The organism is Gimesia alba (genome assembly GCF_007744675.1).
GTDB classification, from domain to species: domain Bacteria; phylum Planctomycetota; class Planctomycetia; order Planctomycetales; family Planctomycetaceae; genus Gimesia; species Gimesia alba.
Genome location: NZ_CP036269.1, coordinates 3,204,022 through 3,261,692, shown reverse-complemented (window position 1 = coordinate 3,261,692; position 57,671 = coordinate 3,204,022). Strand labels below are relative to the sequence as shown.

Here is a 57,671-nt window from a genome sequence, read left to right as displayed (position 1 = left end):
TGTTAACGACTCCAAACCAAATTCATGAACCTTATGCAGTAATAAATCAAGCTGTTTTTCAGCGTCCCGATTCTTTTCTCGCTCCCGAAGCTGTTTTTGGAGCTTCCGCTTTTCCCGCCATTGCTGAAAAAATCCCGCCTGCTTCTCAACCAGTTGGCTGCTAGAACGTTCCAGGCTGGTATAGCCTTGTGAGAAATCATAGCCGAATATGGAATCATCGAATGAATCTTCCCGATGAGCTGACGTAAACTCGATTAAATTCAGCATCAGTAACAGCGCGCTGAAAAAGACGACCCACACACTAGACGTACACAGTCCAATCACCATTCCCAGACCACCGACCCAGAAACTGACATTGAACAGAATCATATGCACGACTGTTTCATCAAAACGCCGTGAGAGAATAATCTGCAAAACCTTCCCACCATCCAAGGGAAGTACGGGAATCAAATTGACCAGCAAAAGCAGCCAATTTAGGTTGAAGATCATCAATAAAATGTCCTGCCCCAGATTAGTACTGAGCTCAACAACAGGTAACTTGATCGGATTCAAAGACGCTGAAAGATGATCCGACCAGATCACAGCAGGAATTGTAATCGCACAGAGCAGCAGATTGACGGCAGGACCTCCCAGAACCGTCATCATCCGAGCCGAAACCGAACGCCCTGGACTACAGGGCACAAGGCCTCCTAAAGGCCATAACACAATCTGATCGGCTTCTCCGCCTCCCATGCGACAGGCAACAACATGCCCCATTTCATGCAGAAAAACGCTCAAAAAGAGGACACCAAATATTAGACTCCCTAACCCCAATGAATAATGGGACCAGAAGACGAGCAGTAACACAGGCAGAAAGATGCTCACACGAACCTGGGTCAGGAACCAGGTTCCAATTGGGAATGACCAGTGCAATGGGTTCGAACGACTCATTTTACGAAGACCTGAAGAATTTAGTCACGGAAAAACCTGAGAGACAGCCTGACTCCTGTTTGATCCAGAACGCCTCCCCTGTTGCGGGCCCTGCTCATACCAATATGTTATACACTGGAGAAACCATTGGCAATTCCACTCTTTTGCACTTAAGAAATCATACTCCATTCAGCCCTCTAAAACATCCCCAAAAGTTTTTTCTCACCAATCCCGTCGGCAATTTTTGTCAAAATCTCCCATTCCGGATCTCCTGCCTGATGAACGCAATTCGTTGAAATTGCTAAGACCCCCACGACTTCGTCACCTTCTACGACCGGGACAGCATAAGATTGCTGCGCCCCAAACTTTTGGAGCCATTCCGAAGAACCTTGCAGACCAGATTCCTCACCTCGTAATGTACCAATCGCCGGAGTTCGTTCTACAACCGCTTTCACAATCCCTAAACCGGTATTTTCCAGTGACACCTCTTGGGTAACGGAAGCAAATTGTTTACGTACCTGTTCATCCATTTCAGTAACGGCACGGAAACCAACCTGGATCAGTTTACCCGTTTCACACCGCCAAAGACCGATGGCCCTGCCTCCTAAAACATCCATAATCCGGTCTAAAACAGAAGAAATGGAGTTTTTCGATTGAAAAAGTTCTTCGAACTGAGCCACGATTTCTTTCATTTGTTGCGCGTCTACCACTTATCTACTCCAATCCATCGATCTTCAATTAGATTTTAATTCTACATGTTTACAAATCGCTCAATCCACGTTATCTACCTAAATCAAAGGTACCTGCAAGCAAGCAGTTCAAAACCTTTGACCTAATATGCCTGATGCTATATATAGATAATCCTTGAAGGGAACGTTATCTACCGTATACAATGGGTTTAGCTCACTATTTTCGATACAGTGAGCCACAGACTCATTTCTGCGCGTGATCATACAATTACGGTACTCACATTCCAATCGATCGTATTTATGATTCGTTACACATTCAAAATCTCTGAAAACTACAATATATTGGACGACTGATTATGGATCTTCCAACTTGCCCATCTTGCGGAGCGTCAGTACTTGATGAGGACGCAACAGAATGCCCCTTCTGCGGTGCGTCAATGTCTAAATCTTCTTCTGGTAAGCCTGCCAGCGGAAAGAATCCGCCTTCTAAGGAAGCTCCGGGACAGAAACCACAACTCACTAAACGACCAAAACGGGAAACCGTTTCGGATGATGACCCGTTTGAACTGGAACGTCAGCAACAAGCCGGAAAAGCAATTCCTTTATTACGCAAACCTGTGAAAGGGAAAATGTTTCGGGTTGTGTGCCCCATGTGTGACACTCCTGGATTCGCTTCTCCTAAAGTAGTCGGAAAAGAAGTCAAATGCCGTAACCCGGAATGCCTGGCGCCGGTCTTTCTCGTCCCCGACCCGGAAGCCAAGGATCGGAAACCGGCAGAGCCGGCTAAACCACAGGAAAAGAAAAAATCAAAACTGCCCCTGATCGCTGTACTCGTCGTCGTCATCGCAGCCTTGGGAGGTGGCTATTACAAATTAACCCAGGTCCCGGATGGCTCAGACCTGGCAAAACCATTTGATCTGCCAACAATTTCAAATGCATCTCGCAAATCGTTTCTGCCCGACAAGGATAAACCAAAAGTCAACCCACTGGAAAATAATCCCCAGACAGACCAGCAGACAACCAGCAAAAATAATGTCGCTCCCGTATCAACCGCTGCAATCCAGAACAAAGCGCTTGAAACGATTATTGAACTTTCCCGCTCCCGGGAAAACCGCAGCAAACCATTCAGCCGCCGCCTGGCTGCCGAGGCCTATGCGATCTCGGGAGATATTAAAGCCTCCCAAGCACAGATCGACTACATTGACTCGGTCAAGCCAGCACTCCCGTTTTATAAATTATTCCCGTTAATCAAAATTGGTTGGATTCAGTTAAATCAGAAATCGGGAACAGAATTGCAAGAAACGCTGGCACAGACGATTCAACTCGCGAAACAGATTCCTGAATATGGTGGGCGAGACTCTCTCGATCTGGTCGCACGTCTGGCGGCTTTCTGGGTCGCAGCCGGTCAAGAAGACCAGGCAGTCGATTTGATCAAAAAATATCAAGCTGAAAACAGCCTGGCACAACTCTCAGCCTCACTGCAGATTGCGCATGAAACCAATCAATATGATTTTGAGTCAATGATTGATCTGCATCACCGCTGGGATTCCCCCCAGTGGGTTGCGACAACACTGATTCTGATCGCCCATGGTTATCCTCAAGAAGCCCTGAACTGGGCTGCTTCAGCTTCGGATCCAATGGAACGAACAGAAGCAGTCACTCAATGGTCACTTGCAGAGATAGAACAGTCGGTCAAAAAGAAACAGAAACCGGAAATCACGAAAATTCAACCGGCAGAAAAGAAACTCTCTCCCATCGGCAATGCGTTGATGTATGCTCGGTGTGCCAGAAAACTGATTTCCCTGAAGCAAACAGAAACGGCCCGAATTTTCCTGACAAAAGCAATCTCGTTTTTGTCAGACACATCAGTTCCCTCTCCCATCACTCTGGGAAATATCAAAGCAGTCAGTGAAATGACACTGCCCCAGGCTGCACCGCTGGAATTTCTCGCTCAGACATATCTTCAAATCGCGTGCGCCGAATCGGAACTGGGCCAAACAGCAGAAGCACTCAAATTCCTCAACAATTCTGTGCAGGCAATTCGTGCAATCGCCCCCAGCGTAGCTGCGGTCCAAGCCAAAAATAATGACGCATCCAACTTTAACTTCCGAGAACAGATTAAAGAAGCCCTGAATCTAGACTCAAGTGATCGCCTTCGCAGGGGAATCAACAACTACAAAAAACAGTTACGTAACCTGAAATCAGCTGCTGAAAACAGAGAAACACTTTTAGTGAAGCTGCTCTCACAAGCCGCACGTTCCCAATTAGCAACTCAGGCATGGAAGATCGCCGCAGAAAGCCAAAAGGCGACCAACGACAATCTGAAAGATGCGCTACTGGAATCCAGTCTGCCTGCCGTCATTCTGGAATCAATCAATCTGAAGAATCCCGATTTGAAGACTCAAATTGAAACCGCGTTGAATCAATCGGTCCCAAGTTTATCGAAACAGGACGCCCTGATTCAGCAGACGACTTCACTTGTCATGAATGGGAAACCGGAACAGGCCGCACATGAAATCAACCAGTCCGATTTGAAAAAGGCATGGAAAGGGCAGCTTTCTCTTCAGTTATTGTCCACTTTGTTGAATCAGTCAAAGCTAGAGCAGGCTATTCAATTCACAACCGCCATCAAAGACCCTGTCTTACGAGAGGACATGTTAAATACCATTGGTGCCGTTTCTGCTATTCAGGGGAAAATCGCTCCCGTGGACAAACTACTGCTAGAGAGCAACAACTATACTCCCACTGAAAGAATCTCTGGCTACCTGGGACTAGTCAGTGGAATCCAGGCCACAAAGAAAGACGAGATTCCCAGCACGCCCCCCTCAAAGGAACAATCGAAAAACCTGTAAGGTTCGATTCAGGTCGCTTGTTCTGTATGTCAGACCTGAGTTCTCATTTTTTTCTGATTGCTGTGGAACATCCTTAATTATTTTCAGGATGGCCCGCCGAATTTTTAATCTGTATTCGCTTGAAAATCATGACCTCACACTTAAAATGGACGTTTGTCACCTCCCCCTAAATCCACCTGTTCTACTTGATGTGAGTTTTAACGATTTCGGACTTTAGTTATTTCTTCAACCAGAGTTCCCTATTCATCACTTTCATTATAAACTAACATCCGCGAGAGGTACGTTTTGAGCCAGGGCAGCCAATCCCCAAAATTCAATTTCAGACTCTGGCAATTATTGTTGATACCATCGATCCCTAGAAATACATCATGGAGGAAATGTATGAGCCGCATTGCTCATGTTGCCTTAATCCTGTTACTCGGAATTTCCATCCCCAAAGCAGTCTCTGCTGAAGATAATTCTTCCCCAAATATCTCGCTTGTCCAGATCAATGCTGAAGGCATGATTGCAGACCTGAAATATCTGGTTCTCGATCTAGCTGATGACAAAAAAGGCTGGAGTAATCTTGATGAATTACTTCCCACTTTTTTGGAAGGGATCGATAAACAGCGCCCCATGCGAATCGATATCCTGCTGGGAGAAAATCAACAGGAACGATATCGGTTAATTCTCCCCATTGAGGACCTCGGAACTTTCCGTGAAGCTTTGGAAGTGTTCGAAATCTCTGTCAAGAAACAACGAAAAGGTCCTTATATCCTGGGTAACCTTTTCGAAGGGTTTATGAAATACCTCCCGAACTCCAAATATGTCGTCATCTCTGAAAAACTCTCTGAGGTAGACGAAATCAACGATCCGCTCAAACGGGTCCAGGAACTGTTGAATCAAAAATACGACTTCAGTGCATTGATTACCAATGAAAAAGAAGGGGTCGATGAGCGTAAAAAGTCCATGAATAATACCCGCAAACAGTTGCTGGCAGCTGTCAAAAAAAAGCGGGATGAAACGGAAAACGCATACGAACTGAGAAAACTGGCTTTCACCCATCAGATGGATGAAATCGAGCGACTTTTTGCCGAGTCGCAAAAGATGGTCATCGGCTGGACCACTGATGCTGCAAAAAATGAAGGGCGACTCGATTTTACCCTCAAAGCGATCGCCGGTACTTCTCTGGATGACAGCATTAAGCAATTTGCCACAAAACCAAGTTATTTTGCCAAAGTTCCAGTCAAGCAGGATGGCATTCTCAACGGCAGAATTAATCATCCCCTTGATGAAATGCGAAAGACAAATATCACTGCATTTTATAAATTACTCCTGCCAACACTCAAAGAACGAATTGCGAATAATAAAAATCTGACAGAAGAACAAAAGACCGCTGGTAGTAAAGTCGCTGAGCTCGTCATTGAAATGCTGGATGCCGGCAAAGAAACTTCCCTGATAGACGGCTTCATTGATACAAATCCGGATGGTGACAAATATGTCATGCTCGGAGGAATTCGATCAACGGACGGAGCCAAGCTCAAAGAAGTTGTCGAACTTCTTCCCAAGCTGATTATTGGACAAACCGTCGAGCTTGATGTCGTCAATGAAGAGTCTCTCAAAATTCATAAAATCAACATCGTAGAAAAACAACAAGCCGGTTTTTATGAACTGTTTGGAGCAGGGGAGGCACTTTATGTAGGCAGCACACCAGAAGCACTCTGGATGGCCGCTGGCTCTGACGCTATCGAACGTATTAAAACGGCAGCAAAAGCAGTCACAGAAGCCCCTCCTGAAACTATTAGCCCAAATGTAATTGAGTTGAACGTGAAGGCACTTCCCTGGCTAAAACTGTTTAACAAAATTCGGGATAAAAAAGGGAATCAGGAACTTCGTGAGATGGCTTTGAAATCCCTAACAAGTACCGACGACACGTTCACGTTTGTCATGAAACGCGATGAGGATACCATCGACGGAAAGGCAAAATTGGATAAAGGAATTTTGAGATTCATTGGCAATATCATTGCCAAGTTCTCCAAAGAAACACTTTAAGAGAATTGTCTCACAGCACAAAACAAAACCGCACAGAATTTAGCCTGTGCGGTTTTTTAAACTCTTCTGCCAGGAATCAATAATACAACACTGAAAGAAATGGGAATTGTGCTCTCGGTGACAAGGCCATACTCAATCCCAATCATCCATCATTTCTTCCAAGGCTTCTTCTTCAGTTTGATCGAGAGACAACCCTGCCAACTGATCTTCTACCGAGCTGGGAGCGACATTCGTTTTTTGATTATCAGAACTTTGCTGCTCTCTATTTTGTACTGTTGCTGCAACAACAGGTGCAGACTCAGGCTGCTGCTGTCTTTTTGAAGAATTGGGAGTATTTGCAACCCGCGAAAAGCCAGGTTGGGTAAACTTTCGTACCTTCTCTAAAAACTCTGTCTTGGAAAAGCTGGTCTTAATGATGTAATCATTGGCCCCTCCCTGGATGGCAGCCACAACCGTTTCTTTGCTGGCATCGGAGGTTAACATGATAATTTTCGTCTGACTGAGTACCGGATGAGAACGAAATGCTTTCAGCGTTTGTAACCCATCCCAGACCGCCATCTGCACATCAACGATGGCAATATCCGGAGGATATTCCAGTGCCTTGTAAAACCCTTCAGATCCATCACTGGCAACAGAAACAATGTACTCTCTACGTAAAAACGAAACCATCAGATTACGAAAGAGTGGGTCATCGTCTATCACCAGGACGCGGGCATTTGATTTTTCTGATGCTTGTAGCATGAGAGGAACCTACTACCTTAAAATATCACAACTTAAGATTGACTCGATGGAATGATAGAATCGAAGACTTCATTTAAAACAAGTAACATCTCCTGAGAACGGTTATCAATTTCAATTTTCTCAGTCACTTTGAATTCTTGATCAGTTAACTCTGTATCCGACTCGACTAATAGTTCTGCATTGCTCATGGCAAAATCTCTCGCCTATTCTGACTAACCCAAGTTGTAAAGGACCAGATCACCACTTCACTTCTGTGATGTCCGTTGTTAAAAAATAGGTCAGCTTTATCCAGATGGCTGAGGTTTCTAATAATTTTTGTATAGAAACAGATTGCTTCACTTCAGTATTCCACCCAGACAGTAAAACCCGAACAGTAGGGGAAATCCCTCCAAGAATGACATCCACTGAAATCGACGAAACTACTTGCTATCAAACCTGATAATCCCATCCCAATCGGCTGGAGCAACGCGATTTGAGCGAGTAATTTGCAATGCAAGAAAGTCTTGTGCCCGATCAGAGGGAGGAATGTCATGCAGCAACCGAAACGCCTCTTCCCATTCCCCTTCTACGAAACAGTCAACGGCTGTTTCGTAGCATGTAATTTGTTCATCGGTAAGGGTTTCTGCCTGCGTCTCGGGTGGAACCAATTCACTGACAACAACGGGTCTTTCCATTCCGTAGGGGAGAATTCGAGCCAGCTTTCGGGCTCGACCTTCCCTTCGATCCAGCTTACTCCTGACGATTTGCGCAGTCGCTTCATCCATTAAAACCGGAACTCGCAGATGTTTCGTCAGGCCTTCCAGACGACTGGCAAGATTGACCACCGGCCCAAAGACAGACACTTTTACCTGCTCACTGGTCCCAATCTTCCCAGCAACCGCTCGTCCATGGGCAATGCCGATTCCCATCCGAAAATCAGAGAGCGGGTGATCAGGCTGCAGCTTGATCTGCTCGAAAGCAGCACGTATCGCTAAAGCAGCACGACACGCATCCAACGGCGCCAAATCCGAAGAAAAGGGCCATCCCCAGAAGCCTAACGCAGCATCACCCTGAAAATCACCTGTCACGCCTCCAAATTCAAGAATATGCGATGTCATAACTCCTAATGCCTGACTGACTCGATCCAGTAAACCAATTAAGTCTTCCGACGAATCTTCAGCGTGCTGGCTGAACCCCCTTAAATCGCAAAACAAAACGGTCACATCACATTCCCGAGGTTCCAAAATTTCCGTATTCAGATTGTCTCCAATAGCTGAGAGAATCGGAGGGGCGAAAAATTGCCTCAAGCCTGCCTGCTGACGTTCCAGTTGATTGAGACGCCTGACTGATTTAACAATGGATGCAACCAGTTCCGTGAACTTCACATCCGCCTGGAGATCAATTCCACTGGTCCCCTGTGGAATTGATGCCTGATAAGGATGGTTCAGTTCGCCTGCTACATACAGCCCCCACTTAACTGAATCACCATCTTCGATCGGCGTACAGAATGCCCAATCAAATTCCGCAACCGCTGTATAGTCTTCTTCTTCCTGCGTTTCTTCTTTGGAAGCCCAGACGTGCAATACACTTCGTCTGCTTTTATTGACCGCTTCCAGAACCAGCCGTCCACTGGGATGGAAACCACCCTGAGTTTGACGCCTGCGTTCCCAGAAGGGTACCTCAACCCTATCTTCTGCATTCAAACGAACCACCGCGACAGCGTCCGCATGCTTCACGCCAGACAACAGCATCGTAACCAGGCGATGGTAGAGATCAGCATCATTTCGGGCATCCATAATCAGATCCGGCAAGTGTGCCAAAACATCGATACGCTGGTCAGCGTCACGATACCTGACTTTTAACAACTCATTGGGTTTGAACGTCACCTCCTCTAAAGGAGATTCGTGTGGCGATGCAAAACTGGAAACCGAATCCGTCAGACGAAATGTTGTTGAACCAATCACAAACGCACTACCTGGATTCAGCAGGAACTCATCCTGTTCCTCACCTGAAAGGAAAATTGCGTTCTCAGCAGCAGGATACCGTTTCACCAAAACCTGTTTCTGCTGTACCGTCAGCACCGCATGCTTGCGGGAGATTCGATCATCCCAGGGGACAGAAATCGGAGCTTCCAGAGACCGCCCCAATTCGAGTTCCTGCCCCATCTCCAGGCTGATTTTGCTGGAATTCTTCGGGTTCGCTCCATAGATCATTAATTCCAACAAGGAAATTCTCCCTCCTATTCCAAGAGAATGGTTTTAAATACCATTTGAATGATTGGGCCAACTGGCTGAGGTCGAGCCTTGTTCGGAACGTTTTTCCGATTGATGACGAGACCAGTCCCATCCGCGCCGTTCTGTTAAAACTCGCATGACAAAATACCAGACCGTAAAAATCAACAGACAACTCGTCACTAACACAATCAAGCCATATTCAATGAGCCAGCTGCGCATTTCCGCAACAGGACGCAACGCCATACTTCGCCGTTCCTGAACGACGGCAGTCCAACCTGTCGTACCGATCGGCGAAAAGGCTGCCAGCCAGACATTATCCTGATCATCTTCTGAAAGCACTGCTTCTACTGGATCATGAAAATCATCGACCACTGTCGGCAAAGCTCCAAATTGATTTTTCTGCTGGGCTAACCTGGATAATTGCAACTGATTGATATGCTTCTTCTTGAGTACCAGTCGATCGACCTCTTCACGGCTCATTTTCCGTAAAGTATCTGCTGTCATTTCTGGATGCGCCAATACTTTTCCATCACGGTTATCGATCAGAGCAATCTTGCGATCTCCGATTCGTTCGGAATTTCCTCGAATGCTTTCATCAAAGCCCGTCAGTAATTGGTCCAGATGCGTTGTTCGGGCCAAGACTCCCAGCACCTTCTCCTCTTTTAAATCCCAGACAGGAACCGCAATCGCCACCATCCACTGATTGGTAGCATCACTCTTGAATACCTGGCAAATATAAGGTTCCGTAATCGGCTTGATACCTTTAGGAGCCTTACCCTTGGGATACTCCAAACCGTGTCCATGAAAGTAGTCTCGATGAGAAAAATCCTGCCCAATCGTAGGTCTCACCGGATCGCGCCAGATTTGTGTTCCATTTGCATCGGTTAGAAACCAACTTGTGTCTTGCTCTCGTTTTAACTCGGCTCGTTTCTTATCAACAATTTCTTTCTCTTGATTCAAATAATCAGACAACTCCTGCAGCCTGGATTCCTCTGGTAGATCTTTATCCTGAAACTTCTGCAGGTTTTGTCGTAATAATGTTCTGGTGGAAAGGTCAACCAGTTGTTCCTTACGATCCTGAAGATCCCGCTCCATATATTGCGACAATAAATTCGCAGAGATGAAATCACTGCTGAGAGCCCGCGCTGTCAGGTTTTCCCGAAACTTATGCACCATTTGATTGACGGCTGCTCCCGCCACCGGGATCAACCCCAGAACCAACAGAAGTGGTGCAATGATGCCCAAAGCAATTAAAGGTCGGCGTGCCCGATGCCGCTCTCTTTGAAGCAAACTGCTCAGAACAGCTTGAGCATTAGGAAACCGTTTTTTCGGGTCCGTTTCGAGACAACGATCAACAATTTCAATCAATCGACGATCCACACCAGAGACCTTACGGTGTTCAGCAGGTCGGGGAGACGTTCGAATCAAATCCCGATAAGCCGTCAATTTTTCTTCCAGCGAATTCAGATTTCGTATCGCCTGTTCATTTTCAGACGTACGATAGGGAGCTTTTCCACACAACATGTGATAGAGCAGGGCCCCCAGCGCATATACGTCCCACCGCGAGTCAGGAACTGCCTGCAGATCTGCCTGCTCGGGGGCCATATAATATAAGGTTCCCAGGGATGGGCTTTGTTCGTCTGACAATCGGGATTGTCCAAAATCACAAAGTCGCGGTTCAAAATTAGCATCGAGTAGAATATTTGCCGGCTTCAAATCACAATGCAATATTCCTCGACCATGCGCGTGAACCAGTGCCAGTAAGACTGTTTTGGCAATCCGCACTGCTTCGGAGACAGGCAGAGGTCCAGCATCCAAAAACGAGGAAAGTGAACCGTTCTCCAGATATTCCATCATGTAATAGGGAGGGTCACTATTCCAACCAACCCCCTGTAAACTGATGATGTGCCGCGAGGTATATAACTCCGCCAGTTTCTCGACTTCTCGATTCAAGAGAGACCAGTCCAAACCACGGCGGTAGGTATAAAACTTAATCGCCACGTACTTCCCGGTATTTTCTTCCTGAGCAAGCCATACAGAGCCATAAGAGCCTTCTCCCAAAGACCGCATCATGACATATCCCGGGATTTTTGCGGGGAGCGAGAACCGATCTTTGCTCAAATGAGCCGCGTGCTCCTGCTCTTCAGGCGACTGTTTCAGAGTTTTTTCCTGAGATTCTATGCAATCACGCTCAGATTCCTGCTGCTCTAATGCAGGGTCTTCCGCAGGGATGTGAGTATTCTCTGGAGATTCGGATTCATTCATAGGAAAAACAGCTTTACTAACCCCTGCTTCCGAAAGGGTATTCCAAGTACAGATTCGATCTGGGAACACACCTTAACATTTTCTCTATTCTACGCAACGAACGTGCTCCTCTCAATGATTAATCTGAGAACGTAACTTATTGATTTTCAAGGTTTTTCTACCTTAGAAGGCTGCAAAATTCAGGTGCCGTGTTAGTTGTGAATTCACATGAATTTGACTACAATTTGAAGATGTTTTAAGGACTTGATTTCTGTAGCAAATTACGAAGCTTTTAACCTTGGTTTTAAGGCAAAACTGCTCACCAAGTTTAGAGCTTTTTTCAAGGAAACTGGCATCCATTTCAGCGTAATCAAATCGTTTCCAGTGTATCAGATTTAGCCCCAGTGTTTTCTCTAGAGAGACCGCTTGTACTGATTACACACATTTGGAGCTATCTCCAAACAGACAACAATTAAGACCAAACTATCTGTAGTTAAATTCCTTAAGGAGAACAAGGATTGGCTAGCGACAACGGCGAAGAGCCGAACATTGATGCAAATATTAAATACCTGGACATCCAGGACGAAATGCGTGACAGCTATCTCACTTATGCGATGAGTGTGATTATCAGCCGCGCGCTGCCTGATGCACGCGACGGTTTAAAACCATCACAACGCCGAATTCTTGTTGCCATGAACGATTTGAACCTGGGAGCGAGTTCATCCCGGGTAAAATGCGCAAAGATTTCCGGCGACACCAGTGGTAACTACCACCCTCATGGTGATGGCTCCATTTACCCGACACTGGTCCGTCTAGGACAGGATTGGGTCATGCGAAACGTCCTGATTGACAAACAGGGCAATTTCGGGTCTCTGGCAGGGCTACCACCGGCGGCCATGCGTTATACCGAAGCTCGACTTTCTCCAGTCGCTGCCGAAATGCTGGACGATATCAATCGAAATACCGTGGACTTTGTTCCTACATACGACCAACGAAATGATGAACCCGTTGTTCTCCCTTCCAAATTTCCCAATCTGCTGGTCAACGGCTCCAGTGGGATCGCGGTCGGTATGGCAACCAGCATTCCCCCTCAGAATATGGGAGAAGTCTGCGAAGCCGTCACACTGTTGATCGACAATCCGGAAGCCACCATTGATGACATTCTACAGGTCATGCCTGGTCCGGACTTTCCCACCGGTGGTATCATCTGCGGTCGCTATGGTATCAGGAAAGGTTACGCCACAGGGCGATCAACCATTACACTCCGTGCCCGCACGCATTTCGAAACGGAAAAGCAGTCAGATGTGATCGTCGTCACGGAAATTCCCTATATGGAAACACGTGACCGGATCCGGGAAAAGCTGGAAACACTGGTTCGCGATGATCGCGTCAAGGGAATCTCACGCATTGTCGATCTGACAGACCGCAATGTCCCTCCCTGGAAAGTTCATCTGCAAATCATCCTGAAACGAGATGCAGACAAAGAAGTCGTGCTCGCTCAGTTATTCAAGTTTTCGCCGCTACAGAGCACCTTCAGCATCATTCTGCTGGCACTGGTTGGAAACCGCCCGGAAACGCTGTCTGTCAAAGAATTAATTCAGCAGTTTATCCTGCATCGCATTGATGTCATTCGCCGACGAACCGAGTTTCTACTCGCAGAAGCACGCAAGCGAAAACATACCGTCGAAGGTTTGATGATTGCGCAGATTGACATCGACGAAGTCATCAAAACGATTCGCAATTCTCCCAGTCGTGCTGAAGCCAAAATCAGCCTGCAGGGCATGCAGGTAGATGGAAAATTAATCGAACGCGCACTCGGCGAAGATGGATTTAAGGAATATCAGAACGAACAGGGGGTTCATGAATATTACTCTCTGTCAGCCAATCAGGCCGAAGCCATTGTCTCGATGCAATTAGGTTCTCTGGCAAACCTGGAACGCGAAAAATTGAGCGATGAGCATAAAGAACTGCTCAAAGCCATTTCGGAATATCTGTATTTACTGTCTGATGAAGATCATATTCGGGCTGTCATTCGTGATGATATGCTGCACCTCCAAGGCAAGTATGCTGACAAACGGCGCACCGATATTTCTGATGACGAACTGACCGATGTCAACCGGGATGATCTGATTACAGAAGAACCCATGGTTGTGACACTCTCGCAACGGGGTTATATCAAACGTACGCAGCTGAATACCTACCAGGCGCAAAATCGAGGCGGAAAAGGGATCAAAGGCGCTAAAACCGACGAAGAAGACCCGATCGAGCACCTGTTCGTTGCCAGCACACACTCCTATCTGCTGTTTATCACAAACCGAGGACGCGTCTATTGGTCAAAAGTCTACGACCTGCCTCTTCAGGGACGTACAGCCAAAGGACGTGCGCTGGTTAATCTGCTCTCTCTTCAGGAAGATGAAACCGTTTCCAATTGCGTCGCTGTACGGGAGTTTGATGAAGAACGCTTCCTCGTCATGGCAACACAAAATGGAATCATCAAAAAGTCGCCTCTATCGGCCTACAGTCGCGTACAGCGCGGCGGCATCATCGCGATCAAACTTGACGACGACGATGAGCTGGTCGAGGCGCTAATTGTCTCCCCGGGCGAAGACTTATTGCTGGCGACTTCTGAGGGAATGGCGATTCGCTTCGCTCAGTCTGACGCACGTAGTATGGGACGCAACACACGCGGCGTAAAAGGGATCAAACTTTCCAAAACAGGACATGTAATTGGAATGGTGATTGCCGATCCTGATAACTGTTTATTAACTGTTTGTGAAAACGGTTACGGTAAAAGGACTCCCTTTGGATTCATCCCCACGACTGATGAAACGGATGAAGAATTACCCGAAACAGACGAAGAGGTTTCTGCCAGCGAGAGTGACGTAGAAGAAGAACCGGATGCAGAACAGGAAACACGTAGCGGAATGCACTACCGCCGTCAAAAACGGGGAGGTAAAGGAATCCGAGACATCCGCACCTCCGCTAGAAATGGCCAGGTCGTCGATATTCTGTCAGTTGCTGAAGATGATGAAGTCCTCATGGTAACCAAAAATGGGATCATTCAGCGCGTGCGAGGACGAGAAATCAGCCAGGTGGGTCGCAACACACAGGGAGTGCGAGTCATCAAACTGGATCAAAACGACAAGCTCGTCTCGCTGGCACGAATTCCTGCCGAAATTGTTGATGAATCTGAGGGTGATGAGCCTCTGAATCTTTCAAACACAGTTGAAGAGTCTACACCTGAAGGAACAACAACAATCGAAGATCAGACAACAGAAGACAATAATCCAACATCTGACCAAGAATAGAGATTTCAATGAAGAAAATATTATTGACTGGTGGTTGCGGGTTTATCGGATCAAACTTCATCCGTTATCAACTTTCAGAGTACCCGGAAGTATCAATTACAAATCTTGACAAGCTGACTTACGCCGGCAACTTGGAGAACCTGAAGGAGTTTGAATCACACTCCGGCTACACTTTTGTCAAAGGCGATATTACGGATCAGGATCTTGTCAACTCACTATTAAAATCAAATCGCTTTGATGCAGTAATCAACTTTGCTGCGGAATCACATGTGGACCGCAGCATTCTTGATTCTGGTCCCTTCATCCAAACCAATATTGTGGGAACTCAGGTCCTGCTGGATGCCGCTCGCAATCATAAAATCGAGCGATTCCTTCAAGTTTCTACCGATGAAGTTTATGGTAGCCTGGGTGCAGAGGGCCTCTTCACAGAACAAACTCCACTTGCCCCTAACAGTCCTTATTCAGCGTCGAAAGCAGCTGCAGACCTGCTTGTACGAAGTTATGTTAAAACATTTGATTTACCGGCAATCATCACGCGCTGCTCCAATAATTACGGCCCCTACCAATTTCCGGAAAAACTGATCCCTCTTTTCATTTCCAATGCGTTAGAAGATCAGCCAGTACCAATTTATGGTGAGGGTAAAAATGTCCGTGACTGGATCCATGTCCTTGATCATTGCCGGGGAATTGATGCTGCATTGAGAAAAGGAGAAGCGGGACAGGTCTATAATTTTGGCGGTAATGCGGAGATGCAAAATATTGAAATCACACGATTATTGCTCAAATTACTAGGAAAACCAGAAACGTTAATCCAATATGTCACGGATCGCCCTGGCCACGATTTGCGTTATGCCATTGACTGTCGAAAAGCAGAAGCAGAATTAGGTTGGAAGCCAGAAATGGAATTCCACGCCGGCTTGGAAAACACCATCAAATGGTATCAGGAAAACCGGGATTGGGTAAACCGAATTCGTTCTGGAAAATACCTTCAGTACTACGACCAACAATACGGAAACCGTTTAAACAACTAGCTGTTTTCAAAATACGCGTTCGAATTCGAAAAACGCATACTCGCGAAATCCATTATGAGTAGATTACAGCTGAAGAAGAAATCCTTGAGAGCATTATGAAAATCGCAGTTATTGGTACCGGGTATGTCGGTCTTGTCACAGGCACTTGTTTTGCTGAAAGCGGAAACGATGTGACCTGCGTCGATATCGATGAAACAAAAGTACAAAAACTCAAGGCGGGAGAAATCCCGATTTATGAACCCGGCTTGGAAGAAATGGTCAAGCGGAACGTCAAAGCCAGGCGGCTGTTTTTCACCACCGGCTATAAAGAAGCAATTCCGGACGCGAAATGCATCTTTATCGCCGTCGGTACGCCACAAACAGAGGATGGCTCTGCCAATCTAAGCAGTATCTGGAAAGTAGCCGAATCTCTGGCTCCCCTCTTATCAAAAGAGGCCATCGTTATTATTAAAAGCACAGTTCCGGTCGGCACGAACCGAAAACTGGCCGAGCAACTAAAGGCACTCACAGGTAGAGAAGTTGATGTCGCGTCAAACCCGGAATTCTTAAAAGAAGGTGCCGCGATTGATGATTTTTCTAAACCGGATCGCGTTGTTGTCGGAGCTTCACGACCGGAGGTTTCCGAGGTCTTGCACGAGCTTTACAAACCATTTTTGCGCACAGAACACCCTTTTCTATCCATGGAACTGGAAAGTGCCGAGATGACCAAATATGTCGCCAATTGCATGCTGGCGACAAAAATCAGTTTCATTAACGAAATGGCTAACCTCTGTGAGCGCGTGGGGGCCGATATTAATCAGGTACGCCGAGGCATCGGTCACGACCAGAGAATTGGCTTTTCATTTCTGTTCCCCGGAGTCGGCTACGGTGGATCCTGCTTTCCCAAAGACGTCTCAGCTTTAATCTCAGTTGCTAGAAACCAATCGATGGAACCCACCATCCTAAATGCTGTCGACCAGGTGAATACCGCACAAAAAAGAGTGTTGTTTGAAAAAATCAACCGTTACTTTAAAAGCGAACTGAAGGGAAAGACATTCGCCATCTGGGGACTGGCATTTAAACCCAAAACAGATGACATCAGGGAAGCTCCCTCTCTTGTCCTGATCGATCAGCTATTAGAAGCAGGAGCCACGCTGAAGGTCCATGATCCCGTGGCCATGGAGAATGTCAAAGCGAAATATGGGAATCAACTTTCTTACTTTGATCACCACTATGATACGCTTGATGATGCGGATGCATTAGTCATTGTCACTGAATGGAATGAATTCCGGCACGCAGACTTTGACTACATTCTCCACAAGCTGGCAACCCCTGTAATCTTTGATGGGCGTAATTTATATGATCCGGAAAGTATGAAACAGAAAGGAATCGAATACTTTGGAATCGGTCTCAGTTCTGTCAAAGAACAAACCTGATTCCACACCGCATCTGATTACTGATATACAAAACCCGAAATTCCTATAATCCTGCGAGGCACCATTTCGTCTAACCACGAACATCACCTTGACCGGTTACCTCTTGAAAGAATACAGCATGGACCACGAACTAAAAGATAAATGTACGGGAATCATGGATCGCATCCTCAAACTACGAGACTCTCTTTGACTATGCTGCCAAGAAAGAACGAGCTGCGGAAATCAATGAATTGATGGGCGCCGCCGGCTTCTGGGACAACCAGGAAAAGGCACAGGAACTGGTTACGGAAATGCGTCAACTGCAGTTGATTGTGAAGCCCTTAACTGAACTGATTTCCGGTGCAGAAGACCTCGAAGTTCTGCTGGAATTCATTGAAGAAGAGGGAAGCGAAGAAAGTATTCCAGAGCTTACCGCGACTGCAAATCGACTGGAAACATCCCTCGATCAACTGGAACTTCAGGCAATGATGTCGGCTCCTGAAGACGGCTCTGCCGCCTATCTCAGCATTCAGGCAGGAGAAGGGGGAACGGACTCGTCTGACTGGGCAGAGATGTTGCTGCGCATGTACCTGCGCTGGTGCGAACGCCGCGGGTTCAATGTCGAAATTCTGGATCGATCTGATGCAGAAGAAGCCGGCATCCGCAGTGCCACGATTCGCATAGAGGGCGATTACGCTTACGGCTATCTCAAAGGAGAAACCGGAAATCATCGTTTAATCCGCATCAGTCCCTTCGATTCCGCCGGACGTCGCCATACATCCTTTGCAGCCGTCGATGTCTCTCCGGACATGGGAGAGATCGCCGAAATTGAAATTAACTGGGAGCAGGACGTCCGCGAAGATACCTATCGGGCCAGCGGAGCAGGGGGGCAGCATATTAACAAAACGGATTCTGCGATCCGCCTGACTCACCTGGCATCGAACGTTGTTGTGCAATGCCAGAATAATCGCAGCCAGCACAAAAATCGGGCCGAAGCTCGCAAAATGCTCAAGGCAAAACTGTTTCAGATTGAACAGGAAAAACGGGACGCTGAACTGGCAGCAAAACGAGGCGGAAAATCCAAAATTGGATTTGGAGGCCAAACGGTTCGCAACTATGTGTTACACCCGGAACAGTATGTTAAGGACGCCCGCACCGGGTACAAAGCTGGTAATCCCGGTCCCATTCTAGACGGGGATCTGGACGGGTTCCTGGAGTCATTTCTCCGCTGGGGAATGACAGAAAATTAGTCTACATCAGCTTAAAAACGTGTTTTAAACTTTGAGACTGGAGAGAACATCATGCCGCGTAAAACAGTTAACTACATCGTTTTAAGTGCTTTGTTCCTGACGAGTTGCCAGAAAGTCGAACACCCTTCGCCTCCAGCAAAATCAAATGCAGAACCCCAGGCAAAAGAAGTGGTAACGGCGAAAACCAATCCGAAAACCACTGCCGAGCCTGCAGGCGAGATCATCCCTGAGACTGGCCTGACGGACGAAGAAATTGCAGCTGGCTGGATCGCTTTATTTGATGGACACAGCCTCTTCGGTTGGAAAGCCAATAATGACGTCAACTGGCACGTTGAGCAAGGTGTGATCAAAGCGGATTCTGGGAAACCCGGGCTGCTACTGACGACATCTCCTTTCGCTGACTATGAACTGAAATTTGATTTTCGTTTAACACCGGAAACAAATAGCGGGCTCTTTCTCAGAACGTTTTTTGATCCCAAGGACCCCGGCAAAGATTGTTACGAACTCAATCTTTGTGATCAGAAGACAGAATATCCAACCGGGAGCTTAGTCGGTCGCAGTAAGATCCAGGATCCCGTTCCCGCAAGTCAGGAATGGCAATCATTCGTCGTACGTCTGGAAGGCCCAAAAATTCAAGCTTCACTCAATGGGAAAGAAGTTCTGAATTTTACAGATACATCCAAGAACCTCCGTAAAGTTGGTTTTATTGGTCTCCAAAAAAATGAAGGCCCAATTGAATTTCGTAAGATCTATTTGAAGCCCTTGCGGATGTCGACTATTTTTAATGGTGTTGACCTCGCCGGCTGGCGTGTCGTCCCCGGTTCGAAAAGTAAATTTGAAGTCGTCGACAGTACGATTCATGTCACTGCCGAAAAGCAGGGCTACCTGGAGACAGAAGAAACCTGGGACAATTTTCTGTTTCAGGCAACAGCAAAATCCAATGGCACAGCGCTGAACAGTGGCTACTTCTTTCGTGCGATCAAGGGCTCTGAAAAGGGCATGGCCAATGGTTATGAAGTACAGATCCACAACGGAATCAAAGACAAAGACCGTACCAAACCAGAAAACGCAGGTACCGGTGCCATCTTTAGAAGAACCGAAGCCAGGCGAGTCGTCTCAAATGACAACGAATGGTTTACCACAACCCTTTCCGCTTACGGCTCTCATATCGCTGTCTGGATTGACGGCTATCAGGTGACAGACTGGAACGATACCCGAAAGCCAGATGAGAATCCCCGTAAAGGACTGCGACTGAAAGCAGGACATATCAGCCTGCAAGGCCACGATCCAACCACGGACCTCAATTTCAAAGATCTGAAAGTCAGCACTCTGCCTGTGGAATCGCCTTGACCTGCAAACTGCGATTGAGTGCCTGGAATAATTCCTGTTCGGGTGCCACTTTACAGATCACGGCTTCGATGCCCAGCAGTTTCGCAGCGGTGATGGTTTCCGGATGTGCCAGGCCCATCACTCCAACGATCGGAGCCACTAAGGTCCGTGTCTCCAACTGGTTCACTATCATTTCCCATGGGTCCAGATCGATCATCAATAGATCGATGGCCTCGTCGTTCATCGTGTTTGCAATTCGTCCTTCCCAGGAAACAATCCTCTCTTCCAGCATTTTCCGATAGGTACGGTCACCAGATTCGACTTGGATCAGAGGAGCTCCCCCTTCTGTATCGAATCGGAGTGAGCCGTCAGTGGCTTCAAGTTGAAAGATCTCATCTCTGCCTGCGGTCAGAGGAAACGCTGCTCGGCCTCCCCTGATAATCTCCCATTCCAATTTAAGCCGTGTCGAAACACAACGCGCGGGAACACGGATACCGAGAGGCCAGATCGTTCTAGTGCGACCATCGGCTTCACACCACACACCATAGCAGCAAACAAAGCGGGAAATAGGAAAACGGCTGACTAGATCAGACAATGTACGTGGTCCAAACTCATCCGGCCAGTTCTGACAAATCAGGATCAAATCGGGAAACGCCTCCTCGTCTGGAATTGCCTCCAGACTGGCACACGAAACAATCTGTGCGCCCCGGCAGATTTCACGAACTGATTCAAGTACAGATCGCATTTCACAGGTTTGATCGTTGCCAACAATCAGTACACACTTCTGCGGGGGGGTATTCATCAGCCAATGATTTCTCGTCAAATGAGCATAGAAGCATATTCTTTCAACATGCTTTATACCCTAAACTACCATTTTTAGAAAAGACCGCTCTCTGATTCGGTCCAAGATCGCTCAAGCCAGATCTCTCTTGCGAAAACTGTCATTTTTTGCCATAAATCACCCTGTTCTGCGTGGAACGGTTGCCGCCAGAAAAATCTGATAGCACAAGTAGTTACACCTTCGGCAATTTTAAAGTAGAAAAGGATTTCTTTACTTTGCTCGACCCTCCTTCCCCAGAGCTGTTAAAACGCTTAACAAAGTTCAAGCTCTGTACAGCAGCAGATCTGAGGCGTTGCCGGCGGCGCGTGAAGAAATTAGCTCGAGGGATTCCTGCGTTCGACTCGGTCTGGATTGATGCACTTGTCCAGGCACAGAAAATCACTCCTTTCCAGGCGCGCACTCTGGATTCGGGAACCCCAGAACGCTTAGTCGTTGGGCCCTATTTATTAGTTTCGGAATTAGGTCAGAGCCATAAATCCAGCACCTATGTTGCTAAAGCCCCTGAGAGCACGGAACTCTGTGCCTTAAAAATCACCAAGCCCCAATCTGAGAATCTAAATCAAATTCAGCAAAACTTCCAGAATCTGTTAAAACGCCTACAAGGATTGCAGCACCCGTCTCTAATCCTCCCACGAACCATCAAACAACTCCCCCAGCAATTCGTCATCATTAGTCGATATGGTCCCTCGACAACAGTCGCTGAGCTGCTGATCCGTAGAGGCCGATTTCCGGTGCAGGTCGTACTCGCCATTGGTGCTCAGTTACTCGATGCATTAGCGACGCTGGAAAAACGGAATGTGATCCACGGCGACATCCGTCCTTGGAATGTGCGACTTGCCACAGACGGAACTGCAGCACTGGTCGATACCGGTCTCGAACCGATCCTCTCGCCAGAGCTCACAATTCATTCTTCACTGCCACCGCGCTGTTATGATGGCATCGCACCGGAACTGATCGGCACAGGACAACACCCAAATTCACAAAGCGACCTTTATGCCCTGGGCTGCCTGCTCTGGGAACTGCTGGCAGGCAGACCTCCGTTTACAACCGGGGACCCGCTTGCCAAATTGGCTTGCCATCAGACCAAAACAGTCCCTGATATTCGCAGCTGGGCACCGGAAACTCCCACCGCGATAGCAGAGGCTCTGGTGAAGTTTATTGCCCCTGATCCACAGCAGCGTCCCGCCAACATGCAGGAGGCAAAAAAACTATGGCCCGCTCAACCGCAGTCTGCACGCAAACCCTTACTCAAATTTCACGCCTCATTTCAGAATCAGACACCCCGCGCACACGTTGATTTAACGTCTGGGAAAACGGGGCGACTCCCACTGATCGCAGCGCTGATTTTCGTACTTTCAGGTTTATCGCTGACGCTCCTTGATGAGGGAGCCCGTAGCCAGTTATTAAAAATCACCTCTCAGGTCTCATTCGATCCGCAGACTGTGACTGAGAATAAATCGACGCCCTCAGATGCGCATACCGCCAGTCCTTCTGCCACCGAGCAGATCAGCAGACAATTACTCCCTCCTCCAGATGAAAATGGGATCATTCAATTAGATTCGTTAACTCCTTATGAATCGACAAAAATCACAACCGTAGGCCCACTGACGATTAGAGGAGTCTCTGATGCCCCTGCAATCATTCATATCGAAGATGAAGCCTTCAGCGTTGTGGCAGAACAATTGCATCTGGAAAATGTAATTCTCGTCAGCCAAACCAGCAATCCCCAATCCCCAACGATTCCTGCACAAGAGAGACAACCTGCATCACTTTTAAACGTGACCGCACAAAGCCTGACTCTCAAATCCTGTTTCTTCGCACAACTGAATGATGAAAGCGATTCCGGAACACAAATCAACCGTAGTGCCATTTACTGGAAACCCATTGATGCACAACAACGTACCGGATGCCATTTAGAAATTCACAACACAGTATTCGCAGTAGCCGAGCATGCCATTTACCTCACTCATACTCCTCAAAACCTTGCTTTGAATAACTGTCTGAACATCACTTCACACTCCACGCTGTTCTTCGAACAGCCACCCGAAGTTGACCAGCAAATCAGCATCAGCCTGAAGCATCTCACTCTGCGAAAGTCGGGGCCTCTTCTTTTGTTTCACTGGCTTGATGAGAAAACCATTCCAGGGGCTATCCAAATCGAAAGCCAGGATTGTGTTTTCGACTTAGCGCAATCGCCCCTGATTCAGGTTCTGGGTTCGAAACCACCTGAAAACTGGCTTTCTTCTGTCGATCTGGCTGGAGAAGGTTCGGTCGCTTCCTCAGACATCCGGATCGCAGGCTGGCAGTCAACAGTAAAACAGCCTTTAGAGGAACTGAATACCACCAGTATGCTGATTGAAGGACTGTCGACCGGAAAGTTCAGATATGCAGCTCCGTTGAGCCTCGCTCCGGCTGACTCAGTGATTACAGAAGCGCAGGTTCCTCGAAAATCAGCACTTCCTCCCGGCATTCAAGCCGAAAGGTTCCCTGATTTCTTGTCTCGCCTACAATCACTTGAAAACTAAGAATCAGTCGGAAATATCTCTGAGTGCGCTCCTTGAAGGGAGCAGGGGGGATTGGTAATATCTCTTCCAGTCCTGTTGAAAACTTCTCAGCCGGGATTGACCCAATTAGAATCTCCCGACCTGAAAACGCACACGTTCAAATCTGATGTGACTATGAATATCGACCATGAGTATCGAACAGACATTTCCAGCGGCTGGACGCGTAAACATATTTTAGGACTGCAGGACCTTTCCAAAGACGAACTTAATATCATTCTCAATCAGGCTGCTGAGTTCAAACGCTTAGCTGCAATTGGTGAGACAAAACTAACTCCGCTCGCCGGTACAGTGGTTGCGAATTTATTCTTCGAACCCTCAACCAGAACCCGCATCAGCTTCGGACTGGCTGCAAAGCGATTGAGCGCAGATACCGTCGACTTTACGGCATCTGGCAGTAGCCTCTCGAAAGGGGAAAGTTTTGTCGACACTGCCAAAACAATCGAAGCCATGGGTGTTTCTTACGTCGTTGTCAGACACAAAACTCCCGGCGCCCCACAGCTCCTGGCCCAACATCTCGATGCCAACATTCTGAACGCCGGCGACGGCACTCATGAACACCCTACGCAGGCTCTGCTCGACATTTTCACCATCCGGGAACACTTTGGTAAAATTGAAGGCCTGACAGTCACACTGGTCGGCGATATTCTTCACAGTCGGGTTGCCCGCTCCAATATTTGGGGACTCAAAAAATTGGGAGCGCACGTCATTGTCTGTGGACCGACGACCCTCATGCCCACCGAGCTTTCCCAATTGGATGTTGAAGTTTCTAACAATCTCGACGACGTCCTTGATCGTACGGACTGCCTGAATCTGTTGCGAATTCAGTTTGAACGACAGCGAGGACACTTTTTTCCCTCGATCCGCGAATACGCGCACCTGTTTGGAATGAATAAACAGCGAATCAGCAAAGCTAAAGACGATGTGTTGATCCTGGCACCAGGCCCCATCAACCGTGGTGTTGAAATCACCCCCGACGTGGCTGATGGTCCGCATTCTGTTATTCTGGGACAGGTCAGTAACGGTTTAATCATTCGCATGGCCTGTCTCTACCTACTCCATCTACAGCGTACTGCCTCCTTGGGAATTCCAGGATGAAATCGATTCTAATCAAAAATGGCCGCATCATTGATCCCTCACAAAATCTAGATGTGCAGGGCAATTTGCTGATTGAAGATGCTAAAATTAAAGGCCTGTGTGAAGCGACTACGACGGCAGACGAAGTCATTGATGCCACAGGGCTGATCGTCAGCCCGGGGTTGATTGATCTCCATGTTTCCCTCTGCGAACCCGGATTCGAAGAGGATGAAACGATTGAAAGTGGTACTGCAGCCGCTCTGGCAGGTGGTGTCACATCACTGGGCTGCCTGCCAAACACTTCCCCCGTAGTGGATGATCGTTCTTCAGCAGAATTCATTCTGCTACAGGCCGAACGTGCCGCCAATTGCCACGTGTTCCCTCTGGGGGCAGCAACCAAAAACAACGAAGGGAAAGAACTCGCAGAAATCGGACAACTGGTTGCCGGCCAGGCCGTGGGCTTCACAGATGCAGATCATCCCATTGAAAACGCCGAGATCATGCGGTGTGCGCTGGAATACACGCGGATGTTCGACCGCCCGATATTGAATCGCCCCCAAGTGCCCGATCTGACCGACAAAGGCCAGATGCACGAAGGGTTTCATTCTACGGTCCTGGGATTAAAGGGAATCCCGGCAGCAGCAGAAGAAATCATGGTCAATCGTGATATCGCACTGGCAGAGCTGACTCAGGGACGCATCCACCTGATGTGCATCTCAACCCAAAACAGTGTCGCCCAGATCCGCCGCGCCAAACAGGCAGGCATCCAAGTGACGGCCGATGTCACCCCCCATCATCTGACTCTGACCGACCAGATGCTGGAAACCTACGACCCCAACTACAAAGTTCTCCCCCCTCTGCGTTCTCAGGAACATATCGATGCCCTGATCGAGGGACTCAAAGATGGTACGATTGACGTGATCTGTTCGGATCATACTCCCCACGCCTCTGAGAAAAAAACCGATGAAATCCTGGGAGCCGACTTCGGAATTATCGGGCTGGAAACCCTGCTTCCGGTCTGCATTCAGAGCCTGATTATTCCAGGACATTTATCATGGTCAGAACTCATCAGCAAGCTGACATGTGGTCCGGCAAAGATCCTGGGCCTCTCAAAAGGGACATTGGCCGATGGTGCCGACGCGGATGTCACCCTGATCAATCCGGAAATCAAATATCAGCTGGAGCCGGCTCACCTGAAATCATCTAGCCAAAACACCCCTTTTCTCGGACAAGAACTGCAAGGCAGGGCGGAAATCGTCATTGTCTCCGGCGAAGTTCGCTATCGTGCGGAAAATTAAAAACTTCGACACACAAATTGATCGAAGTTGACGTTCCCCTTAGTATCATCGACAATAGAAGCAGACTTTGGGGTAGCCTGATTGCTTCCAATGGTTCCAAAATCTCTTCAATTAAGCCGGGTTCGGGGTCAATCTATTCTGATTAATCGCTATACTTTTGCTGATTCGTACACAATTCTCTTTCATTGCTTCAATCAAGATCTTGCTTTTCTTTCGTAGGATAAACGAGGATAATGAGAGAGAATCCGAAAATCAGATAATAAAGCCACCAAACCTTTATTCATGACAGAACTTGAGTTTCACTATGCGAAACAAATTATTGATTTGTAATGATTTCCCGCAAAATACCGGTATGATCGGCTGCTTGTTGCTGACAGCGACTTTGCTGTTGCATGGCTGCGGGGCAGAGACATATGAGCAACGACTGAAAGAAACAGCTAAGTATTTCACGTATCAAGATGCCCGAAACCAGGCACTATCCTCCATCTGGTCTTCTCCCGCAGTGAGCCTGAGGGTCCCCATCGAGTTCGAACAGATCAACGCCCCGCTAGTTGCGCCCGTTGCCACTTCGGAAGATTCTGAAGCTGAAGTTCCCGAAGCAACTCCAACGGTTGATCCCAGACAACCTGACTATGCTGATCTTGTTTTACCTGGGCTGGAAGGTGCCTGGCGTATGGAGGTCCCCGTCGATCTCGACAATGAAATCGTCGACCGTCCAGCCTATCTCTATGTTCTCAGCAACTACAGTCTGCTGAAGGAAAAAAACATGGACGACGCTCTTGATTTCTTCAATGCTGTCAACAATCAAATCGCGAGTGCATTTAACCAATTTATCAATAACGAAGATTTTAAAATAGAACGCTATCCAGAAGGAAAAGGATACATTGAGCCGAAATCATTTAATGTTGGGGAATTCAAACCTGAAATGCCAATTGACGGAGTCCCGTATCAATTCCAGATTTTCCAGGTTGAAAGTGGTAATAATCAGTTGGTGATTCTGCTCGTAGCCCCTGAAAACATTACAGGCAGATCTCAAATCAATGAGCATATGAAGTATAGTCTGGAGACTGTCGAATTCGTGTCACCTCAATCCGGTAGTGGCCGATCCGATTCAGCAGCGAGAAGTAGTAAGTTTTAAGTAGAAACTGATTAATTGATTCAGTGCCAACTGAATTCTCCGTCCCTTTCTGATTTAAAGATGAGTCTTTCCAATAGATCTATCTAATCTATGTCATTAATTCACCCTGGTTTATTAGTTGGAATTTTTCTTGCAATAATCCCGGTGATTTTACATTTTCTGCTACGGTCAAAACCCAAAAAACTGATCTTCCCTGCGCTGGCATTGTTGCAGCGGCGAAAAATTCAAAACTCCCGGCGGCTGAAGTTACGACATTTGTGGCTATTATTATTACGAATTCTCGTCATCACAGTCATCGTCATCGCATTGGCCAGACCCGCACTCCCCCCCGCCAATTACAATTTTTCGACATACGAACTGGTAATGCTGCTAACGATCACCTCGATCGCGATTCTGACTTACGCGTTCTTAATGCGACGCTTTCAACAACAAAGACTCTCACAACAAACCTTAAATACCAAACGCACATTTTTAAGAGGCGGAGTGGGAGCCACCGCTTTTCTTCTCTTAGTTTTGCTGGTGCTCTGGCCTTACCAGCGGCGTATCTTCGCTGAAATATCAGAACCACTGCCTGCCGTCGCAGAGAACATTCCGGTAACGGCAGTCTTTTTGTTTGACACCAGCCTCAGCATGGATTATCGACAGGAAAATCGTTCCCGACTTGATCAGGCAAAAGAAATCGCCAGCCAGCACTTGAGTAATCTGCCGTCCCAAAGTCGCGTCTCGGTCCTGAATAGTAGCAGTGAGGATATCTCCCCCTATCAATCAGATCTGTCTGCGGTTCAGTCCCGAATCAAATCTCTGAAAACCTCTGCATACTCACTCTTCCTGGATGACCGCGTACGCACCGCCATCAACCGCCAGGAGGATGACTTCAAACGCAGTCAGGCTGAACAACAGACATCAGCATCAGCACCTGCAGGTTCAGATCAGTATATCAGAGAAATTTATCTCTACACCGATCTTGCCCGTTCCGCCTGGAGAAGCCAGCCTTCACAGTTAATCAAACAGCAATTAGAAAAATTAAAGTGGCTGGGTATTTATGTCATCGATGTGGGAGTCACGAATCCACAAAATATTGGCATTTCACAAATCAAACTCTCACGCGAATCCGTCACGTTGGGAAATTCCGTTTCCTTAAAAACCGAAATCGTTTCATCTGGTATCACAGCCGAAAATACACTCCTGGAGCTCTTCACCCAAAATGAAAAGGGCCAGCTGATCAAACGGGACCAAAGACCACTGTCTACAGTTAACTCCGAAACAGATACCTCAGAGTCGAACAGTACCACTGCATCGAACAGTGGATCGCAACTGGAAATGAATCTTCCCAATATCAGTCAACGCATTACGCAAGGGGAATTGCGGATTACGTCATCAGACCCCTATCTTCCGGATGATGTGCGGTACTTTACTATTGTGGCAGAACCTCCGCCAAGAATTTTGATCGTCAGTCCTGATCTCAATTCGGCACAATTATGGAGTGATGCACTGGCCCCGGAAAAACTCGTGTCGCTCAAGAAAAACCGATATCAATGTCAAGTCGCTTCACTGAATGAAATTGAGACGCTCCCGTTAGAACAATATGCAGCCATTTATCTGATCAATCCCCCGGCGTTGCCGGAAACCGATTGGCGACTCTTTCGCGAATACACTGAGAATGGAGGTGGCGTCTGTTTCATCTTAGGAAGTGACGGCGACGCTCCCGAATCAATGATCGTCTCCTTTAACTCAAAACCAGCCCAGAAACTGCTTCCTCTGGAATTGCTGGGATCACTCAAATTCATTCCACCTGAGTTTTTAGACCTGGAGAATAATAAGCACTCTCTGTTTTCTTATTTTCAAAACCTGGGAGGAACAGCAGAACTCTCTTCAATGGAAGTCAGCCGATACTGGCGTGTGCAACCTGCGAATCGAGGTCAAGTGATTGCAACCTATACGGATTCCAGGCTTTCTCCTGCGATTGTGGAACAACCAGTGGGGCAGGGAAAAGTCGTTGTCATTACAACGGGAGTTGATTCCCAAGGCTGGAGTCAGCTTTTATTCGCACGCTGGTCGTACCTGGCATTCGCCGATCAATTGACCCGCTATCTGATTCACACCAAGTCAAACCGAACAAATTATCTGGCTGGAGAAGTGGCCAGTTACCAATGGCCCGCATCCGTTTCTCCCCCGCAATCCTTTTTATTAAGAACACCGGATTTAAAACAGTTGCCGATTGATGTCAAATCTGGCGCACATCAGGTTTCCATTCCCGAAACCAAAATTGTCGGCCATTATCAACTGAGTGATAATTTCAGTAATCAGACTCGCTTATCAACAGGGTTCAGCGTAAACGCATCACCCGGCGAAAGTAATTTCCAGCCTCTTACTATCGAAGAACTGGATCAGATTTTCGGTAAAAATCGCTATAGCCTGACGCGTGATATGGAGGGACTCAAACGAACCATTCGCACGGGGCGACTGGGAGTCGAAGTCTTTCCACTGCTGACAACCGTGCTTTTGATCTTTTTCTGTCTGGAACATTTTACAGCAAACTTTTTTTATGAAGTTGATCAATCAGCTGAAGCGTCTTCCTGATACCAACGGCAGTCTTCTCGTCTGATAGTTATTTTTTTCGAATCAGTTATGAAACCAATTTTTGAACCAATCTGGTCTTGGCCAATGATGATTCTGATCATCATCGCGCTGATTTCGTTGGTTCTTGTCACATACCCCCCTCGGGTAAAACATTTATCCCCCCAGTTGCGGCGCGCATTGATTGCACTGCGACTGTTCACTGTATTTTTACTCGTCTTCATGCTGCTGCGTCCCGCCATCGAATTGACTGATAAAACAACCAGACAGTCCTGGTTGTACATTCTGGCAGATTCCAGCCGCAGCATGCAGACCGAAGATGGCCCGGGCAGTGTCACGCGACGAAATGAACTGGTCAAAACGCTGAATTCAGTCAAACCGCTGATTGAAAATATGGATAAAAATATAGGAATCAAACGCTTTGATTTCTCTAAAGAACTGATCCCCGTCGAAGAATTCACTCAAGAGGCGACAGGAGAACAGACTGCGATAGGCTACTCTCTGGAAACCATTTCCTCACAGCTACAACAGGAACAGCTTGTTGGCCTGTTATTACTTTCTGATGGGGCAGAACGAACGCTGCCTCCATATGATATCAACGTTAGATCACAGGCCAGCTACTTTGGCGATTCAGGCATCCCGATTTACACAATTGGCTTCGGTTCTTCGACCCTACAGGACACGACGTTAGATCTGGTTCTGGAAAGCCTGGTCATTGATCCGCTGGTATTTGAGAAAAAGACGACCCCAATCAGCGTAAAAGTACGCAGTCTCGGTGCTGAAAACCGCGACCTGACCGTGCGGCTACTGGTGGAAGATCGCACGGGTAAGAAAAATGGGGAAGCAGGCCAGATGATTCCCGCGCCGGCTTTGAGTAATTCGCGGGTCATAACACAGATTCATCCGACCCAGAACAATCAGCTCGATACAGTAGAACTGTTCTGGACACCAGAAATACCGGGCGAATATAAAATTGCTGTCGAAGTGGTGCCGCTGGAAGGTGAAATCAAACAGACCAATAACCGCCTGGAAACAATTGTCACCGTGCAAAAAGGGGGCTTACAGGTCGCCTATTTTGATTCACTGCGTCCGGAACAAAAATTCATCCGCTCAATGAATGACCCCAAGATCCAGCTGGACTATTTCCCAATCGGAAGTGGTTTTTCCGGCAATCCCAAAACAATCAATTTGAATTTGAATGACCTCACGAAATACGATGTCTTTATTATTGGAGATGTTCCCGCCGAACTCCTCGGGCCAACTGCAATTCGCAAAATTGCTGCCCGGGTCGATCAGGGAGCCGGCCTGTTAATGACGGGGGGATACCACAGTTTCGGACCGGGAGGCTACGCAGATACACCGCTGGATAACTTCATCCCGGTTCAAATGCGCGCCAGTGAAAAACAGGCGGGCAATAATATCGCCAAAGATCTGCACTATTTTCAGGACCTGAAAATGGTCCCGACGTCATTAGGTTTACAAAGATACGTGATGCAGCTGGACAGTTCTGCCGCCGCTAATCAGCGTATGTGGAATTCTCTGGCTCCCCTGAAAGGGGCAAACCGTTTAAGAAAAAAACACGACTTGGTGGAAGTCCTGGCTCAATCCTCGGGCAATGAAGCGGTGCCACTCCTGTTTGCCTCTGACGTCGGAGGCGCACGAGTGATGGCATTTGCCGGAGACACGACTTTTCAATGGTTCCTCTCCGGCAATCGCAGAGAACATGAACGATTCTGGCGACAGATGATTCTCTGGTTGGCTCATAAAGAAAATGATACAGAACAGAGCGTCTGGGCACGCGTCTCTCCCAGAAACGTCCCCCCTGGAGCACACGTTCCGATACAATTCGGTGCACGTGATGCAGAAGGCAAACCTGTTTCCGATGTCAAATTCACCGTCCAGGTGAAAGGTCCTTCCGGAAAATCCAGTCAGATGGAATCAATGAGCACGGGCGAATCATCATCAACGACATTTTCACAAACTAAAGAACCAGGCGATTACTGGGTCACTGTACATGCCGAAAAAAATGGTGTCTCTCTTGGATTTGACGCCACGACCAGGTTCATCGTCGATCCCCGCGACCTGGAATTAGACAACCCCGCAGCCGACTATTCATTGCTGGAAACAATTGCTTCTCTTTCCGGGGGCAGTGCGCTTCCGCCCGAAGAACTGGAAAGTTTTCTGACACGCATGAATAAAGAGAAATCATGGAACAACGGCCTGATAAGGTACAGACGGATATCACTCTGGGATAACTGGTATTTCCTGGGACTGTTCGTACTGATGCTTAGCGGGGAATGGTTTTTACGAAAAAAGAAGGGGCTGGTTTAACAGCTATTGAGGATTTGTTTACAAATCTCCCGAAAAAAACGGCAAAAACGAATCTCGCGAAAAATTCCGGAACATTAATACCACAGCTGGCGTCGATCATTCTATAATGGTAACGGGAGAACACGCAGGGGTTTCTTTTTCAAAGACAGGCATTTCATGTCAACGGCATCTGAATCGTCATCATCAACAGAAAATCGATCTGGACATTACGCCAAGTTCGATGAATACGTGGATTATCAGGTTTCGAAAACGGGCTCCCATATCAAAGCCAACGACCTGCTGACCACCGCCGTGGGGATCTCGACCATTTTTCTTGGCTACCTGCTGATTTTTGTCGTCAGCGACCACTGGCTCATTAAAGGTGGGTTTGGACATTCGGCCCGTTTACTGATGTTGGCAGGTGTCGTAATTGCCTGTTTGGGCTGGGCAGTCTGGAAACTCGTCTTGCCCTATTTCAAAAAAGTAACACGCCTATATTCAGCACACGCATTGGAACAGACTTCCGAAGAGATGGAAGGCTCACTACTGAATCTGATCGATTTGAAAAAATCAGAACGCCCCGTAAATCCAGAGATCATCAACTCACTGGAAAAGAAAGCCGCTTTAACACTTTCCAAGACCGACACCGATCAGGCCGTCGATCGTCGTCCCTTAATGCGACTTTCGTATGGACTATTGGCCGTTGTGGCTCTTTTATGCTTCTACGCCTTGTTCTCCCCCAAAGAAATATGGCCTTCGCTTTCTGCAGCGATGTCGTTTTCCCCACAGAGAGAATTTGCCACACAAACTCAAATCAATTCCGTCACACCGGGAGATACAGAAGTTCTCTCAGGTAGTCAACTGGAAGTGATCGTTGATCTACGCGGCGAAGTCCCTGAGAAAGTCGTCCTTTATTACACGTCCAGCGACCAAGGCAGAGTCAATGAGCCTGTCACGCTACGCTCGATGGATGACACATTAAAACGTTATCAAGGTGTGATTGTGGGCGTGAATGGCCGAGGCATCCGACAGGATTTAACCTACCATGTCGAAGCAGGTGACGCTGTTTCTGAAGAGTACCAGGTCAATGTGATCCAACCGCCGTCCGCCACAATCCATTCGGTTCGGTATGAATACCCCCAGTACATGAATCTCGTACCGGTTGAACAGCCCGGCGGGGCCATTGATGCCTGGGAAGGGACAAAGGTCACCGTTGACGCGACCACGAATATGCCGATCACTTCATTCGAAGTACTATTCTCGGATGAAGAAGATTCTGAGTCCCTGCTGGAGGAATTCCGGGTCGAGAAAACCATCGAAAAGAACACGATTACCGCATCCTGGAAATTAAAGCTGCGTGCCGATGGCAGCTTCCCCCACTTCTATCAGATCAAATGCCGGAACGAAGCAGGGCAGACAACGCTTTCACCGACAGTCTATCCACTGGTGATTCGCCCCGATTTACCTCCGGAAATCACCTTACTTTCGCCAAAACAGGATTTGAAACTTCCCGCCAATGGCACAGTTCCCATTTCTGTCGCAGCGGAAGATCCGGATTTTAAAATTCGCTATCTCAACTTGAGAGTCGACAAAGAACAAATCCGGATTCTGGATAAAACCATTTTTGAAGGCGCTCAGCAGAGTGTGGGATTGAACCATGATTTTGCCTTGGAGCGTTTGCGTCTCACTCCAGGAGACACCATTTACTTCTGGGTAGAAGCCCGCGACAACAAACATCCTTCAGGAAACCGGAAAAACACACCGAAAATCAAAATTGATATTTTAGAACCCGTCTCACGAGAAGAAGCCCAAAAACAGCTTCAGGAACAAAAGCAAAAATCGGCGCAAGAAAAACAGAAATCAGATCCACAGCAGAAAAAACAGCCAAAGCAGGGAGACAGTAAAGAGTCACAGCCCGGGAATAAACCCGCTTCGCAGCCAATGCCCAACCAATCAGAGAAAGGCAAGTCCGGTGAAGAGGGCTCCAAGGAAGGGAACCAGAGCAAAGAAGGAACGGGTCAGAACAAACCTGACAAACAAGGCCAACAGCAATCAGATCCGAATAATCCACAAAAACCCAAGGATTCAGGCGCTAAGCCGAATCAACAAAATTCGGAAGAGAAACAAGGCTTGGATAGTGACGGCAAAGACGATCAGGAAGCAATCAAAAAGATCTTGGAACAATTGAAAAAAGAAGGACAACAACCAGAGCCAGACTCAAATCAGAAACAACCTGGTTCCGAGAAATCAGAACCCGGTGATTCGTCTGCAGATCAAAATATGCAGGATCAGAAATCGTCAAGCTCTTCACAAAAACCAAAACAATCTCCTTCAAAATCATCCGAGAATTCCCAAGGGACTCCTGATGGTTCAGAAAACAAGAATTCCGCAGCCCAGCCTTCATCCAAGTCAAACAAGCCGGATCAAAATCCAAAAGGAGAACAGAAGCCCAATCAAAGTGGCCCGGTGCCCCAAGGAAAAAAAGAACAGTCTGAACCTACCAATGATGCAATGAAGACAAAATCAGACGAGAAGACCGGAGGCAAAGGAACGCCCCAACACGATCCCAATGCGAAGCCCGAGAAAAGCAGTCAGAATGTAGAGCGGGATCCTAAAGACAAACCCGCAATGCGGCCTGGCAAAAAAAATGAGTCTCAAACGAATAACTCGCAACAAAAACCCAATCCGGATGGCAGTCAGAATCCCTCATCAGAAAAACCGGGCGATCCTACGAAAAATAAACCTCAGGACGGCATGAGAAAACCGGCGAATTCAAATCAGAATCCGTCACCTTCAGGTCAGCAAAAACCATCGAATCAGAATCCATCCAAACAAAAACAAGACCAGCCCGATGGTTCGAATGAACCTCCAAAAGGCAAAAATAATCCCACTGATCAAAAATCAAAACGGCCTCAAGATGGGGAAAGTGGTAACAGTTCGCAGAACGACCAGGGACAGTCTGGCAGTAAACAGTCAGGTAAAGGTGATTCCACTGGACAAAAAGGGAATCAGGAACCGGGCTCCAAGAAAGAGGCATCCGACTCCAAGCCGTCTATGGATCAAAACCAGTCCGGCAAAAAGAGTGGACAGGAATCGTCGGGAAAAAGCAAATCCGGAGCAGGCAAAAAAGGCTCCCAATCCAGTGAGAAGGGCGGCTCTTCACAAGGGCAGGGCTCCGGCAAATCCAAAAGTGATCCAAAGTCGGGAGCTGGCTCCAGCACAGGATCGAAATCAAATGATCCTCAAGGAAGCAGTGCCACGAACGGAGGGGCAAGCAGTGCCGAAGGAGATTCGAATGCGAGTTCAGGACAGAGCCCCAGTCTCCCCGATGCCGAAGATGCCAATCTGGAATATGGTAAGGAAGCCGCCAATCTGGTTCTAAAACGAATCAAAGATGAACTCAAACGCAAAGACGTGGATCAGGATCTGCTAAACGAACTGGGCTGGACCAAAGAAGAAATGCAGAAGTTTTCTGAACGTTTGCAAAAGCAACTCCAGACACCAGACAACAAACAAATGACACCGGAATCACTGGCTCGGAAACGTCAGTTTGAAGAGATGTTAAAATCACTCCAACCCGCTTCCCGTGCAGCCCAACGCGAGCGAACAAGCACACGCAAACAAACCAATGAAAGCCTTGGACCCCGTCGACTACCGGTTCCCGAAGAATACCGGGAAGCCTACGAGGCATTTACTCGAGGCCTATCAGAGAAAAAAGTACCCGCTGACAAATAAACCTGCTTATGATAAGAGCAGTTCCAGATCGTCGCTCGACAGATTCTTGAGTACGCTCTGATTTTCTTCCAGAATCGCGTCTGCCAATTCCCGTTTCTGCTGCTGCAGCTCAGTAATCTTTTCTTCAACCGTATTGCGGCAAATCAGTTTGTAGGCAAAGACACGTTTTGTTTGCCCAACTCGATGCGCCCGGTCGATGGCCTGAGTTTCCACAGCCGGGTTCCACCAGGGATCGAGAATAAATACATAGTCGGCGGCTGTCAGGTTCAACCCTAAACCTCCGGCTTTCAAACTGATCAGGAAGACACCACAGTCTTTATCTGTCTGAAATCGATCGACGCGCTCCTTGCGGTCACGAGTCTGACCATCCAGGTATTCGTAGACCACATTTTTCTGATCCAGATGCTCCTGCACAATGGACAACATGCTGGTAAATTGCGAGAAGACAAGTGCTTTATGACCTTCTTCAATTAATTCTTCCAGATGCGGGATCAAAACATCCATTTTCGCGGAGGCATCCAGAGCCTGACCACGTTCCAGGAGAGCAGGGTGGCAGGCTGCCTGCCGCAGACGCAGCAGGGCTTCCAGTACATGGATTTTGGTCTTACCCAGCCCCTTCGACTCCACCATGCCCAGAATCGAGTCACGGTAGTGCTGTCTAAGTTCGTCGTAAAGCCGAGATTGATCTTTACCCATATCGCAGTACAAGGTCTGTTCTACCTTTTCAGGCAACTCGTTCGCGACCTGCTCTTTGGTCCGTCTTAAGATAAAAGGCCGCAATGCATTTCCCAACAGAACACGTGCATTCTTATCTTCAATATCATTCGTATACGCTTTAAATACAGAACTGCGTCCCAGCATCCCTGGATTGAGAAATTCAAAGATCGACCAGAGATCACCCAAATGGTTTTCAACGGGGGTACCACTTAATGCCAGTCTATGTTTTGCCTGGAGCAGGCGTGATGCTTTCGCGACCTGTGATCCTGAATTTTTAATCATCTGAGCTTCGTCGAGAACAGCATAGTCAAACTGGATATCCTTTATCTGCGTAATATCCCGACGCATGGTTCCATAAGTCGTTAATACCAGATCATAGTCCGTTAATTGTTCAACCAGCTTACTTCGGTCCCCCCCCGCGTATTCAATCACTTTCAGTTCCGGGGTAAACTTCGCTGCTTCTTGAATCCAGTTAAACATCAGCGATTTCGGGACGACTGCTAAAGAAGGGAGATGTTCCTCACGTGCATGTTTGCGTCTTAGCAATAAGGCAAGTAGCTGAACCGTTTTACCCAGCCCCATATCATCAGCCAGACAGCCTCCAAAGTGGAAATCCTGTAAAAACTGAAGCCACCCTAAACCTTCGAGTTGATATTTACGTAATCCCCCCTCAAATCCAGCAGGTTCCTTATCGATAGAAATCCCCGAGAAGGAACGAATTTTCTCACGAATCTCGTCAAATTTCTCGTCCGTTTCGACGAATTCCTGAGCATTGAGCAGTGCATCCAGCAGAGCTACCTGATTGGGTGCAAAGCGAAGATGATCTTCGTCGGTGACTCCAATGCCGGCGAGAATCCCATACTGTTCGATCCATTCTTCCGGAAGAATCCCCAGAGAACCATCGTCGAGTCTGATGGAAGAATCACCGCGTGCCAATGCGGAAAGAAGTTCTGGAAATTGAACTGTCTGGCCTTCAAAATCGATGTCTGCATGCAGTTCAAACCAGTCAATACCTGACTGAACTTTGAAGAGCATATTTGTTGGCTGATGAACCTGTTTTCCGTCTGCCCGAACAGCCCAGCCTTCTTTGATCAAATCTCGAACCGCATTGCCCAGATCGCGCGCGGAGATTTCAACGTCGCGCCCTTGAATCCGACGATCTAATAACCGGCGAAATCCACTGTCCTGCAGCAGAGTCCAGGCCTTCGATTCTTTTTCTCGATCTCGGAGGATACAACGTTTTTCCTCTCGATCAACGATGGCCCATTGCGTACTTGAACCAGAAACTAGGTGCTCCAGATAGTTAAAATGGACTTCCCCGTACAGGCGGTCCTGTTGCCAGCGTTTTTTCTGAGGGGAATGAATTAACAATTCAGGCTGAGGCTCACAGGTAACTTCCTCAAGATGCAATTCATCCGGTAATTCCAGTCTGGGCAAAACCGGCATATCCAGTAGGCGATCAACCAGTTCCTGTTGTTCTCCATCGTCCACTTCAATCGTCTGGTTCTGCTGGATCATTTTAATCCAGGGAAACGCATCATAATCTTCCAATGGTGTAATCTTATCGTGAGTTAAGACCAGACCACCCGCAACGATCAATCGAGCCGAGGAAATTTCCAGAACTTCATCGCCGCGTTTTAAATGACCGCTCAACTTCCAGTTGGATTCATTCCTGTCCTGCTGGACTCCCATACAAAATTCCCAGGAATTCTCACCATCCCAGATGAGCGAATCAACATCATCAGGCTGACGGTCCATGTAACGAACATGCCCCGTTCCACACATCAGAGGCAAGATTAATTCGCACAACTCAAAGGGAATCCGATATCGAAAAGCTGCCACTTGCGTCTCGGTCTGCTGTGCCCTCCAGTTTGTTCGTTCGGGAGTCCCTCCCGAGAGGTAAGCAAGAATCCGGCGATCATCTTCATGTTCGACTTCTTGCAGTTGACCTGCCTTCAGTTTGAGAGGCTTTAGTTTACCCCACTGACCATTCGCCCGACGTTGTCGTTGAGAAGTCTGAACGACAAGTTGCCCTGACTCCTGACTCTCTTCGATATCAATCTCATAGAAGATTTCACGTTCCTGCTGCGTCGTCTTCGAGAGGACCGGCGCCATTACAAACTCATTCTTGAGTTCGACTAACCGCGATTCCCATTCACGCAAGCGGGGCTTTGAAGAAACAGCAGTCGACTGGCTGCTACCAGATTTTGTCTTTCTTGATCGCGGACTTCCGATTTCAAAGTCTGCCGGCATCGAGAAGTCTAAATCATCCGCTTCGTCATCAAATGAGAGCGGTGCATTTTCGATGATAAACGGAGGAATGTAGCCCGGTTTAACAGCTCCAGTCAGATAACCTGCTTCATCAACGGCCAGAATCGAAGCCCAAAGATGCTTACAGACATTGAATTTTTGAAACTGATCGCAGGTACAATATGTCTTTAAGTTGCCGTCATCCCGTGATAATTGTGTCTGATATTCGACACCATCACGGACAACGGCAAAGATATGATCGGCTGTAATTCGAGTCAGTTCAACACGTTCCGCTTCAATATAAGCGGCACCGCGAAAACGGATATCTGCACGAAATTGATTTTCAAGCAACTCTGCCAACGTCATGGACGGCCTCCTGCCTGATCCCAAAACGCAATTCGCATTCTTGAGACTCTCTCATTTATCTGCATAAGTCAGTCCTGAATCGATCTTGGACCAACGATATTATCGGTCGGAACATAATATTTCTGATCTTTTGACTTTCACAAAAAAAGTCGAAAAGGCCTGCCAGGGATAACTGAGAGATCTCCCTCAACTCCCCACCAAAGCGCATCTTACGAGGTTACTAGATCTACGCTGCTTTTGACCAGTCAATCTGGTCGGTTTTCTCATGAATTTTCGACTTCCATGAAAAAAGAATGTGAACATTCCATTATCTCAAAGAGTCTCTGAAGTTCATCCCCTTGAGACTAGGCGAATCTTAAAAAGTGTGATATACGACTTTCACAGAAGGCTAAGTCGTTTCACTTTTTGCAAAACATATTTATATAATTAGTTTTCATTGTTAGCTCGTCCAAATTTTGAAGCAGAATCGGCAGGCGCGAGCTCATCTGAAAGCATGATTGTCAATGGAAAATCTTCATCAAACCCTCAGCGAACAGGAAGTGATTCAGTGGTTTGAATCAAATCTCCCTGTCGAAGACTATCGGAATAAAAGCATCCTCCTGATCGTTCCGGATGCAACTCGGACTGCTCCGTTACCACTTCTTTTTTCGACATTCCATCGTCTACTCAGCCCTGTCGCAAAACGGATTGATGTCCTGGTTGCTCTGGGTACACACCCTCCGATGCCCGAAGCGGACATTTGCCGCTTACTTGGAATTTCCGAGAACGCCAGACAAGCCGAATACAACGAAGTCGGGCTTTATAACCACGAGTGGGACAACCCTGACAGACTCACAGAAGTTGGTACTCTCACAAAACAGGAGACCTCAGAAATTTCCTCGGGGCTTCTGGAAATGGAAGTCCCGGTCACGATCAATTCGCGGATCAAGGATTACGATTTGCTGCAGATTATGGGGCCTGTTTTTCCACATGAAGTGGTCGGTTTTTCGGGTGGCAGTAAATATTTCTTCCCTGGAATCTCTGGTCCGGATCTGTTGAATTTTTTCCACTGGCTGGGCGCGTTGATAACCAACGTCGGAATTATCGGAGTTAAATCGACCCCTGTTCGTGAAGTTGTCAATCGATCAGCCGCGATGATTCCAAATGAGAAACGCTGCATCACCTTTGTCGTCGCTCCCGACAGTTCGCTGTATGGTCTGTTTTATGGCACACCAGAAACGGCCTGGGAATCTGCCGCTGATTTATCCGGTCAGATTCATATCAAACGCAAGCCTCGCCCGTTCAAGCAGGTTCTGTCTTGTGCCCCTCTCATGTACGATGAATTATGGGTCGCCGGAAAGTGTATGTACAAGCTGGAACCGGTTGTCGCAGATGGGGGTGAGTTAATTATCTACGCACCTCATATGAAAGAAATTTCTATCACGCACGGCAAACTGATTGAAGAAGTCGGTTATCATGTTCGTGATTACTTTACAAAACAGTGGGACCGGTTCAAAGATTATCCTTGGGGAATTCTGGCACACTCTACCCATGTCAGAGGGACCGGCACCTTTGAAAACGGCGTTGAACATCCTCGAGTTCAAGTGACATTGGCCTCACAAATTCCACCGGAACTCTGTCAGAAAATAAATCTTGGCTATCGGGATCCCGACAGTATTGATATTGAATCGTTTGCAAATCGGGAAGATGAAGGAATTCTTCTCGTTAGAAAAGCAGGAGAGCACCTTTACCGTCTGGAAAACGAGTAATCTGCTCTCAACATGGCTTGACGCAATCATAATTTTCGAATTGGTTATCAGACTTAAAATTAAAATTTGAAGACAAAACTATGCCTATCCATTCAGAACAATTTGAATTAAAAGCACGTTTAGAAATGGCTTTATTGGCTTCTGAAAAGGCCAGTGAACTGATTCTGCAACATTACCAGTCTCCTGATCTCCAGGTTGATCGCAAAAGTGACGACTCTCCTGTGACGATTGCGGACCGGGGTGCTGAAGAAATCTTACGAGCAGAAATCACACTCGCGTTTCCCGATGACAGCATCATGGGAGAGGAATTACCAGCCGTTGAAGGCACCAATGAATTCAAATGGATTCTCGATCCGATTGATGGAACGAAACCATACACGCAAGGAGTCCCCTTGTTTGGAACTCTATTGGGCCTGGAAGAGAATGGTAAACTGGTCATGGGGGTCTGTCGGTTCCCGGCACTGGATGAAGTGGTCTATGCCATCAAAGGTGACGGTGCGTGGTGGAAAATCAGAAACCAGGAACCACGACGCGCCAAAGTCTCTGAGAAATCAAATCTGTCGGAATCTGTCTTTTGCACAACAACGATGACCCGCTGGGAAACGATTGGTAAACAAAAGGCCTACGAGAATCTCTGTCGGAATTCCTATCTGGCACGAGGCTGGGGAGACTGTTACGGCCACATGCTGGTAGCGACCGGACGCGCCGAAGTCATGATTGATCCCGTTCTGAGCCCCTGGGATGCAGCGGCGTTGGTCCCGATTCTGGAGGAAGCAGGGGGACACTGGATCGACTTTGACGGGAACCCTTCGATTTACACAGGCAACGGAATGGCCGTTAATGCAGCCTTAAAAGACGAGGTCCTGCAGATCATTTCCCAATAAGCCCGGGATTTTGTCTGCAATCGGGTGGCTCTGAAGTCCCATTGATCCAATTCCCCATTGTTTGCTACGATCTCAGGTGGAAGGATTTCGCCTCACCTATTCCGGGATTGTACCGCAACTTCAGGGAAGAATACGTATGGCCGGTTACAAGGAACATATCAGCGTCAGTGGTTTACTGGGAATCGGATACGGTACGGTTTCCACTTTCTTCTTTGGTTTTACTCCCACTCAGGGCATTCTTTCGGGTGTCTTGTGCTGGATCGGTGGTATGCTGCCCGATCTGGACTCAGAAACAGGGCGTCCGATCAAAGAACTCTTCAGCCTGACAGCAGCTGTTGCTTCATTTGTCACTATGCGGAGCATGATCCGCGTCGGTACCGACCCTGATACCGCCATCCTGGTCGCTGTGGTGACCTATGCAGCGGTTCGATATGGCGGTTCCTTTATTCTGGGAAAGTTTGCTGTTCACCGCGGTATGTTTCACAGCCTGCCTGCGTTAATGATAGCTGGAGAGTCCGTCTTTTTGACCTATACCAGTGATTCCTACGCCGTCAAATTTCTGATGGCGGGCGGCATCTCTTTAGGCTTCCTGTCTCACTTGGTGCTCGATGAAGTCTATAGCGTGGAACGTAAGGGAGTCATACTCCGTTTGAAAAAATCCTCTGGCAGCGCGCTGAAATGGTTCGGGAAAGGCCTCTTCGGAAACGCCGTCGCTTATGCGATATTACTGACAATGACTTATATCACTTTGGTAGAATCCGGCGTGCTGGTTCCACCGCAGCAAGCTGCCCCCACGAAAGAAAACCCGCCTCCCATTAAGCAGGCATCGCCCTTCAGAACAACCGAACGCTTTTGAATTTCCGGTTAATCAACGGCAACTAATAGAAACCTGAGCACCAGTCAATTATAATCGAATCCCATTTCGTGGTTCGAGTTTGAATTGCGTCTTTCGTGGATCGTCATTGTAGAGGGTTACAGGATATGAAAATTGCCGGCGTACAAATGGATGTTTCTCTGATGTCAAAAGAAGAGAACCTCGCGCGCATCATTGAAAAAATGAATGAGACGTCTGTCGCGAGAGCAAACCTGACAGTGTTCCCGGAATGTGCGATCACCGGTTACTGTTTTGCTGATCTTGAAGAGGCGATCCCTTTCGCAGAGTCGATTCCAGGTCCTTCCACTGAGAGACTGCAACAGGCATGTCGCGAACTGAACCACTCAGTCGTTGTGGGGATGCTGGAGCGTGGAGAACAAGGAGTTTATAATGCCGCCGTTCTGATTACACCGGACGGAGTCCTGGGGAGCTATCGCAAAATACACTTGCCCTATCTGGGAGTAGACCGGTTTGCGACTCCTGGAGATCGAGAATTTGCTGTCTACGAACATCCCCAAGCCAAGATCGGCCTCAATATCTGCTACGATAGTGCCTTCCCGGAATCGTCCCGCATCATGGCACTCCAAGGTGCTGATTTCATCGCGCTCCCTACAAACTGGCCTTCCGGCGCAGAATGTATGGCAGAGCATGGAGTCAATATGCGCGCAATGGAAAATGGAATTTATTATTGTGCCATCAATCGAGTTGGCTATGAGCGCGGGTTTCATTTTATCGGCAAAAGCCGCATTTGTTCGCCTTCCGGTGAGACGTTAGCAAGTGCCTCCGGAACAGACGAAGAAATTCTTTACGCGACAATCGATCCTGCCATCGCACGTAACAAAAGGGTAGACCGAGTCCCCGATCAACACGTGATTGACCGCCTGGCTGATCGACGCCCTGAAATGTATGCGAAAATTGTTGAGCCGCATGGATTGCAGCCTCCTCATCGAAACTAAAATGCTCGACACGATCACTCGAGTAGCCCCGGAATCGTGATTCTCTTAAAAACCGAGAGCGTAATCATAGTTTTTTGGTACAGTCTATGCTGTTTCCTGCTGCTGCAAGCTGGATCCGATCTCTTTTGGGTACATGGCTCAATTTTGGAAAACACCGGCTGTCAAAATGATGTTTAAAATACAATGCATATTGAGCCAACTTGTATCAATTGGTTAACACCTGCTGTAAATTCCAGTAAATAATCGCATTCGCTCTCTTTTAGAAAAGATGCAAATGAGTTCCAGACTGTTTCAACATATGATCGCAGCTTTGGTACTCGCCGCCTTCTCTGGCATCTGCTTTCAGACTCTGGTACTCAATCCAACAGATGTGCTGGTTGGCCCCCAGGATCAGGGTCACAATGATACCACCAATCAATTTATCGCCTTTAAAAGTTATCAAAAATTCTGCCTTGAGCAGCATGATCAATTCCCCTTCTGGAATCCGTATTCGCTCTTTGGCATGCCTTGGCTGGGATCTCCGCAATCATCGTTGTTCTATCCACCAAACTGGGTCTTCTTTTTCAGTAATGCGTTGACGACGATCAGCTGGATGCTGATTTTCCATCATTGGTGGGCTGGCTGGGGGGCTTACTTACTCGGCCGAAAATACAAACTCAGCTTCTTCAGTTCTCTCTTGTCAGGTATTGTTTTTCTGGCAGCACCCTATTTTGTCGCCAAAACGGGAGAAGGGCATTACACGTCGATTACACAAATCGCCTGGTTCCCCTGGATCTTATATGGCTATGAATTCTTAATCGAAGGTCGCAAAAAAGCAGTCCCGATTTTGGCAATTCTTATTTCTCTGGCATTTTTCAGTGGACATGTTCAGGAACTCTTTTACCTGCTGCTATTTCTCACAGCCTCGATTGGAATCGAGTCATTGATCGCCCTGATTCAGAAAAGGAAGCCGCAACAATCCGAACAAGACCTGTCTGAGAATAATGAACTTGTAGCTACGAATGATCCTGTTTCAGCAGCGACCATGAGCCGAGGTTGGTTCTTTGCAGGTTTACTGACCCTCGGATTGGTTGCCATCGACTTGATTCCCGTTTCAATCTACACTCAACAGGCGGTTAGATCTGGGGGCATAGACCTGAAAGTGCTGCAAAGCGGCAGTCTTGCTGCTCCCAGTCTGTTGCAGTTGCTGGATCCGTTTGTCTGGGGAGGGCCTGATCAATACCGGGGACCGGGCGGCTATTACTGGGAAGCGGTTTGCTATTTTGGATGTTTGCCGGTGTTACTCGCATGCCTGGGCTGCTTGACTTCTTTCAAAAACCGAACGGTTATTCGACTGACTTTGATTGGTTTGGGGGCTTTCTTACTCGCATTCGGCCCACATCTCCCTTTTTATACGCTTTGTTACAAAATCATCCCCGGATTTTCCATGTTTCGAATCCCCGCGCGAATGATGTGGATTTGCTCCTTGGTGATTGCCATGCTAGCTGGTTTTGGCAGTGAAGCAATCGCCTCTCTATTTTTAAATTCAGCCAGAAAAAGATATCGCAACTTTGCCATCGTCTGCTTTACCGCAGTCTTACTTTTCCTGGCGAGCCTGTTGATCTATTCAGGAGGATTCGTTTCCCTGAACCTTAATCCGGGACAAATCATGAAACTGCAACTGATCTCAATCATGATTGCTGTAATGGGGGTTTCTGCAGCCGTATTCTCAGCCTGCCTTTCCCGTAAGACCGCAATTGGAGGCGTGATTCTGCTTTGCATCCTTTGTTCCTGGGAGCTTTCCCTGCATAGCGCGCATATCTTAAGAACCATTCCTCAGACCTCATTTCGTGAGGAAACCAAAATCATCGAATTCTTAAAAGAGAATCTAGGACAGCATCGCGTCTTGGTGGGACAGAAACTATTAAGTGACCGTGAAGCATGGAAACATCAGATTCTGAAAGTGCAGGGGTATGAACCAGTGCCACTTGTCCGCCTCGGCCTGCTGGCAGCGGCAACGTTCCCTCAACCTGATGCTGCTTTAATGATGGCGGGTTATAGCGAGCCCCAACTTAACACAGCAAGACCGCCTCTGTTGAATCTGATGAGTATCAAATACGCGATCCTGCAAACCGATCAAAAGATCGAGCTCGTTGGCTGGAAAATAATTGAGCGGGGGACGATTCCAGAGGAGTTTGCACTCCGAAACACGGAATCAGCACACGTTCCTTATTTGATCCTGGAAAACACCAATCCAATACCAAGAGCGTTTTTGACAGGTAAGACAAAACCTTTAAATCCTAATGAGCCAAGTAAACAAATTGTTGATTCCATCGCCAACGTCCAACCGCGTGACGAAATCCTGATGTCACAAGATCTCTTGCCTGCCGGGAAACGACAGACTTATCAAGCAGCTGAAATTTTAAAAGCAACTCCTAATCAGCTCCAAATCATGGCTGAACTGGACGCACCAGGATATCTAGTTCTTTCTGACATCTTCTATCCGGGATGGTCTGCACGAGTCAAAACAGCGGACTTACCTGTCTTACCTGCCGATTTTTCATTGCGAGCCATCCCACTACCAGCAGGAAAACATCAGATTCTACTCTCTTATGAACCTCCCGGATTCAAGATCGGACGTATCATCACAATCACCACGCTTGCGATCATTTTGATCTTACTGCTTATGCCTTTACGTTCTCCGCAAAAGACCAAGACAGACTAAACCAAATCTCATATCAGTAGAGAGAATGCAGCGGTCTTAAAACGATTTTCGCCAGAAGTTATGGTTTACGAATTTGGCTGTTTTTCTGACTTCTGTTTTTGTTTTCGTCGAAAGAACTCCTGGACACGCTCTTCAGTAGGCACAAAACTGCTCCCCGTAAATTTCCCCAGGGGGCGTTTCACCTTATGTACCAGATAGCGTCCTGAGCGAAATACAACAGGATGCGACCAGGGATAAGCGCCTTTCAAACTAACCGGATACTCGGGAGGCGTTAGCTGCTCCGGATTCGACGATTTCGCCAACGCAGAATCGCGGTTGAAGCCGCTCTCGATCAGGTCTGTGACAATAAATTTTTGCGGGCTTTCGTTGATAGCAGCATACATTTCGTTTCGATGGTTCGGACAAAAAATCCAGGCAGAGTCAAAAAAGACAAACCGTGTTGCGGGTTTGACAGACAGCTCCGGATATAAATACACCAGGGTCGTATTATAACAATGTAATTCTTCGTCTTTTAAATTTTGCGATTTCAAATACTGTTTCACCGCTTCCAGATCTTCCCAATCAACCTGCACCAGTAACGCCAGTTCTGATTTTAAACGGGCATTGCTGGAATTCATGACACAGGTCTTCCACAACCTGGCCCGCTCGGGTTTAAATGCCGGAAAAGAGAGCACAACCATCATCAGGAAAAACGCCATTCCCCCTTTCCAGCCCCAGGAGAAAGAGCGAGCTTCAAAACGTCTTCCTAAATAACCACCAATCACGGTAATTGCTAACAGATGAGAAGGGGGATGTACATAATCAAACAGATGCTGAAATGCGTACGATTGAAATAGCCAGCCCAGATACATCAATGCTAAGAGCACAAAGTCACGTTTTCCCGGTTCAACTGGAGAGTCTGCTGCCGTGTTTCGGCTATTTTTCCAGTAATTTACCAACGCCAGCAACGCGAGTGGCACCGCGATCAAATGCAGCAGAAACCAGGGATAGAATCGATACAAAAACTGGACATATCGAAATGGCTGCCATCCCGCTTTCCGTGCTTCCACATACTCAGGATTCCATTCCGTAAACGTTTCATAAAACGCAGGCCAGGCACCATTCTGCCACATCCAGAAAATCCCAATTCCACCTAGCACTAAACCTCCCAGCAATAGACCAGAGAAATCTATCAGTAGTCTTCGAAATTGGTGGACAATTAACAGTGATCCGATCCAGACACACAATGCAGGTACTGCAACGAATGGTTTCACCCAAAAAGCTGTTGCCCAAAAAAGCCCTTCCAGAAACGCCCACCCCCAAATCGATGCCAACGAAACCTGATCACGATCGAGAAGTCGATCTATTTGCTTGCGTCGAAGCCAGAGTGCCGCCATTGAAGGCAGAAGCATTAGAGTATCTCGTTGAAAGTGAGACCACTCTGAAATTGAAAAATAAAAAGAAAACAGGGCAATCCCAATCCAGAGCATCCCTGTCAGCGAAAGATGATTCCTGCGATTCCACAGCATTAGCAGGAACGTAGTCCCACTAAAAATGACAAGATCGACAACTAGAATTGCATCAGAGCTCATCCCCACGAGAGGGCGAACCAGCATATGCACCCAGACGATCCCCGGCAGATTTGTCTCAAACATATCCTGATATAATGTTCCTCCATTGAGAACCATTTGTGCCTGCAAGTCATAAAACACGACATCTGTTGCCAGAGGCATTCTAATGAAAAGCGGGACATTCAATGTCAGAATCAGCAAAAAGACAATAATCGCTATCCATGTGAACGCCGTTATTTGCCCGGTCAACTGATCTCTCACCACAAATACTCCACATAAATACACTTAACACGACATTCCTGAAGACCAGAACCAAAAAACACTATAGACAGTATAAGCACTATAGGTAAAATAAATATGTTTTGTTTGACCAAAAATATGCCATTTTTATCAGGGACGTACAGAGTTCTCCTGATTGCACTGTTATGCTGATCCCAATCAAAAGACTGTTTTGACATAGATTTCACCAATTTTTGTATTTCAAATTATTTAAAAGTCACTTCAAAACAAAGATCTTCATCACGTGGACCTAGCACACCTCACCGAACTGATTGATTTGGAAGAGACATATTGGTGGCACGTTGCCAAACGCAAGCTGGTCACTGAGATCTTGATTTCCGAGTTTCCTCCCCCCGGTTTAGTGATTGAAGGTGGGATTGGTTCGGCACGGAACTTACTGGAGTTCAGTCAACTAGGTTATGACGTCATCGGCTTTGACCTGTTAGAAGAAGCGGTAGACCATGGTCGTTCACGTGGATTAGAAAAAGTATTCGTTCATGAATTGAGTCAACCCTGGCCAGTTGCTTCTGCTTCTGCGAAAGCAGTCCTCTTATTAGATGTCATGGAACACATGAAAGATCCCGTAGAATTACTGAAAAACGCAGCAGAAACTCTGACAGAGGATGGAGGAATCATCATTACCGTTCCCGCCTATCCAATGCTGTATTCAGACTGGGATCGAAAACTGGGCCACTTCTGTCGTTATACAAAATCGAAATTCCGTCTAAATGCAGAGCAGGCTGGATTAAAAGTGAAATGGGTCACCCACTGGAATTCATTTACTTTACCCGCTGCGATTGCCTCTCGTGGTAGAGACAAAATCTTGAAACGAAGGCAGGATTCCCCCCCCTGCTTCACGCGGGTTTCACGGTTTACGAATGCTTGCCTGAAGTCGTTCGCGCAACTCGAACGAAAGTTCATTCATTCGATAGGCGTTCCGTTTGGTCTTTCTCTGGTAGGAGTTTTAACCAAATGAATCAAGAACAGCCTGCCTCTTCAGCACCTGCGCGAATGCCTATTAATGAGGCGTTAATTTCTATCGTACTGCCGGTATTTAATGAGCAGTCCGTCCTGCCGCAACTACTTCAGGCTGTGGAAGAATCGCTCCAATCAACTGGCAGTCAGTATGAAATCATCTTCGTAAACGACGGTTCCTCAGACAAGAGTGGGCCCATCCTGGATGATCTTGCCGATTTGAACTCACGGGTCCGCATTCTCCATTTCGCTAAGAATTTTGGACATCAGGCTGCTGTGCAGGCCGGCTTACTTCACGCAACGGGCGATGCCATCGTCATTATGGATGCCGACATGCAGGACAGTCCTGCTGCCATCATCGATTTCATCGAATACTGGCAATCTGGCTACGATGTTGTGTATGCGATTCGTACAGACCGTAAAGAAGGTGTGTTCAAACGCTGGGCATTTCAAACGTTCCACAAAACACTCAACTTAATCGCCAGCACATCGATTCCACGAGATGCCGGCAACTTCGGTTTGATTGACCGTCAAGTCGCCGTTCAAATTGCACAGCTCAATGACCGAGACCGCTACTTTCCTGGACTCCGTTCCTGGGTTGGGTTTCGCCAGATTGGTGTGCCCGTTGAGCGATTGGCCCGCTATGACGAAAACCCGCGCGTCTCATTCATCCAGTTATGCCGACTGGCTAAGACCGCTATTTTCTCATTTTCCTTTTTCCCTCTGATGATTTTCTATGTCATTGCCGCCCTGTCTGCAGTTGTCTGCATAGCGCTGACTTCTTTTGTGCTGTATCATAAACTAATCACCGGGCTGGCCATTCCTGGCTGGGCCTCTACCACCATCACCGCCTCATTTTTTGGCACCTTGAATGCACTGGGAATTGGAATTTTGGGTGAATATGTCACACGGATCTACGACCAGGTCAGAGCACGTCCCATGTTCATCGTAGGGACTAAAACCAACTTCGATTCCCCGGAATTGGAAGCCCCGCTTTTAGCACGATCAAAGACGACGCAAGATACTGCAAAGAATGAGGTCGGGGTAAACGCTGATCAGGAATTTTCTCAGCAGCCTTGATCCCCCGGAGAGCGTGATACAGCCTACTGAGAGGTATGCCTTACGATGCTGACTGAATCCTGAAGTCGTGAAATTGGTTTTTCGCCTGACTCCTGATTCCGATCGACATCTTTACTCTGAGTAGTATGCAGCAGCCGTGGTCGAAATACGACCATCAACAGCATCGGCAGATACCACAGCAGATACACGCTTCCCTGCTGAGGATACCAGAGCAGGGTGGCGATGATTATCGCTGTGGTATGCGACATCAGATGCCCCAGATTTTTCTTGCGCGGCCAGATTGTCAGACAGGCAATCAACAAGACAAAACCAACAAATACGGGAATTCGATAGGCAGAATCGTAGGCACTCCAGAACCCAGCCATTTGCTGACCGCCTTCAAATTTGAGAACTGACCAGTCGATCGAACCAATCGTCTGTTGTGTAAATGAAAAACGATCCACAGAAGTCAGAACCAGACTCCCCAGTAAAACGACCGCCACAACGCTGCCGGAAAGCACAAACCGCTTCAGTCCGTTTTTCCAGTAAAAACTAGCCCACAACGGTAAGAGAAAGACGGGAAAAAACATGGCGCCACATGCCAAACCCATAAAAATCCCGGAAAGTATCGGCTGCCGATAGGTAACGAACGCCCAAACCAGCAAGGCAGCAGGAAGCACATGATTGGCTTTACTGACATCATAGGCCGTACAAGGCAACAGGAGATAAAGTAATGCCATAGCCAGACCAAGCTGAGTATCTGCAAAATGGACTCTACCCATTATGATCAACCCCACAACCACAAACGCATGTGCCAGAATTGCCATGATCCGTGCAGCCAGAGTCGCAGGATCCAAGCTGGATTGCGCCACGGCACTGGAAAGTGGAACGACTGGTGCAACAAAAAGGCGAGCGGTAGGCCCTGCTTCCGGTATTTTCTGTTTTTGAGCAACAGTCATATCTTCCATGCTTAACAGACTATCGGCTTGCTTCACTGTTTGAATGGTTTCGGCCGCTGGTTTCTCTGTGAAAACGCGCACCATAAAAAAAGCGAAAATCGAAACGCAGAGAAAGGCCATCCCAAAGCTATTCAGATTCTGCTCTCCACGTGGTCTGCGTTGAAAGAAACAGTCAACGCTCATTCGGATCACAAATAATCCGGTCCCTGCAAATAACCAGATATTTCCCAAGACAGGATGGTCACTGAGAAATAAGAGACCGGGTGAAATCGACAGTAATAAAAACAGATCCAGATTGCGCAGCGAAGCAATACGGTCAAATCGGAAAAAGACCGCTAGCGTCAGCAACAGGGATAAGTAAAACCATGTCGCCTCACTTACATAATAATCAGGTAAGATGTGGTTCATACGAAAATACCGCCAGTGATTAGAATTGATCACCAGTCGAAAATTTTATACGTCTGAGTAAGAAACAGGTCCCCTTGCTTTCACTCAAACGAATGTGCCAAGTCAAAATCAAGATCATTTGACCTTTGACTGGCAGCGAAATCTGCACTCATTGTTCACACATTTCAAAATTTAAACCACCCGATATTTGCTTTTTTCTCAAGTTCTGTCAGATTTCCGACACAAGACAGACCACATGTACACATTGGTGATTCTACGATATTTCATCCCCCAATTTCAATAGCACTCTTAATTATTCAGCTGATCTTACACATTAGCGATCGAGCATCCGTTCAAAAAATCGAGACGAAAGTACCAGATTCTCTTTGAAAAATGAATTCAATGCTGCCATCATGAAGACACACGGGCACAATGGACTTACGAGTCCAGAACGATCGGAATTCGTTCTCCCTTGCTCACAACTCAACCAGGATTGAGGTTATTTTAAATGAGAACTCTCTCTATCACACGCTTGATGTTACCTCTTTTTATTTTATTTCTTTTAATCCAGAATCCTGTTTCTGCAGATGATCAAAAGCAGATCCAGCCTGTTTCTCAGATTACCAAATCATGTCTCAATAAGTTGAACTCGGATCGGGGGCTTTGTGTAGTCCTGGGACTACCGAAGACCGGAAACGCCTCTTTAGTCACTGAACTTGTCCAAAACAGCCATTTGCAGGTTTATTTTCAATCTGAATCTCCAGAAGAAGTGAACCAGGTAAGGAAGCTGGCTGATCAACGGGGACTGTTAGGACAACGAATTTTCGCGGATCAGGGAAAGAATGATTCCATTGCGCTTGCCAGTAATCTGGCCGATGTCATCTTTGTTCAAATCCCAACGGACAAACCAGCTAATCAGCAGGAACTTTTGCGAGTGTTGCGACCTCAAGGGACTGCCTATACCACTGATTCAGAAATTACAAAACCAGTCCCTGAGGGAAATGATTATTGGGATCATCCCTACCACAGGCCGGATAATAACCCACAATCGACCGATCAAAACGCAAGATCTCCTTATCGGACTCAATTCCTGGCAGACCCTAAATTTTCCCCGATGCCGGAAGTCTCTGTCGCCGCAGGAGGCAAGGTCTACAAAGCATTCGGTCACATAGCTCATAAACAGAATCAGAACGCTATCTTGAATACATTGATGTGCATCAATGCTTACAACGGCACGATTCTCTGGAAACGTAAACTTCCTGAAGGCTTTATGATTCACCGGAACACCATGATCGGTACAGAAGACGCCTTACTCATGGCCGACAACGAATCGTGCAAAATCATTGATAGTGAAACAGGCGAGATTCGGGACGAGATTGTAATCGATGAGAAACTAGCTGATGGCCCTGTCTGGAAATGGATGGGAATGCAGAATGGAACCCTTTACGCGCTCATCGGAAATAAGGAAGTCAAAGTCGACACCCAGAAATCGGCCCGACGCGGGCTGGGCCATTGGCCCTGGGGAATGTGGAAAGGGCACGACTATTCTGACCCTAAAAAAGCGTTTGGTTTCGGCCGAACCTTTGTGGCGATCAATCCTGCCACGAAAAAAGTTCTCTGGCATTTTCGCGACAAAGACTACATCGACAGTCGCGGCGTCTGTATGAAAAATAACCATATTTTTTATTATTGCCCTGATAAATTTCTAGCCTGCCTGAATATCGAAAATGGAAAACAGGTTTGGAAAAATGACGATAAAAAACTACTGGCTTCGATTGGCTCCAATCAGAAAGCACAGCATTATGTCACAGGTTATGCCACCACCAACTACATCAAGTGCAGTGACGACTACTTGTTTTTTGCAGGCCCACAACGCCTGCATCTGGTCACCGCCTCGGCCGCTGACGGGTATCTCATGTGGGAGAAAGAACACGGAAATCTGCAACTCGTCTTACGAAAAGATGGTATTTATGCTGCCGGGCCGAAAGAAACCGGGATGAAGCTTGATTATGCCACCGGAGAAAAAATCGCGTCGCTCCCCACACGCCGTGCCTGCACCCGTGCCACCGGGAGCGTCGACAGCATTTTTTTTCGCACCAGAGGAGGCACGGTCCGACTGGAAACCGAATCACATTCAGCACAACACATCGCCCCCATGCGGCCTCCCTGTCAAGACGGGGTGATTGTTTCTAACGGGTTACTCTATTGGGGGCCCTGGATGTGTGGCTGTGAGCTCTCGCTTTACGGGCATATCTGCCTGGGTCCGGAAAAGAATTCCGCTGCACCAGCTTCCCAGGCTCCTCCGCGGCGCGTTGCCTATGCAAGTGACCTGTTGAAAGTTGAGCCATTAGCCGCCCGCACTGGTGAATGGCCAGCATTTCGAGGCGACAGCCGACAGTCCTCAACGACCAGCGTATCAATTCCAGATAAAACCAAACTCAGTTGGACGACCCAAGTCACGCAGTCCGCATTGCCAACGGCTCCGGTCATCGCCGGAAATTTGATTTTTGTAGCTGATCGAAATGGTGTTGTGACAGCTTTTGATATGCAAGGCAAGCAGGTCTGGAAACAATATACAGGAGGAGCCATCTATTATCCTCCTACAGTTAACAACGATCGTCTGTTTGTGGGTTCCGCCGACGGGCGGGTCTATGCCTTTGAAGCAAAAACCGGAATACCGCTCTGGTCGTTTCGCGTAGCGCCTGAGCAACGCTGGATCCCCGTGTATGGAAAACTGATTTCTACCTGGCCCGTCTCCGGGGGAGTCGTCGTTCAGAACAACACGGTTTATGCTGCGGCGGGGATCGCCCATTTTGATGGAACGCACATTGTCGCATTAGATGCGGAATCTGGTGAGTTGCAGCGGGAAAATAACACCTCAGGTGCACTCTCAGAAACTGTGAATAGCGGAATCAGCCTGCAAGGTAGCTTATACATTGATGAAAACGAACTTCGGTTTCTCGCAGGAGGCGTCTATGAAATTGCCCGGTATGATCTGCAGACTTTGAAATGCTTGAATACGCCCCGCGCAGAAGTGACATCACAGTATCGAACTGCCTTCTATCCCTATTACCCGGACTATGGAAAATATCTTTCCATTGAGCACACTCTGGCCGATCGACGGGAACTGGTACATGATGCCAGCTACGAGGGGAGTGCCTTTACCAATCTCACACTGAAAGAAGCCTTACCTCCGGGTGCACCGAAGGTGAAAAAAGAAGTAGCCCGCTGGTTAAGTATGCGTGCCAGGCGCACGGGAGAAGCTTTTAAACGCAAAAACCTCTGGATCGACCAGAAGCAACGACGCTTCACCAGTTTTATTGTTTCTCCGGAAACACTGTTAACAGCAGGACATCCGGACGAAAAATCAGACGCTCCTTTTCTAACGGCCATTGATATTAATCAGGGCACCGACCTCTGGTCACACCCGTTGCCAGCATTGGCAGTAAAGGGGGGAACGGCCATTGATCCCGAAGGAAGAATTGTGGTCACTTTAGAAAATGGACAACTTCTCTGTTTCAGTAAAGATTGATCCTACAGCATTAAAAGCAGAATTGGTTGACTTTCCGACAGAAGCGAAATCCGTTACGTTAGAAGCGTCAAACCATTCTCGATCATACTACTACTGAAATTTCATTCCCATGACTACATCATCAATCCATCTTTATCATTCAGGAATCGAAAATCCCCCTGAAGGTCAAAGTAATTTTGCTCGCCTAAAATTCAGCAACCTGGATTCGGACGGCTTCTCGAATATCACCCGCGACGCGCTGAATTCGCGGTTTGCAGAAACCAATTGTGATTACATGGGCTTCCTGGAATCGCCACAGACCATAGATCAGTCATTCTTTAATCAACTGAACGACCTTGAGTTGAATCCTGATCAGAAGGGAGTCTATTTCCTGCCTTTCAGTGAGTCCAGTCTGTTTGTCAATGCATGGGAAACGCTGCCTACCGTCGCAGCTTCGCTGGCAATGAATCCACTGCATCATTCAGCCGTACTGATTCGAAAAACAGATTTTAACACCCTGAATAACCTCGAAGAATCCAGCACCCCACTCTGGCAGACATTGATTCTCCTGGCGCAAGCCGGCGTTCCGAGCCAACTGATTAAGCCCTCTGTCTCCTCAAAAGACGACCTCAGTTCAGTCGGCTTTCCAGAACTGGCTCCGGAAAATCCCGGTCCTGATCAGGATTGGCTTCTCCACTTGCTCCGGGCTTATGAACCAGCTCTGGATCTCCCTTCCATTACATCACAAGCCGACGCTACGGCGCTCAAAGCGGGCTTATTCTGCATTCATGATTATCTGGACGAAAGTCATCAATATTCACAGTCAGTCCAAAACCAGGGCATACACCGAGCGGGCGACTATTGGCATCATATCATGCACCGCAGAGAGCCTGACTATTCAAATGCCAAATATTGGAGCAGGGCGGTAGGCTATCATCCACTGCAAGACATCTTACCAGACGTTGTTGGAAACTTGTTTAATTTGGAGGGCAGCGTTTCCGTAGAGGACTGGAAAGACAGGCTCCTGCAAAATAACCGTTGGTCCCTGAACACATTTGTCGATTGTTGTGCGGAATGTGAAGCAACACATGATCCGGAATTAAACAGATTCGCACAAACGATACAATGGATTGAAATGCAACTCCTGCTTCAGAAAACATCTCAAGATGCTGTAAGAGGTTAAGTCGAAGCCGGTTTTCATAACTACCAACAGTCTCAAAGCCCGAAAAAGCGTTTTTTTTCCCCGATTGTCGTTCAGAATGCCAAATCACTAGAATTGGGCCGTTAAATTCTGTTGACAGCCGCGTTTGCGCGGTTATGATTTAAGTACTTACCGCTCAATCCTCCTGCGACTCCTGCGGGCAAACCGAGTGGATATCCATCCATGGGATTTCCTCCGAGATGTATTTTCGCAGGGCCACCAAGCAGGAACGAGAACATTCCTTCGGTCTTTTTCTCAGTGCCGACAGCGCATACCTTTTTGGAACCTTCCCATATTGCTGGTGTTCATTTTCGGTGAAGTCTCCATCTGTTACCATTTCACCGAATGAACCTGATTCCTCAAGTAAACTGTAATCGTCGACCTCGACTGATTCATCAAAGTTAGTGGGACTGTTAGTATGTTTGGCTTTCCAGGCTGGATTGAAATTACCATCATTTTAGGGATTATCTTACTCCTGTTCGGCAAACGTTTACCAGGAGCAATGAATTCTCTGGGTAAGAGCATTGTCGAGTTCAAAAAAGGAGCGAGGGAAGACATCGATGAAGATTCATCTTCAAAACCTGATTCACTGAACTCTGAACAAGACAAGCAGCCAGAATAGAATTCCTGGAAAGTAAAATTAATCACGTCAAGTTGATTGAAGATGGTATAGAATAGAAACGAGGCTCAGAGGGCATCAGCTTTTAAGTAAAGCGCCCTTTCATACCTTAAAATAAAAGAGGTTCAAAAATGTTCCAGACAATTACACACATGACTCCTGTACCCGCAATGTTCGGAATGCCTGGCGGCTATGAAATGATCATCGTCGGGATCATTGCACTGCTACTGTTTGGTAAGCGATTACCTGAAGTCGCGCGTAGCTTGGGCAAGGGAATTGTTGAATTCAAAAAAGGTGTGAGTGGAATTGAAGACGAAGTCAATCAGGCTTCTTACTCTCAATCACAGCCTGAAACTCCTCGCCCCACACCAGAAGAACGTTCTGATGAGTTCTCAGCTCCCAAGTTTGAAGTTCCCAGTTCAGAACCCAAAACAGAAGAGAAGTCGGAACAGGCGTAAGCATTCCTGTTTATGTCAGATCGGGTAATCCGGTCTGACTTAATATGGAGCTTTATTCAGCACTTCGACATCAACGATCCGCCCTGAAGGCTTCGTCAGATCCAGGATAATCGGGTCAGGGGTGACTTCTTTTGAGATGTTTCCGGCTGCATCGCGTGCTACAACCTGCAGATAAAATTTGGAAGGGTTGCCCGGTCCCACAGACCAGGTAAACCTTCCTGTATCTTCCTGCCAATCAACAATGGGTTCCCAGGGACCATTGGGCTGAGTCGAATAATTGATGGCAATCGACTTCTCTGCAGGATTCTGATCACTCATCGCCCAGGTAATGGTCACTTTATTCGCTTCGCCTCCCAGTCCCTGCTTTATGGGATGCAGTTTGATAGCCGGTGCTGTGCGGTCAACAACAATCACGACGTCCGGCTTCTCACCAGGCTTCGGTAATGCATCCGCCAGACCCACTCCACTGCGGACTCGCAGTGCAAAGCCATAAATTCCATCATGGGGAACTTCTACATGAAAAGGGCTTTTTTTGTCCTCATCTTCACCGTACTTATACCACTTCTGACCATTGTCTTCTGTGATATACAGCTCAATTGCCCCAATCCCCGAAGGACCGACTTCATCGACCTGAAACCCGATCTGA

35 protein-coding genes (2 of these 35 only partly in view) are annotated in these 57,671 nt (G+C 47.5%); 25 read left to right on the top strand and 10 right to left on the bottom strand.

Annotation, left to right across the window (positions count from 1 at the left end):
• Both Pan241w_RS12150 and Pan241w_RS12145 read right to left on the bottom strand, forming a co-directional pair.
• A protein-coding gene (locus Pan241w_RS12150) for a M50 family metallopeptidase (protein ID WP_145215733.1) crosses the window boundary here: on the bottom strand, positions 1-930 show its 5' portion. The gene continues 66 nt to the left of window position 1, outside the view; the window shows 930 of its 996 coding nt (coding positions 1-930); its start codon is at positions 928-930; its stop codon lies beyond the left edge, outside the window.
• Positions 931-1,106: 176 nt separating this feature from the next.
• Complete coding sequence (locus Pan241w_RS12145) at positions 1,107-1,619, bottom strand: GAF domain-containing protein (RefSeq protein WP_145215730.1); 513 nt, start codon at positions 1,617-1,619, stop codon at positions 1,107-1,109.
• A gap of 416 nt (positions 1,620-2,035) precedes the next feature.
• On the opposite strand from Pan241w_RS12145, the gene Pan241w_RS12140 reads away from it, so the two are divergent.
• On the top strand, positions 2,036-4,450 hold the full coding sequence (locus Pan241w_RS12140; RefSeq protein ID WP_145215727.1) for a hypothetical protein: 2,415 nt from the start codon (positions 2,036-2,038) through the stop codon (positions 4,448-4,450).
• A 381-nt stretch (positions 4,451-4,831) separates the two neighbouring features.
• Positions 4,832-6,481 carry a hypothetical protein gene (locus Pan241w_RS12135; protein ID WP_145215724.1) on the top strand — a complete coding sequence of 550 codons (1,650 nt, stop codon included), beginning with the start codon at positions 4,832-4,834 and terminating at the stop codon, positions 6,479-6,481.
• 132 nt (positions 6,482-6,613) lie between these two features.
• Here Pan241w_RS12135 and Pan241w_RS12130 read toward each other — a convergent pair whose 3' ends face one another.
• The 3 genes from Pan241w_RS12130 to Pan241w_RS12120 all read right to left on the bottom strand — a co-directional run bounded on the left by Pan241w_RS12130 (position 6,614) and on the right by Pan241w_RS12120 (position 11,700).
• A complete protein-coding gene (locus Pan241w_RS12130) occupies positions 6,614-7,222 on the bottom strand; it encodes a response regulator transcription factor (protein ID WP_145215721.1) in 609 nt (202 codons plus the stop codon).
• 419 nt (positions 7,223-7,641) lie between these two features.
• Positions 7,642-9,426, bottom strand: a complete 1,785-nt coding sequence (locus Pan241w_RS12125) for an adenylate/guanylate cyclase domain-containing protein (RefSeq protein ID WP_232107431.1) — start codon at positions 9,424-9,426, stop codon at positions 7,642-7,644.
• Positions 9,427-9,459: 33 nt separating this feature from the next.
• The gene (locus Pan241w_RS12120) at positions 9,460-11,700 is read right to left on the bottom strand and encodes a serine/threonine protein kinase (protein ID WP_145215718.1); all 2,241 of its coding nucleotides are present in this window, start codon (positions 11,698-11,700) and stop codon (positions 9,460-9,462) included.
• A gap of 497 nt (positions 11,701-12,197) precedes the next feature.
• Here Pan241w_RS12120 and gyrA point away from each other — a divergent pair, with 497 nt between their 5' ends.
• The 5 genes from gyrA (at position 12,198) to Pan241w_RS12095 (ending at position 20,012) form a co-directional block, all read left to right on the top strand.
• A complete protein-coding gene (gene gyrA, locus Pan241w_RS12115) occupies positions 12,198-14,987 on the top strand; it encodes a DNA gyrase subunit A (protein WP_145215715.1) in 2,790 nt (929 codons plus the stop codon).
• Positions 14,988-14,995: 8 nt separating this feature from the next.
• Positions 14,996-16,018, top strand: coding sequence for a dTDP-glucose 4,6-dehydratase (gene rfbB / locus Pan241w_RS12110; RefSeq protein WP_145215712.1), 1,023 nt, complete (start codon positions 14,996-14,998; stop codon positions 16,016-16,018).
• 95 nt (positions 16,019-16,113) lie between these two features.
• Complete coding sequence (locus Pan241w_RS12105) at positions 16,114-17,433, top strand: UDP-glucose dehydrogenase family protein (RefSeq protein WP_145215709.1); 1,320 nt, start codon at positions 16,114-16,116, stop codon at positions 17,431-17,433.
• 118 nt (positions 17,434-17,551) lie between these two features.
• A protein-coding gene (gene prfB / locus Pan241w_RS12100; RefSeq protein WP_198000482.1) for a peptide chain release factor 2 occupies positions 17,552-18,662 on the top strand; the annotation gives its coding sequence in 2 pieces (ribosomal slippage) (positions 17,552-17,620 and positions 17,622-18,662; 1,110 coding nt in all).
• 51 nt (positions 18,663-18,713) lie between these two features.
• Positions 18,714-20,012, top strand: a complete 1,299-nt coding sequence (locus Pan241w_RS12095) for a 3-keto-disaccharide hydrolase (RefSeq protein ID WP_145215703.1) — start codon at positions 18,714-18,716, stop codon at positions 20,010-20,012.
• Here Pan241w_RS12095 and Pan241w_RS12090 read toward each other — a convergent pair.
• A complete protein-coding gene (locus Pan241w_RS12090) occupies positions 19,984-20,793 on the bottom strand; it encodes a hypothetical protein (protein WP_145215700.1) in 810 nt (269 codons plus the stop codon). The genes Pan241w_RS12095 and Pan241w_RS12090 overlap by 29 nt on opposite strands.
• A gap of 344 nt (positions 20,794-21,137) precedes the next feature.
• Between Pan241w_RS12090 and Pan241w_RS12085 the strand changes: the two genes are divergently transcribed.
• From Pan241w_RS12085 to Pan241w_RS12055, 7 genes are all read left to right on the top strand, one after another.
• Positions 21,138-23,357 carry a serine/threonine protein kinase gene (locus Pan241w_RS12085; protein ID WP_198000481.1) on the top strand — a complete coding sequence of 740 codons (2,220 nt, stop codon included), beginning with the start codon at positions 21,138-21,140 and terminating at the stop codon, positions 23,355-23,357.
• A 153-nt stretch (positions 23,358-23,510) separates the two neighbouring features.
• Entirely contained in the window at positions 23,511-24,491 is a 981-nt protein-coding gene (locus tag Pan241w_RS12080) for an aspartate carbamoyltransferase catalytic subunit (RefSeq protein ID WP_145223371.1), read from the top strand.
• On the top strand, positions 24,488-25,768 hold the full coding sequence (locus tag Pan241w_RS12075) for a dihydroorotase (RefSeq protein WP_145215694.1): 1,281 nt from the start codon (positions 24,488-24,490) through the stop codon (positions 25,766-25,768). The genes Pan241w_RS12080 and Pan241w_RS12075 overlap by 4 nt, the downstream gene beginning before the upstream one ends.
• A 304-nt stretch (positions 25,769-26,072) precedes the next feature.
• On the top strand, positions 26,073-26,906 hold the full coding sequence (locus tag Pan241w_RS12070; RefSeq protein ID WP_145215691.1) for a hypothetical protein: 834 nt from the start codon (positions 26,073-26,075) through the stop codon (positions 26,904-26,906).
• A 90-nt stretch (positions 26,907-26,996) separates the two neighbouring features.
• Entirely contained in the window at positions 26,997-29,486 is a 2,490-nt protein-coding gene (locus Pan241w_RS12065) for a vWA domain-containing protein (RefSeq protein WP_145215688.1), read from the top strand.
• Between the two features lie 84 nt (positions 29,487-29,570).
• A complete protein-coding gene (locus Pan241w_RS12060) occupies positions 29,571-31,814 on the top strand; it encodes a hypothetical protein (RefSeq protein WP_198000480.1) in 2,244 nt (747 codons plus the stop codon).
• Between the two features lie 156 nt (positions 31,815-31,970).
• Entirely contained in the window at positions 31,971-35,528 is a 3,558-nt protein-coding gene (locus Pan241w_RS12055) for a hypothetical protein (protein WP_145215682.1), read from the top strand.
• 6 nt (positions 35,529-35,534) lie between these two features.
• Here Pan241w_RS12055 and Pan241w_RS12050 read toward each other — a convergent pair whose 3' ends face one another.
• Positions 35,535-38,861, bottom strand: a complete 3,327-nt coding sequence (locus tag Pan241w_RS12050; protein ID WP_145215679.1) for a DEAD/DEAH box helicase — start codon at positions 38,859-38,861, stop codon at positions 35,535-35,537.
• 503 nt (positions 38,862-39,364) lie between these two features.
• Here Pan241w_RS12050 and Pan241w_RS12045 point away from each other — a divergent pair.
• From Pan241w_RS12045 to Pan241w_RS12025, 5 genes are all read left to right on the top strand, one after another.
• On the top strand, positions 39,365-40,609 hold the full coding sequence (locus Pan241w_RS12045) for a lactate racemase domain-containing protein (RefSeq protein ID WP_145215674.1): 1,245 nt from the start codon (positions 39,365-39,367) through the stop codon (positions 40,607-40,609).
• 80 nt (positions 40,610-40,689) lie between these two features.
• Positions 40,690-41,493 (top strand): inositol monophosphatase family protein, encoded by an 804-nt coding sequence (locus Pan241w_RS12040; protein WP_145215671.1) that lies wholly within the window; start codon positions 40,690-40,692, stop codon positions 41,491-41,493.
• A gap of 136 nt (positions 41,494-41,629) precedes the next feature.
• On the top strand, positions 41,630-42,349 hold the full coding sequence (locus Pan241w_RS12035; RefSeq protein WP_145215668.1) for a metal-dependent hydrolase: 720 nt from the start codon (positions 41,630-41,632) through the stop codon (positions 42,347-42,349).
• Positions 42,350-42,474: 125 nt separating this feature from the next.
• A complete protein-coding gene (locus Pan241w_RS12030; protein WP_145215665.1) occupies positions 42,475-43,323 on the top strand; it encodes a carbon-nitrogen hydrolase family protein in 849 nt (282 codons plus the stop codon).
• Positions 43,324-43,597: 274 nt separating this feature from the next.
• On the top strand, positions 43,598-46,027 hold the full coding sequence (locus tag Pan241w_RS12025; protein ID WP_145215662.1) for a glycosyltransferase family protein: 2,430 nt from the start codon (positions 43,598-43,600) through the stop codon (positions 46,025-46,027).
• A 65-nt stretch (positions 46,028-46,092) separates the two neighbouring features.
• Here the strand turns inward: Pan241w_RS12025 and Pan241w_RS12020 are convergent, their stop codons facing one another.
• Positions 46,093-47,838, bottom strand: coding sequence for a hypothetical protein (locus tag Pan241w_RS12020; protein ID WP_145215658.1), 1,746 nt, complete (start codon positions 47,836-47,838; stop codon positions 46,093-46,095).
• Positions 47,839-48,100: 262 nt separating this feature from the next.
• Between Pan241w_RS12020 and Pan241w_RS12015 the strand changes: the two genes are divergently transcribed.
• Both Pan241w_RS12015 and Pan241w_RS12010 read left to right on the top strand, forming a co-directional pair.
• Positions 48,101-48,832 (top strand): class I SAM-dependent methyltransferase, encoded by a 732-nt coding sequence (locus Pan241w_RS12015; RefSeq protein WP_145215655.1) that lies wholly within the window; start codon positions 48,101-48,103, stop codon positions 48,830-48,832.
• Entirely contained in the window at positions 48,829-49,911 is a 1,083-nt protein-coding gene (locus Pan241w_RS12010; RefSeq protein ID WP_145215652.1) for a glycosyltransferase family 2 protein, read from the top strand. The genes Pan241w_RS12015 and Pan241w_RS12010 overlap by 4 nt, the downstream gene beginning before the upstream one ends.
• 23 nt (positions 49,912-49,934) lie before the next feature.
• On the opposite strand, the gene Pan241w_RS12005 is transcribed toward Pan241w_RS12010, so the two are convergent.
• Positions 49,935-51,257, bottom strand: a complete 1,323-nt coding sequence (locus Pan241w_RS12005; RefSeq protein ID WP_145215649.1) for a hypothetical protein — start codon at positions 51,255-51,257, stop codon at positions 49,935-49,937.
• A gap of 487 nt (positions 51,258-51,744) precedes the next feature.
• Here Pan241w_RS12005 and Pan241w_RS12000 point away from each other — a divergent pair, with 487 nt between their 5' ends.
• The 4 genes from Pan241w_RS12000 (at position 51,745) to Pan241w_RS11985 (ending at position 57,025) form a co-directional block, all read left to right on the top strand.
• Positions 51,745-54,768 (top strand): outer membrane protein assembly factor BamB family protein, encoded by a 3,024-nt coding sequence (locus Pan241w_RS12000; protein ID WP_145215646.1) that lies wholly within the window; start codon positions 51,745-51,747, stop codon positions 54,766-54,768.
• Positions 54,769-54,877: 109 nt separating this feature from the next.
• Entirely contained in the window at positions 54,878-55,930 is a 1,053-nt protein-coding gene (locus Pan241w_RS11995; protein WP_145215643.1) for a hypothetical protein, read from the top strand.
• Between the two features lie 436 nt (positions 55,931-56,366).
• Positions 56,367-56,570 carry a Sec-independent protein translocase subunit TatA/TatB gene (locus tag Pan241w_RS11990; protein WP_145215640.1) on the top strand — a complete coding sequence of 68 codons (204 nt, stop codon included), beginning with the start codon at positions 56,367-56,369 and terminating at the stop codon, positions 56,568-56,570.
• A gap of 128 nt (positions 56,571-56,698) precedes the next feature.
• On the top strand, positions 56,699-57,025 hold the full coding sequence (locus Pan241w_RS11985) for a Sec-independent protein translocase subunit TatA/TatB (protein WP_198000479.1): 327 nt from the start codon (positions 56,699-56,701) through the stop codon (positions 57,023-57,025).
• 39 nt (positions 57,026-57,064) lie between these two features.
• Here Pan241w_RS11985 and Pan241w_RS11980 read toward each other — a convergent pair whose 3' ends face one another.
• Positions 57,065-57,671 carry the 3' portion of a hypothetical protein gene (locus Pan241w_RS11980; RefSeq protein ID WP_145215637.1) on the bottom strand. The gene runs 1,022 nt beyond the window's last position, so the window shows 607 of its 1,629 coding nt (coding positions 1,023-1,629); its start codon lies off the right edge, out of view; the stop codon is at positions 57,065-57,067.

Bases quoted from the DNA above. Each gene is read 5' to 3' on its own strand.
- Pan241w_RS12140 (WP_145215727.1), top strand. From the start codon at position 2,036: ATGTCTAAATCTTCTTCTGGTAAGCCTGCCAGCGGAAAGAATCCGCCT.
- Pan241w_RS12135 (WP_145215724.1), top strand. From the start codon at position 4,832: ATGAGCCGCATTGCTCATGTTGCCTTAATCCTGTTACTCGGAATTTCC.
- Pan241w_RS12130 (WP_145215721.1), bottom strand. From the start codon at position 7,222: ATGCTACAAGCATCAGAAAAATCAAATGCCCGCGTCCTGGTGATAGAC.
- Pan241w_RS12120 (WP_145215718.1), bottom strand. From the start codon at position 11,700: ATGAATGAATCCGAATCTCCAGAGAATACTCACATCCCTGCGGAAGAC.
- rfbB (WP_145215712.1), top strand. From the start codon at position 14,996: ATGAAGAAAATATTATTGACTGGTGGTTGCGGGTTTATCGGATCAAAC.
- Pan241w_RS12105 (WP_145215709.1), top strand. From the start codon at position 16,114: ATGAAAATCGCAGTTATTGGTACCGGGTATGTCGGTCTTGTCACAGGC.
- Pan241w_RS12095 (WP_145215703.1), top strand. From the start codon at position 18,714: ATGCCGCGTAAAACAGTTAACTACATCGTTTTAAGTGCTTTGTTCCTG.
- Pan241w_RS12090 (WP_145215700.1), bottom strand. From the start codon at position 20,793: ATGAATACCCCCCCGCAGAAGTGTGTACTGATTGTTGGCAACGATCAA.
- Pan241w_RS12080 (WP_145223371.1), top strand. From the start codon at position 23,511: ATGAATATCGACCATGAGTATCGAACAGACATTTCCAGCGGCTGGACG.
- Pan241w_RS12075 (WP_145215694.1), top strand. From the start codon at position 24,488: ATGAAATCGATTCTAATCAAAAATGGCCGCATCATTGATCCCTCACAA.
- Pan241w_RS12070 (WP_145215691.1), top strand. From the start codon at position 26,073: ATGCGAAACAAATTATTGATTTGTAATGATTTCCCGCAAAATACCGGT.
- Pan241w_RS12065 (WP_145215688.1), top strand. From the start codon at position 26,997: ATGTCATTAATTCACCCTGGTTTATTAGTTGGAATTTTTCTTGCAATA.
- Pan241w_RS12060 (WP_198000480.1), top strand. From the start codon at position 29,571: ATGATGATTCTGATCATCATCGCGCTGATTTCGTTGGTTCTTGTCACA.
- Pan241w_RS12055 (WP_145215682.1), top strand. From the start codon at position 31,971: ATGTCAACGGCATCTGAATCGTCATCATCAACAGAAAATCGATCTGGA.
- Pan241w_RS12050 (WP_145215679.1), bottom strand. From the start codon at position 38,861: ATGACGTTGGCAGAGTTGCTTGAAAATCAATTTCGTGCAGATATCCGT.
- Pan241w_RS12045 (WP_145215674.1), top strand. From the start codon at position 39,365: ATGGAAAATCTTCATCAAACCCTCAGCGAACAGGAAGTGATTCAGTGG.
- Pan241w_RS12040 (WP_145215671.1), top strand. From the start codon at position 40,690: ATGCCTATCCATTCAGAACAATTTGAATTAAAAGCACGTTTAGAAATG.
- Pan241w_RS12035 (WP_145215668.1), top strand. From the start codon at position 41,630: ATGGCCGGTTACAAGGAACATATCAGCGTCAGTGGTTTACTGGGAATC.
- Pan241w_RS12030 (WP_145215665.1), top strand. From the start codon at position 42,475: ATGAAAATTGCCGGCGTACAAATGGATGTTTCTCTGATGTCAAAAGAA.
- Pan241w_RS12025 (WP_145215662.1), top strand. From the start codon at position 43,598: ATGAGTTCCAGACTGTTTCAACATATGATCGCAGCTTTGGTACTCGCC.
- Pan241w_RS12010 (WP_145215652.1), top strand. From the start codon at position 48,829: ATGAATCAAGAACAGCCTGCCTCTTCAGCACCTGCGCGAATGCCTATT.
- Pan241w_RS12005 (WP_145215649.1), bottom strand. From the start codon at position 51,257: ATGAACCACATCTTACCTGATTATTATGTAAGTGAGGCGACATGGTTT.
- Pan241w_RS12000 (WP_145215646.1), top strand. From the start codon at position 51,745: ATGAGAACTCTCTCTATCACACGCTTGATGTTACCTCTTTTTATTTTA.
- Pan241w_RS11995 (WP_145215643.1), top strand. From the start codon at position 54,878: ATGACTACATCATCAATCCATCTTTATCATTCAGGAATCGAAAATCCC.
- Pan241w_RS11990 (WP_145215640.1), top strand. From the start codon at position 56,367: ATGTTTGGCTTTCCAGGCTGGATTGAAATTACCATCATTTTAGGGATT.
- Pan241w_RS11985 (WP_198000479.1), top strand. From the start codon at position 56,699: ATGTTCCAGACAATTACACACATGACTCCTGTACCCGCAATGTTCGGA.